We start from the raw sequence: 57,671 nt of genomic DNA, 5'->3' as shown, positions 1-57,671 counted from the left end.
GAACTCAATCTGTACGAGTGCCCACACAGATGATTGCTTCATATTTTTAAAGAACAGTGTAACTAACCCTTGGTTAGCTACCGCAGCGTTGCTGCGAAGTGGAGCGCCATATTAACCGCCTCACTTTTAAAGTCAACTAGAAAATTTAATTTTCTTTCTTTCGAAAAAAGTTAATCTTTCAGTTTGGCTTTAACCTTCACTTTGGTTTGCGTTTTCTCTCGCATCCCGCCGTGTCAGTGGGTGCGCATTATAGGGACTTAAAATGTTTGGTCAAGCCTTTTTATAAAATTTTTTATACAAAGCAAAAGAGGTAGTTTGCAGATAAAAATGATTACGTCAAAGTGGGTAAATTATGTGGATATAAAGGAAGCTGATATTATCAATAATAAATGAACGCAGGCTTCAAACTGCGCTCTCTATTCAGGAGACTTACTATAAAAAGCCGCTATGAATTGCTTTATCACTTAATGGCCTATCGCAGTGTCATAAAAGTAATGTTTGCGTTTTAATTTTAGGTCACCGTTTGTCACGATCTCCATTGCGCCTTCATTGTCTAAAGTTACATTGAAGTCTGTTATCCCTCTTTTAACATCAAGCTTCATTTCCAGTTCAGCTGCTGACCAAGACTGACCAAATCCAACTTGTAGATCTTCCAAATGTTCAACCTCTTCAGATAATCTATAAGCCGATCCAGGAAATATTTGCGTTAAAGTTAGCGCTAAAATTTGTTTCCCTTGGCACAAAAACGCAAACATTGGCGTTTTGGTTTTATTAATGAATGTAACTGTAACTTTTGCAGCCATAGCGTTTCCCTCAAACTGAATAATCTATGTGCAACTATAGGGAGATTCAGATTAAAAGCAATTACGGGGCATTACAGCTAGATTGTAATCACCCATCAAGGGCTGTATTTCAGTGAGTCACAGGTATTGTTTCGGTTTCAATGCAACACCCCTTTCATTTCCCACGAACCATATTGGTTTTTTATTAAATAAATATCTTCAACATCATCATCAATAATCAACTGCACAGAAGCCAACGCTCCCTCAATTGACATGACCCTTACATCCAGCATAGATATATCCTCTGCTTGACCTGTTTCTCCATCTTTTTTATTCTTCTTGATGTTACCGCCATCTTCAATCTGCTCTTGCAAACTATTCGCAATTAATGAATTAAAGTGGTTTCTTATGATTTGCTCGACTTGCAAGTGATCGTTAAATGAATTGGCTTTACTGACATTGCTGGCTAAAAGTGAACTCAGGAACATCACTCTCATTAATAACGCCATATTATTTCCTTTATTTGTCTGCCCAGCTATGCGCGCAGGCACAATTGTAATAAACTCGTCCCTGTTTACTTTATACTCTACATAGACTTACTTTTTGTACTTATGATTTTATGAAGCTAGAACCAATATATTCTTATAAAAAATAAAATCATAAAAATCATTACTTTAACTTTAGTCATAATTCAATATGTACACTAGTAGTGCATCACAGTGTGTTGCTTATTATGTTGCAATAATCGAGGAAATTAATGTCTACTGCGGTTTTACAAAACACTACCAAGAATACAACGGTCGTTTTAGCGCTTATCATGGCAATGCTCGTATGGGGTTCAAGTTGGATATCTGGAAAAATTATTGCAGATATGGCGCCCGCTGAAATCACAGTCTTTTATCGTATCGCACTGGCTACCATTAGTATGGCACCTATTTTATTTCTGATGCATAAATCTCGGTTGCACAAACTTACTTTCTCTCGACAAGCCTTATTTTGGTCCATTCCTGCTGGTTTATTGATGGCGGCCTATAATCAATTCTTCTTTTTAGGGTTGCATGACGGGTTACCAGGCAAAGGAGGCATGCTTGTTACCACAACAAACCCTATATTTACCATTATTCTTAGTACTTTGATTTTACGTAGCACACTTTCTAACACACAACTCATAGGCTGTATATTGGGGGTCGTTGGTGGGCTCTTTATGATTGAAATTTGGCTTTTTGATGTCGCTCAAATACTGGCATCGGGAAACGCTTATTTCTTATTAGCCTCTTTAACATGGGCTTTTTTAACTCTTATCAGTAAACAAGGTACTAAATTTAGCGACTTTCTGACGTTCAGCACATTGATGTATTTTTGGGCAATGCTTTTGAGTTATCTATTCGCATATGACTTATCTCCAATCAGTAATATAGCAAACTATTCAAGTACCTACTGGTACCATATGCTGTATCTGTCAATTATTGTGGTTAGTATCGCCACCAGCATTTTCTTTTTTGCCACTCAGCAATTAGGGCCGAGTCGTTCTAGCTCGTTTATTTTCATTGTGCCGGTTACTGCTATGGGCATGTCGATATGGTATTTCGACGAACACCTAAGTTTAACCATGTCTTGTGGCGTATTATTAGCTCTAAGCGCCGTTTATTTGCTTAATAAGCCCACAAAACTTAAATCGTAACTTTTCGGGTGATGATATCTTTGAACATCACCCAGTCTGCAAAAAAGCTGTAGAGTGGATATTGAAAAGTTGCCGGTTTGTTGTGTTCATAATAAAAATGTCCAAACCACGCAAATCCATAGCCACATATTGGCAGCGCAAGTAAGAGTGCCCAATATTGCGTGATTAACATAGCAATCAATATCGCTATAACCAACGAAGAACCAGCAAAATGCATTCTGCGGCAATGCTTGTTTTGATGTTCTTGCAAATAAAACTGATAAAACGCTTGGAAGCTTTCAAATTTTCTTGCCATTCTTATGCCCCTTTTAAATGTAAAGCTCACATAGTGAGCTTTACATTTAATCATCAATTATTACGTTTAACTATTACTCAACCACTTTTGCCGTGAAAAAGCCGGATAAAAGATTGGAATAATAATAAGCGTTAAGAGTGTTGAGCTCACCAAGCCCCCTATTACAACTGCTGCAATTGGTTTTTGAAGCTCCGCTCCCACTCCATGTGATAACAACATAGGAATAAGACCTAATGCTGAAGTAATAGCAGTCATCAACACTGGACGTATACGCACACTTGCACCACTTAGCACCGCACTATAAATATCTTTATCACGTTCTTGTTTATTAATGCTCTCTACCATCACGACCCCATTTAAAATAGCTACACCAAACAAGGTAATAAATCCCACGGAACTAGCAACTGATAGATAGAGGCCAGAAAAATAGAGCGCACACACCCCACCTACAACGGCTAGTGGGATAGTGATTAGTATCAATAAAGCCTGTCTAACTGAACGAAAAATACAAAACAGCATTAAGCTGATTAATATCAACGATAAAGGCACTATCATAAGTAACTTCTGTTGAGCACGCTGTTGACGCTCAAACTGTCCTCCAATCATGACTGAGTAACCAGCAGGAAGAACAACCTGCTCTGCTACTTGCTCATAAATATCAGATACAACACTGCCCATGTCTCGGCCCTCTATATTCGCCTCGATAACGACACGTCTTTGCACATCGTCTCGCCTAATTTGTGGTGTGCCTGTCGTTATCGCCACGTGAGCGACATCGCCTAGCCGCACCCATTCTCCACTCGGCGCAACTAATATTAAATTTGATATTGCTTTGGGGTTGTTACGAAATACTTTGTCTAAGCGCAGGTATATGTCATATCGTTCATTACCATTGACAATTTGGCCCACATGCTGGCCTCCGACACCTTCATTAACCACTGACATAATATCTGATACTGTCAAATTAAATCTCGCTAGCGCCTGACGGTCTGGGGTGATTAAAAGTTGCGCCTCACCATTAACTTGTTCCATCGCGACATCTACAGCCCCCTCGATTCGTCGAATAACGGCCTCCACTTCCGTTCCCTTTTGCGCCAGAACATCTAAATCAGGCCCCATTAATTTAACTGCCAATTGCGCTTTAACACCCGATAGCAGTTCATCAACCCGTGTTGCTATTGGCTGAGAGAAGTTAAGTTGTATGCCGGGAAACACAGCCAGCTTATGCTTCATGAGTGCTTGAAGTTCAGTGCGATTGGATGCACTTTGCCACTGTTCAATTGGTTTAAGCCCAATATAAATTTCTATATTATTAACCGGTTCTGGGTCCCCGCCAATTTCCGCTCGGCCAATCCGACTAAGTGCGTAAGTGACTTCAGGTATCTCTAGTAAATATGCTTCAAGTTTTGGCGCAACCTCAAGCGCCGTTTCTAAACTGGCCGATGATGCAAGCGTAACACGTAGATTAATCGTGCCTTCTTCTAACTCCGGCGCAAATTCAGTACCTAATTTAGTCGCTAAAAAAGCGCTTAGACATATCAAGCTGATTACAGCGACTATGAAAGCTTTACGCTTATCCATCGCTTTAACCAAACACGCTCGATACATAGCCTCTAATCGAGCCGCAGCTTTATTAGGTCGAATGGATATGCCACTTCGATAAGCAATACAGGCAAGCGCTGGGACAAAGATCAAGGCAACGATGACAGCAAACGCCACCGCTAACATGATGCTAATAGCCATAGGTTCGAACATTCTGGCTTCAACGCCCTCAAAACTGAACAATGGCATAAACACCAGCAAAATAACTAAAGAAGCAAAGAAAATAGAATGTGTCACCTCTTTAGCTGCAAAGGACACAGTGGATAACACACTGTTCTGGTTATTTTTAATATCATCACCTTGCTCTTGAAGCTTTCGAACGATATTTTCAACCATCACTACCGAGCCATCTACTAGCATACCAATAGCAATGGCTAACCCACCCAATGACATTAAATTAGCCGAGATCCCAAGCCACGTCATTGTCATTAGCGCCATACCTATGGACAACGGAATGGATATCAGCACCAATAGCGCCGCCCTTAAATTTAATAAAAATAACGTCAATACAAGACTGATAAATATAAATGCAAGACCCAATGCACTAGCAACCGTTTCTACCGCCTTATCCACTAAGTCACTCTGATCGTAAAATGGCATAATTTTTACACCTTTCGGTAAGGCTTGCTCTAAACGCTCTAATCTTTCATAGATAGCATCAATGGTTTCTTTACTATTGGCACCTGTACGTTTGAGTACAATCCCTGACACAACCTCACCCATCACCTCTACTTCACCAAGGTTATTTCGCCGAGTCATGGTCACCGCACCTTGTCGAATTTCAGCGCCGATCTTAACATCTGCGACGTCGCCAACATGTATCGTTGTGCCCTCAATGACTTTAACTGGGACTTTACTAATTTGCTTTAGACCTTTCTCACCACTGGCAAACCATCCAGCCCCACGGATCACTAACTGCTCTTGCCCTCTCTCCATATACCAGCCACCCGCGTTCACATTGTTTTTTTCCAGCGCGGCTTGAATATCTGACTGCCTAAGTTCATAAGAGAGTAACTTCTGCGGATTAAGGTTCACTTGGTACTGCTTTACCTCACCGCCAAATGACAATACATCGGTCACGCCATCAACTGGCATAAGTATCATTTTTACCAACCAGTCATTTAAACTTCTCAGTGCCATAGTGTCGTAACCAGAGTCAGGCTCCGATACGATTAAATATTGAAATATTTGTCCAAGACCTGAGGTGTTTGGGCCTATATCTGGTATGCCTATACCTACGGGGATCTGCGCTTTAGCCTGCTGCAACCGTTCAAAAACAAGCTGTCTAGCAAAATAAATATCAACCCCTTCTTTAAAAGCAACAGTTACGCCTGACAGCCCCGTTTTTGATGTAGAACGCACTTGAGCAACATCCGGTAAAGCATACATCACAGCTTCAATCGGGTAAGTGATCAACTGTTCAACTTCATCTGCACCTAGCCCGGGCGCTTCCGTATTTATGACTACCTGAGTGTTTGTTACATCAGGAAAAGCATCGAGTGATAACTTTTGTGTCACAGTAATGCTTGCAAGCATAAGCGCGAGTACACCAACAAGTATCAAATAGCGGTTATTCAATGACCATGAAATCATATAATTCAACATAAACGAGCTCCCATCAGTGGTTATGCGGGTCAAAGTTACTTTTGGCTAGCTCTGAGGCGATAAAAAATGCACCTCTAACCGCTAATCGACTGGGGCTATCTAAACCATAAATCACCCGATGTTTTCCAATTTGAGCACCTAAACGTATCTGAACAGGTTTCAATGCACCATCGCTCTGTTCTACAAACACAACCCAATTTTGTGCTTGGTCTCTGACCACAGCAGACTCTGGCACCAGCATAGCTTGCTCAGTTGAGTGCATTGTTAACTGCACCTCAACAAACATACCAGCATGTAACACATCATCTTTGTTATCTACTGATAATCGGATCACCTTGGTGCGAGTAATGGGATCGATTGTATGAGTTTGCTGGATAACCTCGGCAGCGTACTTTCTGCCTTTAAACAACACCTCGGCTTGGTCTATATTGTGTGGGTCTATATCTGCCTTAACGGGTAACTTCGCCTCCACCCACAATGTACTTTCATCCGCTAGCATCATCAGCGCATACCCTGCTTCAACTCGCTGCCCTTGTGAAAAGTCGTCATTGAGCACCACACCAACTTGCTGCGCAATCAAGGCGTATTCACCCAAGGTCTCATTCGCTAAGCTATGTAAGCTTTTAATCGCAGAATCACTTAACCCAAGAGCAATAAGCTGACCGTAGGCGGCATCAAAGCGGGTTTTTCCTGCTAGCTTTTCGCTTTCACTGACCGCGGTTCCTGTCAGTTTCGCCATTCTCAGCCACTCACTTCTCGCCAACCGATATTCAGCTTGCGCGCTAGCCACCTCTTGACTAAACAGTGTCACCAATTTTTGACCTTGAGATACTTTATCTCCCAATGTGACATGACGATTTACCACAACAGAATCAGTTCTAGGAGAGACTATATAGCTGGTATAGCCGTTTGCTTTCACTTCAGCTGACGCAGACTGAGTTACTTGGTAATTAGTTTTTTTGACTTCAGCAATTTCAATACCCACGATACGGCGTTGTTCTTCATTGAGTACCGCATATTCATTTTTATGTTGACGAGTGTCATCGTTGTCTAGGTTTACATCGACGTGATGATAGTGCTTATCCTCTTGATGGTCGTGATCATGATCTGCTGTTAATGCACACACCGAAAAACTAAAAAACCCGGTAAGAGTTACCACCACTAATACATACCTTGTATTTAAAATATTCATAATTTAAACCTCCATTTACCCTCCAATACACTCAACTCATTCTAGTATTGGATGATAAAAGTCACGCACCAGCTCACTGCACACCTACCAAATAGGTGTACACACTGATGTGGGACATAACGCAACATACTGTTTGCGCTAAAATTATGTTTGTCATTTGTACACATGTCACAATACTCAGCAAACATGTGCTATGAACAAACGCCTAATTAATGGCTCACTAAACACGCTCTAAATTCAAAGCGAACAAGTGAAAAAAGGGGATTTAAGAATAGATTGGAGGTTTGTATTTTGATTCCGCCCTTCTGCGGATACGTGTATCGGGTGTATTCGCCACAACCAGAGAAGTCATGAGCGTAGCATCCTCTTGCCAGTGTCGGCTAAGCCAAGAAGTATGACTTCCAGAGCAATGGCCACAATGATGGCAATCCTGTATAGCATGACCATGCTCATCGAATTCTACTGTATTAGTTACTTGAAGATCGTGTTGATGAGAATGTGTAGACTGAAGGTGCTTTACATCAACTAAATGTACATCGGATAGAGATGCCACAAAAGACACCGACTGCAATACAATCACGGTCACAAGCACCCAATAAGCCAATATCCGACAATTCAAACCTAGTACCTTAGCATGATAAATTAGTCGTAAATATAATCATTGACCGAATTAAAGTCAATCAAGTCAAGACTAAAAAAACAAATCTAAATCATTGTTATGTAATAACATTATTGATTTTGTTTGTGATTAATCGAACAGTAATAGCTATTCACAGTTCGTTGTACCACACGAGGCCTTGATATGGCTTGGCTTTTAAGCTATCAAGACGACTTTGCAATGACCCCACATGCAACTCCAACTTATGTCCATCTGGGTCAAGAATATAAAGCGATTCACCTTCACTGCGATTCTCTTGCCAAGTCTTTATATTAAGCTCTGATATGTTACGGCGGAAGTTCGTTAGCTCAACTCGATCTACATTCAAAGCAATATGGGTATAGTCACCTTTAGTACTTAAAGGGCTATACGGTATGTCACATAAAGATAAACATAACCACAAATCGCCCAGTGATAAAGAGGCACCATTTTCCCAACGTACATGTGCTTTAGCGCCGAGCAAACGATAAAATTCAATCGACAAAATAAGATCTGATACTGACAAAGTAATATGGTTTACACCCGTTATCATACAGACAAACTCAGTGACTTTTTCATCACAACCACATGATAGCCCTTTGAATGCGTCTCAAACATTGGCTCAAAGCCCAATTGACTATATAAACCGCCATCCAATTGCTCTGTCTGCAAGTAGAGCGTTTTAATCTGCGCTAATTTCGCTTGCGACACAACATAAGACATCAGCCTTTTACCAATCTGCATGCCTCTCATTTGCGCGTCCACATACACTCCACCAACCCAATGTTCATATTGTGGGTAATCATCCATTTCTCGAATTTTTAGTTCCGCAGCCGCAACTAACTGATTACCTATCATCGCGATAAGAACTTTTGGTAACGCATTTTTATTTAATGAATTTTTTAGTTTTTCAGTGAGCTGATCTAAAGTGTAGCGACCACTTTGCTCACACCACTGTGAGTAATACCAACGGGCGACTGTAGGCAGGTATTCCGGTTTATCTGCTAAATAATAAAACACTAATTCCTTGTTCAATATTGACCCCTTCTATTTTTATGCCAACCACTTATACATGATATAACTATCAACAAACCCCAAGTGAGGGTGACGATAAGCGTTCGGAATAGTACCAATGACCTCATACCCCAACTTTTTCCAAAGCGAAACCGCAATTTCATTACTCGAAACAACTGAGTTAAACTGCATCGCCTTAAAACCAAGCGCCACAGCCTGCAGCTGTGAGTGCTCACATAGTTTTCTTGCTAACCCTTTACCACGGGCTTTCGGTGAAACCATATAACCACAGTTGCAAATATGATCGCTGGGGCCCATCGCATTGGCCTTAATATAATACGTCCCTAATACTTGTTTATTTTCAACATACACAAACGCTTTTAATGGCTGCGCACACCAAATTTGGTAAGCTTCTTCTTGTGACATATTAGGATGATATGCATAGGTTTCTTGCTGTAATATAATCTCTTTAAACACAGGCCAAAATGTCACAAAGTCTTGCTGTGTCATCTCTCTTATCATATTACTCTCCTTCGATAGACTATGTGCCCTTCATTGGTTGGACATCTTACTTTACAAAAAATGAACCGAAGATCAATACAAGTGTGGGTATTAAAGAGGACAAATGGATAAGAAAAGTAAGCCTGTATCATCAACAGGCTATAAAGCTATATTTTACTGTGTTTTGCGTTGCTGCAGCCACCGGTCTAGACAATTTGCAAATTGCTGTTTCTCACTTTGGCTCAAAGGCGGCGGCCCACCGGTTTGAACACCACTACTTCTCATCGTATCCATAAAGTCACGTATATTTAAACGCGCACGAATATTTTCAGTGGTATACATTTCCCCTCGGGTACTTAGTGCAAGTCCGCCCTTTTCTATGACTTCTGCCGCGAGAGGAATATCACTGGTGATCACCAAGTCTCCTGCGCTCATGCGCTTCACGATTTCGTTATCTGCAACGTCAAAGCCTGCACTGACCTGCAACTTGCAAATATAAGGAGACGGTGGTGTTTTCAAATATTGATTTGCCACCAAAGTGACCGTCACCTGAGTGCGCACCGCTGCACGAAACAAAATCTCTCGAATTACGACAGGGCACGCGTCTGCATCTACCCATATGGCCATGATTTGCTCCTACAATCACTGACTATTTCAACTGAGCAAAATCATACGTGCTTTTGGCTCAGCTGAAAACATCTCACCATACTATAAAGTAAATTTAGACAGCAGTACCTCTTGCTCGTGTGATTGCGAAGCAAGCTCTTGGCTCGCTTCGTATTGCTGACTAGAAAAATTATCAACCTCAACGCTAATATCATTGATATTCGCGGTATTTTTATTTATCTCTTCAATGACAACACTTTGCTCTTCAATCGCAGTCGCAATTTGAATATTGCGATCCATGATGTCTTTTACCGACTCAGAAATTTCATTCAGCATTTGCGTCGCATGCTCTGTTTGCTCAACACATAACAAAGTTTTGTCTCGACTTGCCCCCATGGCATTTTGCACCTGATTTGACGAGACCTGTATTTGTTCAATCATACTTTTAATTTCTGTTGTCGATTCTTGCGTTTTGGTCGCAAGCGAGCGCACTTCATCGGCCACAACTGCAAATCCTCTACCCTGCTCCCCAGCCCTTGCAGCTTCAATCGCGGCGTTAAGCGCCAGTAAGTTTGTTTGCTCAGCAATACCATTAATTACGGATAATATATTTTCGATGCTATGACTGTATTCAGCAAGTTGCGTACTCATTGCATGGGACTCGTTTATCTCCTCAGATAACGCGGAAATCTCTTTTTTTGTTTCTAAAAAGACCTGCTGACCATCTCTAGTTTTGTCATTAACCGTGGTAATAGAGCTGGCCGCATTTTGAGCACTACCCGCTATTTCACCGGAGGTTGTACTCATCTCATGCATAGCTGTTGCTAAACTTTCTACCAATCCGACCTGCTCTTGTAAACGAGAGCTTGATTGAGTCGCCAATTCTCGGGCTGCTTCACTACTTGATACCACAATATCGGTACCATGTTTCACTTGTGAGACTAACTGATGGAGCGACCCTAAAAATATATTAAACTGCTGCGCGACCTTACCGCACTCATCATCATTTTTAATGGTTAAACGCTGAGTCAAATCACCACTACCCGATGCGATGTTGGTAATGGCAGCTTCTAACTCTTTTAGTGGTTTTAAAAGGTGTATCGCGAGCGTTCTGATTGTTAATGACCCTAACACAACGGCAATGATTGCCAAAACAATCGTATTCAATGTCATCTTGTTGAGCACTTGATAAACTTTGTCTTTATCAAGCATTACCGCCAAATACCATGCATTACCATACTGATCATCCAGTGGGTAGTAATACATGATTTTGTCTTCACCACCGACTTCTACTTCAATCACTGTTTTTGACTGAGCCAGAGAAAGATTAGGCGAAATGTCACGTAACGTTTTGCCATTTAAATCTTTTTGCTGATGAGAAATGATTTCTCCTTGCTTATCCACTAAAAATGCAAATCCAGTTTCGTCAAAGTCAACCGCATTGATACTGTTAGCGATGGTCGTTAAGCTTAGGTCTCCACCGATCACGCCTTTAAACTGGCCTTGATAATTGATTGGAGACACTACCGAAAGTAATAGCTCACCCGTTGCCGCATCCACATAAGGGCTAGTGAAAACCGTTTTCCCTTTTTGTTTTGCCAATGAATACCAAGGACGTTGGCGAAAGTCCACACCAGGAGGATTCTGACGGTTTGGGTTGTTTGACCTAAGTCCTGTTTCCGTATCCACAGTACCAAACGCCAATAGGAATGAGGTGCTAAAATAAGGCGTGTTTAACGCTTGCTGAAAATTTTCTACACTAAATTCAACATCTAACTGTGTCTTTACTAAGTGTACTTGTGAGGCTTTTTTCGACAGCCAGTTATTAATGCTGATCGCCAGCAGCTGAGTAGTGTCTCCCACATAAGCAGCCGTTTTTTGCTTCATTGAATCATTGATAAACCAGTAAGTAGAGCCGCTGAATACAATAATGATGATAAACACCACCAGCGCAGAAGCGACTGAAAACTTGGTTCTAATCTTCATAGTTACTCGCCAGAAAAAAAATCAGTCAACATCGCAAAGTGTTGTCTATAATTCGCTTTATCGCAACTAATTGGTTTAAAGACTATGAAAACAGCGAGCCGTTCTTTATTTGCTCTTTTGCTATCTACGTCATTTGCATATCCGGTGATTGCAAATGATAACCGTCCCGTCACCATGGATGACATTAAGGCACTTGAAGCCCAGCTTGCGGAACTCAAACGACGATTTACTGCGCAGCACCCAGAACCTGAAAAACCAGCAGACACCAGACAACCTACCGCCACCGCCAAAACAGCACCAAAACCTGTACCAAAAGCGGCAGAAAAACCTGTAACGCATAAGGTTGAGGTCTATGCGACCATGCGCCCAACCTATGGACGCATCGAAGACAACGGCGAAGATACATACGATGTGCGTGACGCATTATCCCACGCGGGGATCAAAGCCACCCACAGATTTAATGATGACTGGGCCGCAGAACTACATGGTGAGTGGAGTATCGACATTCAAAATACCGGTGAGTTTGGCCGCTCTCGTCGCGCCTACACCGCCCTAGTTACCCCCGTCGGGCGCTTTGGGATTGGTAAACAGCGACCTGCGCAGTACTTGTTTATTGCTGAATACGTCGATATTTTTAATCATGCAAACAGTCCTTACGCCTATGATAACGAAAGCCTATTTTTCGTTGACAACTTGCTCAGTTACCGCCTTGACAGTGGTCCTATTACTTTTGTAGCTGTTGCACAGTACGATGGAGCAAATAACGAAAACTATGCAGACTTGTTCAATGCTGGTGTCAGCTATGATAAAGATGGGCTACATGCTGCAATCACCTACCAAATGAATGATGTCTACGACCAGCAAGTCAGGCAAGGAGAAAACTCCATCTGGGCAGGCTCAGTAGCCTATGATTTTACAGACCGCTTTTACGCTGCAATCGCCTATCAAGATAAAACGTATGAAAGAAACAATATCGCAGACAGAGATGGCTCAACACTTGATCTTTCTTTTGCTTATAAACTGACAGAGTTTTATAAGCTAAAAGCAGGATTTTTTGATTTTGACGACGGTTACAGTGATAACGACCCAGCTAATCAGAGCTACGATGGTTACAACGTCACTTTAGAATGGATGCCAACGCCACCGCTGCGCGTACACCTTGAATACCTCACCAAGTCGTATACGAACGACCAAGATTTTGACTCTTTGTCCGTTGGCTTCAGATATGACTTTAGAACGTCGATAAATTACTAGAACCCAAAGAGCCTCTGTTACTCACGATACAGGGGTTCTTTTATCCATTCATAGATCAAAAAAGTCACATAAACTATTGATAATCATATTTTACGCCCCATCATATTCAAATCATCAATACCAACATAAATCATCAGCATGATCCAATACGACGCACCCACAACACAAGAAGACGCATTGCAAATTCAAACATCTTTAGCCAATACCGTCATTATGACTGATCAATTCAATGAGATTGATACAATCGCAGGCGTGGATGTTGCCTATGATGAAGACAATGACCAAGTGGTTGGCGCAGTGGTACTATTAGACGCAAAAACACTGCAAGTCATCGAGTCATGTAGTGTGGTAGAGACCATCAGCTTTCCTTATATACCAGGGTTATTTTCTTTTCGTGAAATCCCCCCGTTAATCAATGCCATAAAAAAACTTTCGATGTTGCCAGATTTAATCGTCTGTGATGGGCAAGGCATCGCACACCCTAAGCGTTTTGGTATGGCAAGCCACCTTGGTGTGCTTTTAGATATTCCCACTATTGGTTGTGGTAAAACCAAGCTGATCGGTGAGTATGAAACGCCGGGTGCATGCAAGGGCAGCATGTCTGATTTAATGCATGATGAGACTATTATCGGCAAGGTGCTGCGCACGCAAAAAGATATCAAACCGGTTTTTGTCTCGGTGGGGCATAAAATAAGTATTGAAACAGCTGTGCAATGGATTGAAAAGCTCACTCCCAAATACCGTTTGCCAGAAACTACTCGACAAGCGGATCAACTGGTCAATCGCAGCTTAAAAGCACTGAAGGCTTAAACACCCATAAATTATCACACTAGCGTTTTTGATTTTTTCGCCATGCAGCAGGCGTTTGACCAATATATTTTTTGAATTGGCGAATAAAGTGGGTGGTATCACTCCACCCAAGTGTTTCTGCTAAATGACTGACAGGCTGTGAAGTATGTAGCAGCTGTGTACACGCCTGCGATAAGCGCTTTTGTGTGATCCATTGACCAACCGTATGCCCCGTTTCTTGTTTAAACAATTGGGCAAGATAAGGAGGCGTCACATGAACCGCCTCACTTACTTCATTGAGTCCAATAGATCGTAAATAATTGGCTTGTATGAACGTGAGCGCCTTTTCAACCTTCTCGTTATATTGCGAAGAATTTGCGCCACACGAGACAGCCAAACTGAGCTCATTCAACAACAAAACAACAAAGCTGCGCTGCACTTCAAGGCTCAGTTTTTGTTGTTGAGCCGCAATCAGTTCATAAAATAGAGTTGAAATGAAGGCATGCCGGTCCAAGCTCGCCGCTTTCACGGGCAACACGCCTTTTTTCACCTGCTCAAAAGAAGTCAGTAAATCACTGTCGGCTAAACCCAAGCAATCAGGGCAAAAACTCAGCCATAAAACCTGCAGGTTTTCACCTGTTAACAGCGTATGAGGAACGCCTGGCGGCACAATATTAAATGAGCCAGGCTTAATGTGATAAGGCAGGCGATGGGCAATGGTCATTTCACCAGATACGATAAAAGTCAGTACACATTCCGCATGTGAGTCATGCTTTTGCTCTGTTAGCGTCTCAAAAAACGCCTCGCCAACGGCCAATGCATGCATACTGTTACCCCACTTTTTGAAAAGCTTAAAAAAAGCCGATTTTTACTAAATTCTATCAATTATCGTCCAATAAATTTAGCTCTAGAATAGCCCACATATTAAAACACGCATATTTAGAGGTATATTATGGTTGACTCTCCAATGACAATAAACTTTTCCATTGCTTTGATGGGACTGACATTACATATTCTGATCTGGGAAAAGCTGCCTGATTGGGGAACGTGGTTTAACACGCTCGTCGATAAACTCCCTAAGCCACTTGCTTACCTTTATGAAGCTTGGCATTGCCCATACTGTTTTGGTTTTTGGGCCGCCTTAGCGCTGCATGCACTCACTCAGCAAGCAACCTTACCCGCGCTGCAAAATATGCCTGACTTTTTAGGGGTAACAACAATACCTATAGCCTGGTTTTTGGATGCATTGGTGAGCGCCCTCTTCATTTACGTAGGCAGCCTACTATTAAAAGCCCTCGCAGGCCCTGCACTAACAGGTCACCAAAAAATGATGGCGTTTAAGCAATCTCAACAATAAGTGCATTAAAGTCAGAAAGTAACTAACCTTTATTAATAAACCAAGCTTGCGGCACTGATACTGCCGCTTTTGGAGAGCTAAACAGATGTCCTCTTTATTCACTACGCAAAGACTCTGTGTATATCATTGCCAATCTTTATTATCAAAGCCAAATCATGCTCAGCAAATTACGCACATACTCACCCCTGCTGTCACTGCATTTTTACCTAAAGAGTGGCAATCACCACCGCTAGATGAGCACGCAGTGCAATGGCTCAGTGACAAGCTTAAAGAAGCAGACATATTCATAGCGATGAGCAGAGAAACCACACTCAAAGACCGCACTCTGCCAATTGGATTAACCTTATTCCACCGCTCTGGTGACACAGCACACATAGGGTATTTGATCGCTGAACAAGCTTGGGGACAGGGCTTTGGCAGCGAGCTTTTGTCTGGGCTAATGACTTATTTAGCATACACCACCAGCATTAAAACCGTATTTGCTGGAGTGGACCCTCATAATAAAGGCTCTATTCGTGCACTTGAGAAGTGTCACTTTCATCTCGATACGACAGCGAAAGACGGACAAAATGCCTTTTATGTCTATCACTTTTAGTCCCTCATAAAGCTTGTGACATTGACGACCATTTGGTACTTTCCCTGCGTCAGTCTGTACGCTTAGGAATACTCTTGCACTCACTTAATCGCCCACTCACTCTCACAACAGATACCAATGTCATCATAGAGCGACTCTATCAAGACTATTTAGCCCTTGATGAAGACTACCAAACACTGGTGCAAGTGCTTGCAGTGGTTTTTAAGTCGGCGTCTACCATAAAAATAAAGCAAATATTAAAGCGTTTAACAGAGCGAAAAGTCATCGCACAAGGTAGGCCTGTTTCTGCACTTAGCTCAGAACTGACAACGCTATTAGAAGCAAAGCAGCTGGCTATTATTGAGCACCTCAATGTGCGAATAAACCCACTTATCGCTAACCATGTAATTCAGCATGCACAAAAGCTTGGGCGATTGTTACCGATATTAAAATATGCAGAAGAGTTTATCCCGGTGCTCAATGCCTACGAGTGGGAGCGAGACCCAGAAGATGAAAACCGTCTCACTCGCGACTTTTTGTTACTTGGCCAGCTACCTAAAGCAAAAGCACGATTGGCTTTTCACAAAAACCCGCAAATAGTCAACACACAAAATAACAGTGCACTGGTGCAGTTTGTTTTTTACCCATTCCAACTGGATACGTTTGCTGAGTTACCAGAAGAGATGCAATACCAAGCATTTGCAACATTACTTGCGAACCAAAAACAGTTTGGTATCAATAACCATGTTGCGCTTGAGCTGCTTATTCAAGCGCAAAAGCACTGCCCAAATAATCGAAACTTGCGCTTTTTGCTCAGTGAAACCTTGTTACTGGATAACCATGTACACCAAGCACAACAATTAATAAAACCCAATGATATAACCAGTTATGCGCTGCAGCTGAAAGCTAGCTTTTTACTGCTTAACAATCAAAGCGAGCATGCATGTCAGCAATTTAATAGTGCGCTTCAAGCACAGCAAAAATATTCCAAGAAGAAAGCACCCTATTTAGACGGTATTTTTGGCTGGCTCCACCTCATTGCCCTTTTAGCGTCAGCGTCAAGTAACAATGATCATACTCAGCAAGCCATGTCCCTTGCCAGTAATCAGCTATCCGATAAAAAAGGGAATAAAACAAATTACTATATTGGCCAATTATTTGAGTGCTTGAGTGAATCTTTATTGACTGCGGCCCCCTTTATTAGCCAGTTTGTAGAGCATGAACGGGACTTGCAAAATCGCCCTTTGGATTATTACGCTTGTCAGCTCTTTTCACTACTGGCGCTGCACTGGTGTAAGCAATCGCTCAATGAGCAACATCTTGAAAGGCTGCAAGCATGCCGCGCTTTTTTTAGTAACGCGACATTGAGCTTATTCACAGGCATTGCCGATCAGTTATACACCTCTGTGACAAACGGACATAAAGAGAGCGAGCTGAGTCTTAACTTCGCAACACTTATTCAGCAGCAGTCTGAATGGGATCTCGCCCTAGATAGATTGCTCGCGCTTGCGCCAAAAGAAGCCTTATCAGATAACGCTGACTCAACAGCCAGTGAACGCTTGATTTGGCTACTTGATATCGCCAATGGTAAAGCTTCGTTTCAAGCAAAAGTGCAAAAACGCCAACCTCATGGTTGGAGCAAAGGCAAAGCCATCCCGCTTGAGACGCTATATCAAAATCAACAAGATTTGACCTATTTAACGGCATCAGATTTGGCCGTTATCGATGCCATGTCAATAGACAAACATTGGCAAGACACCACCTATCACCTAAATAGCGTTGAAGCGCTTCGTGCGGCAGCACTCGCACCCAATGTATTTACTACCAATGATTTGAACGAACCTCTGGACATCATCGAGTCTCCAGCACAACTCGCCATCACAGCATGTGGGGAGCAATTGTTGCTTAGCTTGACTGATTTACCCGAAGATTTTGCAAAGTACTCAACGGTCTATGCCATAAAGCACATAACATCGCATCAATATGTATTCACTTACTTTGATAAGCAACACCTTAAAATTGCGCACATCATTGGTGAAAATGGCTTACTTATTCCAAAACAAGCCAAACCAAAATTGATTGCCAGCATCGCAGCTATTGCGCCGCTACTGAATATTGCCTCTCAAGTAAGCGACATAGAGATCGGGTTAGAAACGGTTGAGCCGCAAGCTCATCTCATCATTAATGTTAGCCCTTATCAACAAGGACTAGAGTTTCATTGCCTGAGTATGCCATTTGGTGACTTGGGACCCGCATTCCATCCAGGTGTTGGCAATGCAAGTATCAGTGCTGAAATTGAAGGTAAGCGAATAGCCACGAAACGCAACTTAGCGCAAGAACAAGAGCTGCTCGACAGCTTAGATACTCATTGTCCTGCCTTTTTAGCCATGGCTGATAACCGCTTGTGCATTGCTGATTTACAAGATGCACTTTGTGCCCTTGAACAGTTAGAACTAGGCTTGCAAAATTCACCGCCCCTACAGGTTAAAATTCGCTGGCCCAAAGGGAAAAAAATCAGTTTATCGAAGCCTTTAGAATCACAACATTTGCAGCTGGCCATCTCAAAGAAAAACCAATGGTTTGACCTAAATGGTGAGCTAAAAATAAATGACCAACAAGTCATCGAACTTAAAGAACTACTAAAACTGGTTGAACAAAGCCATGGCAGATTTATCGAGCTCAGTGGACAGCAGGTCGTCGCACTGTCTCACGCCTTACATGAAAAGTTAGTACAGCTCAATCAAAGTACAGAGCAAGGTCGCTTTCACCCGCTTGCTAGCCCAATCGTCTCTGAAGCTGTCACAGGTATGCGCATGAAAACCCTGCCTGCTTGGGAAGAGCAATCACAAAAAATGTATCAGGCCAATACGCTTAAAGTAACCCCACCAGCTGATTTAAACGCAACCCTGCGCGATTATCAGCATACGGGCTTTGATTGGGCCATGCGTCTAGCGCATTGGGGAGCGGGTGCGTGTCTTGCCGATGACATGGGTCTAGGTAAAACACTGCAATCTCTGGCTGTGCTACTCGCAAGGGCAAAAGAAGGGCCCAGCTTAATCATCGCGCCGACTTCGGTATGCTTTAATTGGCAGCAAGAAGCAACGAAATTTGCCCCCACACTCAGATTAAAATTACTGTCACACTATGGTGCCGGTGACGCCCGAACAGCATTGTTTGCGCAACTCAAAACGCAGGATGTCGTGATCATCAGTTATGGATTATTAGTGCGCGACATTGAACTGCTCAAAAGTATTAATTGGTCTTGTATCGTGGCAGATGAAGCACAAGCCATCAAAAACCCGCTGTCACAGCGCGCCAAAGCAGCCTGTGCACTCAAAGGGCAGTTTAAAATGATCACCACAGGCACGCCTATTGAGAATAACTTGGTAGAATTATGGTCATTATTTCGCTTTGTTAACCCCGGGCTATTGGGTAATCTCAAGCGCTTTTCTGAACGGTTCATCCAACCCATAGAGAGCAAAGAAGACAAACCAATTGCGGCGCGCTATGCACAGCAAAACTTAAAAACCTTATTGCAACCGTTCATTTTAAGACGCATGAAACATCAGGTGCTAACGGAGCTGCCGCCAAGGACAGAAATCAATGTCCCGATCCAACTTAGTGATGAAGAGCAAACCCTCTACGAGGCACTGCGTCAAAACGCCATTGCCAATATCGCACAGGCCAATGAGCAACAAGATTCGGGCTCTCAACACCTTGCGATGCTAGCTGAGTTGACCAAACTGCGCCAAGTCTGCTGTAACCCCAACTTAGTAGCCCCAGAATTGGGTTTAAGCAGTGCCAAATTAAACAAATTAGATCAGCTATTACAAGAGTTGAGAGAAAATGGCCACAAAGCACTGATCTTCAGCCAGTTTGTGGGCCATTTACAGCTGCTAGCGCAACACTTAAAGACACGCGATGTGAACTATCAATATTTAGATGGTTCAACGCCTGCGGCGCAGCGCCAAGCACGTGTTAATGCATTTCAACGCGGCGAAGGTGAGGTATTCTTAATTAGTCTCAAAGCAGGCGGCTCAGGGCTTAACCTCACGGCTGCGGATTATGTGATACACATGGATCCTTGGTGGAATCCAGCGGTTGAAGCACAGGCATCAGATAGAGCACATCGTATTGGACAATCTCGACCTGTAACCATTTATCGCTTGATCGCACAGCAAACCATAGAGGAGAAGATCATTGCCATGCATGAGCAAAAGCGCGACTTAGCGCAGCAGCTATTGAGCGGCCAAGATACAACTTACAAACTCTCAGTAAAAGAAGTGCTAGAACTACTTAAAGATACCCTCTAAAACCCTTTCAATATACGCTTTGAAAGAGCAGGCTGTTGCCTGCTCTTATCTGACATTTATGGATATGTCACCGTCAATGGAGTAAGTTTTAAGGTGCCATTGAATGAATCATATATCCCGGTCATCGCAATGCTGCTCGCTTTGTTTTTCGCTTGATACTGCGCTTCGGAGTAGCCATTATTCAGTGCGTCTTCAAGGCTGCCAAGCGGATTTCTTTGTATTGCGAAGTTATACAAAAGGTATGTATTGTAATCACGTACGAACGTACCATGACTTAGAAATTCACCATGCTCTACTGGGATATCCCATGCAATAGTCGACTTCATTTTGCCCGTGTCTGCGTCCACGCTACGGCTTAGCGTCATAAATTGTGACAAAAAGGCTTTACTATCTGGGTGTAATGCACCTAACTGAAATGGCTCAGACACACCTGCATTCCATACGCCAATGTCTGTTGCCATCACCTTCATATCCGAGGTTATGTCTTCCTTATAAAGGATAGATGAAACATAGCCATCTAAGGTTAATTGACCTTTAAATGGCAGCGCGATACCCATTGTATCCCATCGTGCATCATCGGCCCTTGGATGTTCATAAATAGAATAATCACAATTGTAGTAACGACTATTAAGACAATACACAATGTCGTTTTCACCATACTGCATTTCCAAATCACTTGGGTGTGCGATAGTTAACTCATAAGGCAAACTAGTGTCAGACTGATGATTAACTAGCTCTAATAAAGCTTGCTTGTCATACGTTATTTCACCGATCCGGTCTTCCTCTACACCATTAACGTTATGAAGGCTGATCAACCATATTGCGAGTTCCCCCTCCTGATTTAATATCGCCGATACTTCAGAGAGCGGTATGTTGATAGCCCATGCAAAATTATTTTGACGCTCTGGGCCATATACTTGGCCACACATTAAAGTGTGATCACCCCAATACACGTCAGCATATGCATATGTCAGTCCGTCACCACCAGCAAAGCGGGCCGTCAGGTTTTTCCCGCCCCCGCTTTCGGTGATGTCAAAGCCCAAAAATCTTACACCCGATTTCTCACTAGACTGCGTGTTAGCAGTATTGGTTAACATACTGTCATGTCGAAATTGTTTTGACTCAGGCTGCATTGCCCCCCTTGGTCCACACATATTATCTACCTGTATGACCTTTGATTGTCCAAATGCCGAAAAGCAAAGAGCAAATAATAACAAAATACCCTGTAAATATTTCATGTTCAGATCCTTGTAAATATTACGATTAAATATGTCTGCGCAATTATTACTCAACTTACGCTTATATAGCCTATCTCTTTAATTAAAACAAAACACCTAAAATTTACACAAAATATACATTTAAATTAATACTATTCTACTAAAACGCCCTTTACCTAATGATTAAGTGTAATATTTTTGTAATAGACTTGATTGGGAATGTATAGATAATCAGCAAAAACAACATTTGCAAACGGCTAAATTGTGATCATGCATACCATAGGTATCATCGGAGGTGTTGGACCCAGTGCCAGTGCTCAGTTTTACTTGACCCTACAGCAGCACGCTAACCACCTAACTCATAGACCGCATATTTTACTAGACAGTCTACCCATACCTTTTTGTTTAGAAGAAAACATATTAACGAAAGGGGCAAGGCTAGAACCCTATAAACCACTCTTAATTGAGTCTGCAAAAAAACTCGCCAAAGGCGGCGCAGATTTTATTACTTTACCTTGCAACACACTGTCTTGCTTTATTAGTGAGATTCAGTCTCACGTACCTGTCCCAGTATTAAACATCATTGACCTTACTGTAAAATCACTTGCTCACAATGCAGTCGACAAAGTGGGGTTACTCGCAACCTCTCAAACCATACAACAGAGCTTATATTTAAATACGTTGAGTGAACATGATATTTCACTAGAGCTGCCAACCTCATTTGAACAAAAGCAAATAGATCAATTCATTCTCTCTCAAGTATCAAATGCACAGGCATTAAACTCTGATTACACACCGCGTACCTTACTTTGTATTGCTAAACGTATGATTGAAAGTGGTGCTGAGCAAATTATTCTTGGCTGCACCGATCTGCCGCCATTAACAAATAAACCAACCGTAAACCCTATCTCCTTGCTCGCGCAAGAAAGTTTACGCTTAATCTCAAAACCACAAAAAACGGCTTTAACCTCATGACTAAAGAACAAAATCTCATCGAAAAAATGACCAGTAGAGCCGCTCATCTTGACTACAAAGCCTTTAGTCTTGAGTCTATTGGCGGCATTGATGTATTAGTTGATTACCTTCATCAGGCCTACTGTGAAAATGATTCAGTTGTGCAATTGGGGCATGTTTGCCCGCACTGTAAAGGCAACGAGTTTAATGTTAGCACCGAGACATATCGCGACAAAACACACTGCCCTATTTGCGATACGCCGCTAGTCTCTTTTTGGAGCAAACCCCGTACCCAACATTACTTTTCATCTAAGAGAAATAGCTTAGGCTATCTTGCATTTGACCAAGGAAAACTCATTGGCCTCATTTGGGGGTTTCCAAGAACACTACCAAGCAATACCAAACCCGGCTTGTATGCGGATATGATAATTATTAATAAGAAATTTCATAAAACTAAGCTCGGCATGGGCATAATATTTAAGTTAACTGAGCATTTCTTAAGTGGCGCAAAAGCACAAGGTTACTGTCATATGATTGGCAGAACACAAATCACTAATGCACCGCTTATCAGCGCATTTAAACTTATAGGTAGCAAGGAGGTAGGCCCAGATCCCAGTGACCCCAAAACAAGAACACTGTGGTCTTTATCATTGGTTTAAGCCCTACCAATTGCCCGATTTAGCTCTGATTGTAAGATCTTCATACTTTTATTGTTGAAATTTGATTCACTTATTGAAACAATAAACAACAAAATAACAATGATTTTTATTTGCATGAGCTTTCTCGCTATTATCCCCATATGGACAGCATCTCTATTACTGTACCTATCTAGCCCTAAGCAGCGCCTATTAAAACAGCCGCTTAATAAACTCATGGGCTATATCGTAGCAACCATACTGTATACTGTTGCGAATATACTTTTTGCACTGGCTTTCCCGCTTGTATCGGCACTTTTAGCGAGCCTTGTAGTGCTCATGCTGGGGTTAGTCTCTGTGACTATCCTAGCAGGTAAGTCAAAACACCTATTTATATCGGTATCAATTTTACTCGTTGTACTTTGCACAACAGTTGGAGGGACACTCTATGTGGCCTAAAACCATTCTTGGCTTTTTTTCAGGGTTATTTATTTCAATCTCTTTGGCACTGAATACCAATTTAATTTTGCCTTTTGCAGAAGATACACGTTTGCTCATCGGACTTATTTTAGGCTTCCCAATTTGGGCAGGAGTTATGGTTTGGGTTTATGCATTTGATACCGCTCTTAAGGCTGCAAAGCACATGCTTTTAATTCTGCTGCCTTCAGCACTTCTCAACGTCATTTTACTGGTGTAACACAATGAAGAACCAAACTTTAAAGACACTTACCAACGCACACGCATGGATTGGTCTCATCATTTCATTTGTTTTGTTTATCGTTTTTGTTGCTGGCTCTATTAGTTTATTTCGTGAAAACATTGAGACATGGGAGAAAATATCTCTAATAGGTGAACATGCTCCACATAGTAAGAAAGTATCTTATGACACAGTGATGGCGAAACTCGATGCGCAATATCAAGTTGATACCCATCACTTATTTTACTTGTATGAACCTACAGAGCGAAACCCTTTCATGCAAGTATACTTTGCCGTTGAGCTAGCAGAGCCTCATCCCGAAACTGGCGAAGATCATAAAGACATGTACCTACTACTTGACCCAGTTACTGGCGATATCATTGCGGACGCAAACGAGTTTCAATATGCAAACTTTGTGTATCACCTTCATTATGATTTAGGCATCGGACGAATAGGTCTTTATTTTGTAGGTATTATCACTTTATTCTTTTTTGTCGCCTTGCTTAGTGGTGTAGTAATACATTGGCGCAAGCTATTTAAGAATTTTTATCAGTACCGTTTCGGCAAAAATAAAGACAAATGGCTTGACGCACATAACTTAATAGGGACCATGGGGCTGCCATTTCATATTATGTATGCCTTCACAGGTTTAGTGTTCAACCTTGTGATCATCTATCAAATCTCATACGCGCTTATTTTGTATCAAGGTAGCCAAGAGAAGGTACTGCAAGCCGCAGGGTTTAACGAGCCCCATATTGAAGAAGCTGATAAACGCATGCCAATGCAAGGTATCGATGCATTGTACCCAAGAGCCATGGAGGAGCTGGGTGATGTTAAGCTCAGACTAATGATGATAGAGCATTTTGGCGATGAAAACGCGGTATTAGTGTTTATGGGTAAAAGCAATGACGAATTTTCTAACGAAGTGGATGTACGTTATACACTTAAAGATCAGCAGCAAATATATATCACCACAGACAACTATGATAATAACTTACGCGGAGGCCTTGCGACGATTGCCAGCTTGCATTTTGGCGACTTTGCTGGTTACGGGATGCGTATTGCTTTTTTCATCCTCGGATTAGCAACCGCTTATGTGATTATTACAGGTAATCTCATGTGGATAAGCAAACGCGCCAAACAAAAGAAGCAAAGTAAACGCAGCCTTACCTTTGTTACTCGCTTAACCTCAGGGGCATTTATCGGTTGCATGGCTGCTATTGCCTTAGGCGCTGTTGCAACAAAAGTGATCCCGCTTGACCTAGCTGGTCGCATGACCAGTATTCAAGCAATTGTATATATGAGCTTTTTTATCAGTATCGTTGCGTCGTTGTCCATCAAGCAACAACCGATGTTTTGTCACTACACCTTAAAATTATCAGGGCTGTTATATGCCTTAGCTGCCCTACTAAATATTCCAAGTTACCTACAATTTAGTGGTGTGTTATCAAACATGATATTGGTGGATCTTGTGATCGTCGATGTGATGTTAATCTCAATTGGCAGCTTATGTTGGTATGGCGCATTGAAGTTTGCGAAGAAAACAGAGCAGGTACAACAGGATATTAGACAGCCTGACTCTGAGTTAAGTACTGCACCTTAGCGACAACCTACACTAACTAAAAAGCCCAGCTGATCAGCTGGGCTTTTTAATTTTTTGGGAGTTACTATGAATTACTCACATTTTTTATTAATGTTTTCTGCGTTTAATTCGGCCAGTAGCTTCCATGAACTCGTGGTTACCAACGCAAGCGTCCATATGACCAATCCCACAACCAAATATAACGCTTTATCAATGCCAAGAAATAGTAGCACGGCAACAATACCGAACATCAAATAAGTTAACATCGACAAGAGGTAAATCTTACTCGCTCCAGAGACCTGTACGGTATAATCACACTTGTCTTTAAGTTCAATATGCAAGCCTCTTGCTGTGATAACAAATGCATAGAGTGCCACTAAAAATAACGGCATGGTTGTACCTAATAGGCCAGCTTTAGGAATAATAAAAATGAGTGCAAATATCACCAGAAACAAAAAGGCTTTAAAGGTGTGCTGCGCCAATCGTTTTACCCGAACAAATTCGGGATGATTGAGCAGTTCATGACGCAAAGATAAGCTCACGAAAAGCAAGCCTGCAAACGTCGCACTGACTTGTGACAAAACAGAGTAAAAGTCATGCCAAGTCTCAATAACGGAATTAAAATCTACCAAACTACTTTCCTTAATGCTTCGGGCTATTAATTGCTTATTTTTACACAATCCTAAAGCAAAAAAAGATTAATAAAAAGCCAGTAGACGAAGTAATTCAGTGATTTATGCAAATAGCAGGCGTATTCACACACCTGCTAAAAGTTGTTTTTATAACGCATCTCCTGCACGATTTATGGCATCAAATTGATGGCCATCAGGTCCGCCATCACGAAGCGGAATTAACATATTAATCTCATTACTACCAGCCAATGCTTCTGGGTCAGTTAACGCGTGCAAAAATGCTGCAAGGTAGCTTATTTGTGTCTCGGTAAAACCTCGAATAATGGCATCACCCCCCCTATCAGAGGCTGCGCGGTTTTGTGCATTCAGTTCCAATACATACTCCCCAGCCTCGCCAACAACCGTGGCACATTGCTCAGCGTTTAAGTGTTGAAATTGAGGTAACCCACAGGTTTCACGCTCACCATAAAAGCGCTCCAACGACCCGGTCACATCAGAATAATGCTCAATGACACGCTCTAATGAGGCAAATACACCTTTGTCTCCATACGGCGCTGTGATACCCACATTTAATAAACTTGGCATTCTAAATTGGTTTTTAAAGTTCCCATCCGCAACACCGTGTATTCCAATTTGCGGGTATAATGGACCACGAGTGCGCTCAGGTGTAAACATCACACCATCGTGGCAATTTGCACAGCCTGCAGCGGTATAAAAAAACAGGGCTCCCCGTTTTTGCGCTTCACTGAGTTTTTGCTTCTCGCCATCGATATAATCAAAAAACGGATTATCTATGAACATAAATGATGCTTGATAAGCTGCCATAGCACGCGCGATACGCAAAAAATTTATCTGCTCATCGCCAAACGCAGCTGAAAAATGAGGCTTCCAATTATCAGATAAGCGTAGTGCGATAAACTCCCGATAAGCTTGAGGCGATTCAAACCCGCTTGGGTCACCCATTTCTGCAGCTGCGGTTATCGGAAAATGAGCCTGTGCCATCAACAAACGTAATGGATCTGAACTTTCTACCTCTTCATTCATCAAGCGCGTCACATCAAGTTCTGGTGTTTGTATATCTGCCGTTGAGACAGTCCCCACCTCACTATCACGGTTCGCTTCTCGTAACCGTACCCGTTGATCCCAAAACATACTGTCAACCCAAAGTGCAGAATTACATATTGGTGGTGAGTTTCTGCCAACAGCAGGAACCGTCTGCCCATCACTGCGGCCCAATCCCAAAACATCAGCATCTTCTGCATTCACACCAATAGATAGCGATAAGCCATCACTGCCGCAACCTTGCGCAGGGTGATGGCAAGAAGCACAGGAAGTATCAAAGTTCTGACTTAAGGCTTTGCTAAAAAAAAGGCGTTTACCAAGCTCTATCATTTGACTATTTTCTTGACGACGATAGCGCGCCACATAAGCCTGCATATCTTCTAAGCCCGCTTTGAGCGTATAATGCTCGATCAGCTTATCCATACAAGCATCCAGCTCCTGCGCTGGTATAGCATCAAGATCATTAGTGCCGCAGTGATCCACCAGCCTAGCAATCCCCACTCTGATCACAGAACCATTACGCATACCATCATTGGCATCATCGGTGAGTGTTTTTACACTATCAATATTGGAACGCTGGCTGATTTTTCTACCCTGATCTCTTGCCACAGCCACGACATGATAACTGTGCTCAAAATTAGGACTAGCTGACGTATCAACAAAAAAGGTCATTTTAGTGCGGCCAATGCGTTTGCCATCACGAAACACGCGATAACCAGTAATGCCTGCAACACCGCTAGGTGCCTGCCAACTCAGCCCAACTTCAGTTGCTGAGTGCACTTTAGCAATCAGCTGAGAAGGCGCTGAAGACTCTATGGGTACGCTGGCATGAAGCCATGATGCCCATATTGTCAAAGGGATGAGTAACAGTAGATTTATCGATTGACGGTAGCTTTTTCCAAACATTGCAGTTCCTCCATAACGACTACCAAGATTTGTTGGGGTTATGTCGGTAGCCTACTCGGATTTCCACACATCTATCCCGATAATAAAAACAACTTTATCAAAATCAGGAAATTAGCTGGATATAGGCCACCAATACTGACTATGAGCATGAAATAAGGAAAAAATATGGATAAATTTAAAATAACCAACACTTAAGTGCTAACTTTCACTTCAAAATAATAAATTGAGCCACTGAAAAGTATCAGTGATTTTGCTGGTGATTATACCTTTAAGCTAGCCTGACCCTCGCTAATATGAAATAATTACCTCACTTGGAAACTAACGTTTTATAGATTGTTAAATGGATTTAAACTATCCCATAGAGTCTGCCTTCTTAGTCTTATCGCTGTTATTTACCATTACTCTAATACCCGCCAAAGTTACTATTCAATTTATTGGTGCCGACTACAGCAATATTTTGCGCTGTGCACTCGCTGTATTCATTGCCACAATCACGACCCTGTATGCAATCAGTGCGATTGATCATCTGATCGGAGTCATATTGTCATTCACTTGGCTGGTCTTTATTTTTAATCGAATTTTAGGGATGTCTAAATCTTGGAGTAGTCTATTTACAATTTGGCTGGTACTCATTCAACTTGCGGTATTGCATGGTTTAGATAAATATGGCTTTTTGTGGTATCAAACTGCAAGTCGACTTGTTTAATACCACTTTTTTCAGAAATTCAAAATTGATAGCACTTAATCAATACGACCACTTTTATTTATGAATTTATAGTCAAATTGTATATAAGATTGGTTTTCAGCTTTTGAAAAATCGTTTTTATCCTGAGTAGCTAAAAAGGTGCGGTAATCATTCAATGATGTAGGTGCTTGAGGGTAAGCCATCAAACTAATTTGAAACGATGACAACTCATTAAACTCAATACTATCTAACGTAAACGCGTTCCCAAATTGAAACTCTGGTATCTTGCCCGCCGTTTCCCCTGAAATATGCCATTGATAGCTCTGACCTTCACTGGATGAGAATGAAAATTGCCAGTCGACAAGCTTTAATCTGTCATCTAATGCACTGAAGTCATAACTAAAGCTAAAACTATTGCTGTTATGACCAGATAAAAATGCCTGACCTAAGTCATTATCTAACCCAACAGGCGTTGTAAAGCTCACCTCCCCTTCAGAAGAAATTGCAGATTCTGAGTAGCTTGAACGCATCAATTGGAAAAGATCTAAATCGGTATTATCACCAACTTTCACGGTATACTGCGAGTAATCCACTAAATCTGGAAAAATAGCATTTGCGGTGAGTGCAGGCATATTAAACAATAAATGATAGCTATCATCCTCTTGCTTTCCCTTAGTGTAGGAGGCAATGACTATGTCAGCGTCATCATCTAAATTTGGTGTCGAAACCGCGACTCCATCGTAACTAAAATTTTCGGCTAATAACTGAAACACTTGAGTATTTGCATCTGCATTCGGTTCAACATGGGCTAGTTTAACGATCTCTTTATCACCAGACACTACTGCAAACGGAATATGCTTTTCATCTCGGCAAAGATGCGCTTTTTTCAAAGACTCGCCTAATGGCGCTTTATATGCGTAATTCAAAAAAGTTGAATCTAGACCTTTAGTTAACATCTTATAATCAGGGTACGTCAATGCCGCATCTTCTACATCAACAAGATAGGTCTGACAAGGTATTACCGTGATTGCACTACATTCTTGCGGAGAGTCAAATACCATGCTACCCAAATTGACATCACCTGATATATCCATATGTGTATATACTTTTCGCAACGTACTACTGTCTTCTCGTTCACTAATGTCTACAACAGATACATGTTTGGCATCCTCTGGAATATCCCCTTGAAAATTGCCATTTTCATCTGGATTAGTAGTGGCAACAACCGCACCGTTTTCATCATGAAAAATGATTTCAATATCAGTTTGGCTATCTGCTGTGGAACACCCACCAAACACAGCATTGAGCGTCACAGAGCCCAGCTCTGGGGCTGGTACTATGGGGGTAACTTTAACTGTATCATCATCTGAAGAATTGCAACCCGATAGCGCCATAAGCATCGCACTGGTAACAAACGCATGTTTTAGATCTATTTTTTTCATTTTATTTCCTTTTAAAACAACCGAGTAATTATAATAAAAATCGGAACAACCTTAGCACGCAGGCCTCTGGAAAAAAGTTAACAAATGTTACTCTATGCTATTATTTGCAACTTAAAAATCCGAACTACAGCGTCCATTGTCCGCCCCAATTTACTGTCCGCGTACTGTCCGGTGTCCGTCCGCCCCCTTATTCCTCCCATAACAAAAAACAAAAAACAACAATAAATACAGCAACTTAAAAGTTGGCACATAGCTTGATATAGGAATAAAAACGACATAGCTTCAAGGAGTCGGACACCATGATCCGCAATACATCTCAGCAGGACAAAGTAATCACAAAGAGATCGACCAACAAAAAATGGATGCTTTCAAGCATTGGGGCCATTGGACTTATTAGCGCAGTGGCGTTCTCGTATGAAAGCTTCTCTACACTCTTATCGGCAGAGCAAGTGGTATCAACACAACAGCTAAAAACAGCTCAGGTGGTACGTGGCGATATGATCCAAGATATACGTGTTGAAGGCCGCACCCTTGCCGCCGTCAGCCCATCACTGTATGCCATTGCTTCAGGTACTGTGACACTACATGTCAAAGCTGGTGATACCATAACTAAAGGACAAGTATTAGCTAGCTTAGACAGCCCAGAATTGCATAATCAGCTGCTTCAAGAAGAAGCCACATTAAGACGCATTGAAATGGAAGTAAAGCGTCAACAGATCGCTATCAAACAGCAGCAATTAGATAATACACAAGACATGGAATTAGCAAAAGTCGAACTAGAAGCCGCACAAAGTGAAATGGCCCGGGCCAATGCCAGTATTGAGAAGCAAATTATCTCCAAGTTAGAACTAGAACAAACCATGGTCGAGCTCAAACGCGCTGAGCTCAATGAACGTCATGCAATCGATAGCTTAAAACTTTCTCAAGAGCAACTTAACTTTGAATTACAAAGCACCCAACTTGATTTAGATAGACAACGCCACCTGGTAGCTAACTTGCAAAGACAAGTTGATGCGCTCACGCTAACTTCGCCACTAAGCGGTATTGTGGGCAATTTAAACGTCCAGCAAAAACAGCATGTGCAAAGGGATAGCGAGTTGATGTCTTTAGTCGATTTAAGTGAACTTGAAGTGGAAGCTTATATTCCAGAAAACTTAGCGGATGAATTGGGCATTGGGTTAACTGCAAAAGTACAGATCAACAATCAATACTTCCCTGCAACACTTATGGCCATCTCTCCAGAGGTAGAAAATGGGCGTGTATCAGGTCGCATACGCTTTGATGAACAACCAAAAAGCTTAAGACAAAATCAACGTGTTAATGCACAGATCATTATCTCCCATAAGAAAAACATACTCAAAGTTGACCGTGGCGCATTTATTGAAACAGGGTCTGCCTCAACAGCCTATAAAATAAGCGACGGCAGTGCCCACCGAACTGATATTCAGCTAGGCGTAAAAAGCATCAGAGAAGTTGAAATCAAAAGCGGCTTGCAGGTCGGTGATACCATAGTAATATCTAGCCTCGCACCATTTCAACAAGCGCAACAAGTCATACTAAGTGAATAAAAATAAAAGGATAAACCCATGCTAAAAATGAATAACATCAGCAAAATTTACCGCACAGACTTAGTCGAGACACATGCACTGAGTGGTGTTAACCTCACAGTAGATGAAGGCGAGTTTATCGCTGTGACCGGTCCGTCAGGATCGGGTAAAACAACCTTTTTAAATATCACAGGCTTACTAGAGACATTTGAGGAAGGTGAATATATCTTGGATGGTGAAGATGTCAGTCAGCTCTCAGACAAGCACCTATCAAGACTTAGAAATGAAAAAATTGGCTTTATTTTTCAGGGCTTCAATCTAATTGCGGACCTTAACCTATACGATAATATTGAAGTCCCATTAATATTCCGTGGTATCAATCAAAAAGAGCGAAAGCAACGCATTGAAGAAAGCCTTGAGTTGGTAGGTCTAGGTAGCCGTGCCAACCACTACCCCGCCCAGCTAAGTGGTGGCCAGCAGCAACGTGTCGCCATTGCAAGGGCACTTGCAGGTAAACCACGATTTTTACTCGCCGATGAACCAACAGGTAATTTGGACACCATGATGGCACGTCAAGTCATGGAGCTATTGCAAGATATCAATCGTCAAGGCACCACACTTATCATGGTGACACATGACAATGAACTCGCACAGCGCGCGCACCGTAATATCCAGATCTTAGACGGTCAAGTCAGTGACATTGCTAAGAGCCAACTTACAGATTTAGCGGTATAGGTGAATATATGAAAGACGCTCTTCACCTTGCATGGCAAGGGTTTAAACAAAAATCCAAATTAACAACCTTGATGATAGTCAACCTCGTCATCGGCATTACCTTGTTGCTCACAATGAGTACCATCATAGATCAAAGTGGCCGCTCTGCGATGTCACACAAGCTACACGAGCTTAATCATATCAGCCTTAACTATATGGACAGCGAATTTGACAGACGCAATGCACTGAGAACACCGCCAATGACTTACCGTGATGCGCAAGCGCTATCGATGGCGTTTGAGAAAAAAGAAGTATCATTGGCAAACCTGAGCTTTAATTACACCACGTCATTTATTTTGGATCTCAGTGATAATAGTGCAAGACCACTGGACGCCACTGGCTCCGCAGTAGATGATCACTTCTTTGCAATCATGGACGCACCATTTTTGTTTGGCAGCCCTTGGCCTAAAAATATGAATGACTCAGCAATTATTGTGCTAGAGAAAAAAGCCAATGATCACTTATTCGCAGGTCAAAACTCTGTCGGTAAATTCGTCGTGATCAATAATCAACAGCTAGAAATCGTCGGTGTTATAGATTTATCGCATCACACTTTTCGTTTTCAAAATAATAGCTTTAGTAATAGAGAAAATGATCTTGCCTTTATCCCTTTAGATTATGCTGTGGCAAATAACTTGCCTCGAGTTGGCTATATGCCATGTATGACTAAAGAAGAGCCGCTACGCACCGAGTTCCGTCAGTCAAACATGACGGGGTTAAAAAGTGCGGAATGTGGTTTTTTGCATGCTTGGGCACAAGTCAGCACTGATAACGCACAACAACAAGTAGACGAATTAACACTATGGCTTAGGAATTATACCCAACAGCAAATGAGTCAAGGACGCTTCCCACACAGTGAGCCTTATTATGTCCAATCTTTAAAACTATTACATGACACTATTTATAGCTTTATGGACTGGGAACGTGTCTATCTCAATTTTGCTTATCTGCTTTTTGCCATCACCTTGGTCAACACCGTTGGGATTTTACTAGCTAAAAACCAACATCGTGCAAAGTTAGTATCTTTATACCGAGCGCTCGGTGCAAACCGAATGTACATCATCAAGCTACAAGTCATTGAGCTATTAATCGGTGCAACCATTGCCATTACTTTAGGCTTAGTAGGCGCACAGTTAGGCTTATATGTCATGTACCTTTTAGCTATGTATTCGATGGATTACGTCGGTGTTGCAGAGCAAGTACAAAGGCTTTACAACATGGATATTTGGTTTGCTTTCAAAGCAGCCCTTAGCATTTATGCCACCATTTTGATTGCCGGCTTGTTCCCTATCATCACTGCCAGCCGCATTGCGCCTGCATCTCAATTAAGAGGATAAATTTATGGCGATTAAACATATTTTAAAACTAATTTTAAAGCATAAAAGTATCTCTTTGCTGATCACCTTGCAAATTGCCATCGCAGTGACCATTATCGGTAATACCAGCTTTATTAGTTACCGTACTTTGCAAAATTGGCTGATCCCCTCGCATATGGCTGAGCAGCAGATAGTCAATGTCTATACCCGTGTTTTCGATAAAAACCTTGATAAAGGCGCTCTCATTGAGCGAGATTTACAAACCCTACAGTCCATCGCAGGTGTTGAGAGCGTTAGCTATGCCGCAAACGAATTAGTGCTAGCAACAGTGAACGGGCGTAATTTTGCTCACGCGACACTGGATGAAGATAAGCAGGGAGAAAACATTGCGCTTTTTGCACAAACACCCGGAGGGCTTGAAACGCTTGGTATTCAGGTGACTGAAGGTCGTAGTTTTTACGATACAGAGTATATATTCGGTCACGCTAGTGAAGGTCAAAGAGCAAGTGTTGTGATGATAAGTAATGCGCTTGCTGCCGCTTTATTTCCTGAGCAAAGTGCACTTGGGCAAACCGTCTATCTTCATAACAACCGTCTTCCTTATCAAGTTATTGCGACTTATCAAGACATGATGTTAGGTGAAGTAGCGGCCTACACAAACAGCTGGTATCACTCTGCGATTATTCCAGAAGCTCACTTTGGTACTAACAGCCAAGTAAACTATTTGGTCAAGGTAACGGAAAATACCGACGATGCAATCTTTGAAACCATTGAGAACAAACTGTTTGAAGAAGAAGGCCGCTTAGTTCAGCAAGTAGAATTTGCAGCGCGTGCCAAAAAACGTCTATGGGATGGCCGAAGTACCTTTGCATTTATTATGATGGGGATCAGTGCCATCGCTATCCTCGTTACAGGTGTTGGGATCATCGCACTGGTTTCATTTTCCATCTCTGTTCGGAAAAAAGAAATTGGCGTACTGCGAGCCTTGGGCGCCTCTCAAGCCAGAGTAATGAGAACGTTATTATTAGAAAATTCAATCTTAGCCATAGTGGGCATTACCTTTGGTTTATTTGCAGCCATGTGGCTTAACCAATACTTTGTAACCAACCTGCGTATTCAAGGGTTGATAGTCCCATGGCTTGCTGCGGCCGTTGCCCTCTGTGTTTGGGGGCTAAGTGCCTCAGCTGTCTATATCCCAGCGCGAAAAGCAGCTAAAATATCTCCAGCACAGGTTACAAAAACCAGTTAAATAACAAGCCGGTACATGGTACCGGCAAAAATAACGATAAGAATATGCAAAACAAAATACTTGTGATTGACGACAATCAGGACGTTATAAAAGCACTTAAGCTGCTATTTTTACTCAATGACATTGACTGTGATGGCGCAACAAGCCCAGAGCAAGGCCTCGATATGCTCAACAACCAAGCTTACGACCTAGTCATCCAAGATATGAACTTTACCCAAGACACCACCTCTGGCGCAGAAGGTCAGGCGCTTTATCAAGCGATCCGTTCCTTAAACCCTGACTTACCTATTATCCTACTCACCGCTTGGGCAAATTTAGAAACCGCTGTCGCACTAATTAAAGATGGGGCAGCCGATTATTTAGAAAAACCATGGCGAGAAGAAAAGCTACTCAAGTCAGTTACTCAATTACTCGAAATATACCGTCTAGAAAAAGCACAATTCCAACAGCAAACACAAGCCCGAAACCGGGCAAATAAACTGGCAGAACACTATGACTTAGCAGGTCTTATCTATGCAGATCCAGCCATGCTTAACTTGTTGGAGATCGCGACCCAAGTCGCGCACTCAGACGCACCAGTGCTCATAACTGGACCCAATGGCGCTGGGAAAGAAAAAATAGCTGAAGTGATTGTCGCCAATAGCGCCTACCACAGCAAAGCTTTTATCAAAGTGAACGCAGGTGCGCTTCCTGCTGATTTAATCGAAGCAGAATTATTTGGTGTTGTCGGTGGCGCCTATACTGGGGCAACTAAAAGTCGGATCGGCAGGTTTGAAGCGGCTGATGGCGGAACCTTATTTTTAGACGAAATAGGGAACTTGCCGCTGTCTGGACAGCAAAAGCTATTGCGCGTGTTACAAACGGGTGAATTTGAACCCGTAGGCAGTAGCCAAACAAAAAAAGTCAATGTGCGTGTACTGAGTGCGACCAATGTCAATTTAACGACTGCAATTGCGCAGGGCACATTCCGAGAAGATCTCTACTACCGACTAAACATGATCGAGTTGAAGTTACCTGCACTAATGGAGCGACCAGAAGACATTATCCCTCTTGCAAATCATTTTATAGAGGATAATAAACAACTTAGTTCAGGTGCTGTCAATGCGCTAAAACGTCATACTTGGCCGGGTAATGTCAGAGAACTACAAAATGTGATTGGCCGTGCACAGTTACTCGCAAAAAGTGACCTCATTGAAGCCACTGATCTAGGGCTGAAAACTAAACCAGCTAATTCTGCAGCCAATACCGAGCTGTCAGCGCAGGATATACAAAGCGCATTAAGTAGCCATCGAGGCAATGTTACTCATGCAGCAAAAAGCTTAGGACTCAGTCGCCAAGCAATGTATCGACGTATGGATAAATTTGGAATAGCGCGCTGATGGACACACCTTTCACGTCTTTGGCTGGAAAAATGGCCGCACTTTGCACAGCCTTTATTGTACTTGCAGTGTCAATTCAATCTGCTTTTATTTTTATAGGTGCACCCATCTTAGTTGCACTTCCTCTCTCATTATTGATCACTTTGCCGTTTATGTTTTTTTGTTGTGAGTATATATTTCAACAACACAAAATCATTATTGATACACTAACAAATGGCCTAAAAAGTCTTTATGATAATGACTTTTCTATCCGTATAGCGGCTCAAACACACTCGGAGTTAGGCGCAGCTGTTCACATGTATAATAAGCTCACCAAACGGTTAAAAAAGCAAAGACAGACGCTTAATCAACGAGAGATATTACTTGATAGCATTGTACAGGCCTCACCCATTGGCATTGTATTAGTAGACCCTTACAAACACATCGTTTACTTTAATAACGAATCCACCCAGCTATTACAATCTTCAAAACTTGACGGTATGACCTTACATCAATGCTGTGAAAACCTTCCTCCACAACTGCAAAAGTCAATTATGCAGGCACAATCAGGCTTAATAAGCTTTGAACACAATGACGCGAAGCAGAGCTATTACCTCAGTTTTAAAACAGTCACCTTTAACCACCAGCCGCATCAATTAATGATCATCAAAAATGTGTCTGTAGAATTAGGGCAAGAAGAACTGCATATGTGGAAAAATGCCATTAGGTTAATTAGCCATGAGCTGAATAACTCATTGGCCCCCATAAGCTCGCTAACGTCATCAGCCCAAAATATGCTCAAGAACAATAAACATCTCGATTTGCTCCCTGATATATTGCAAACGGTCGACCAAAGAGCACAAAATTTGAGTGAATTTATTGCACAATATGCGCGTTTTGCCCGTTTGCCCAAACCAAACCTTGACTACCATGCAATCAAGCCATTACTCGATCAGGTAAGTGCGCTATATTCATTTAAGCTACTTGATTCATTACCTATCGAGCACGCTTATTTTGATAGTACGCAAATTGAGCAGGTATTGATTAACATCTTAAAAAATGCCCATCAGTCTGGCAGCGACCCCGAACAAATCGCCGTTAAAGTCGTAAAAGATTACAATCGCCTTCGCGTCGCCGTCGTCGATCGCGGTTCGGGGATCAGCAACGGTAACCTTCATCAAGCACTCTTACCTTTTTATTCGACTAAACCTGATGGCAGTGGGATTGGCCTCAGTTTGTGTAACGACATCATTCATGCCCACCAAGGACAACTCAAATTAAAAAACCGAGTGCAAGGGGGCTTGATGGTTGAATTTGATATCCCTTTAAGAGACACTCAGTGTCATTAAGGAGCAAGCGACACAGTATAATAAACTAGCCTATACAAGGGATTTTATCATGTTATGTTATTCTCGGTTTTGGGTCGGTATTGGTGCCTTGGCACTCGCTGCCTGCCAAACTACAAAAACAAATAGTACGCCTCCCTCTGTTCAAGTTCCGTGTTGGCTACAAAAGCCGGTGTCATCACAACAAATCGGCTTTATTGGTACAGCTGCGCCATTCAGCGCAACCAAAGATGGCTCCATTTTAGCCAGCAGACAAAGAGCAGTATCACAGTTTACACGATACTATGGACTCCCTAATGCCAATGAAGATATTGAACAACTGCCTGCAGAGCAAAACAGCTTAACGCTTAAAAACGGTCAAACCTTATACTTCTCAGAACCATACATTACCTCGGATACCCTGTATACATATGTCAGCACTCAGCCAATTATTGAGAGCAGTAGGTGTAACGCAGTCACATGTAACTTCAGCTTATGTGAACCTAAATGGCTATGTAGCGGGGAGAATAACCATGTCATCGGAGCAAGTTATTATACAGCCTCTGCCCATCAACAACTTCCGATGACTGCTGAGAATGCAAAAGCACTAGCTGGTTACCTCGCCCAAGCGAGCGTCAACATGCAAGAGCGCTATGCCGAATCATATTCAAAACAGCAACATAGTTCTCACTTCTCCCGAGATGGCGAAGTTTTAAGCAAAAAATATCAGAACTCTTTACTTTTGACCCAAAGCTGCAATTATGGCTCAACTGTTTTTGCTGCCTATCAAACCCACTTATCTTATGCCCCTCAAGTTTCACAGCAAGCTTGGCGAGGTTTACAGCAGTATCAGGGTAGAAGTATCGTAATGGGTAATTTCGGCGAAGATGGCACTATCGCACCTGATAATTTAATAAGCAGCGCCATCAAATATGCTATCCGAGATGCATTAGTTGAATTAGCAAAAAACAAAGGAATGACAATATCAGCCAGCAGTACATTACTTAATAAAGATGGCAGGTATTTTATAAGCACAGCGCATTTTGATATACAACAAACCGTCAGTGGCCAATTGTTAGATTTACAAATAAACTATAAAGAAGGGTTTCCTGTCGTTTACGTATGGCTACTGGAAGTTAATTCCTAATAAACAAATACCATCATAATCAGTCAAGGCGCCACAGCGCCTTGATCAAAACGTGTTAGCTACCACACCGTAGAGTTAGCCCCTTACAATCATATGCCGTATTTTCATCTTCTAAACCTGAGAAATCAAGAATACTATACCCACCATCTGAAGGCGTTGATTGGCTCTGATTACTCTCGTCACACTGGCCCTGCTCTTGCCACATATTAGGCTCTTGGGAAGGACTTACTCCTTTATTCCAATAATAAGCACTATAGACTTTTCCTTGATAAGTCACGAGCTCACCGCCATTGTAAGGCTTATTATGATACCAACTTTGTGGACATGCCGGCGTTTTTCCTGATTGCAGGTAAGTAAGTGCTTGTGCAAAGTTTGGTAGGCCATGACCATATACACTGTCTTTACCAGAAAGCCCTAAATCATGACTAGTCGCTTTTAGTGCATCAATAATTTGTGATCTACTCCATGTGGGGTTTTGTGACCAAAGCCTAGCAATCCCCCCGGATATAATCGCTGTTGCTTGAGAAGTACCAGCACCAACGACATAATCACTGTGATAACTGCTAATAGCTATAGACATATTTGAACTATCACTGATCATTGGCCATTGATGCACAAGTAAAGTAGGGAATTCAGTGTAATAGTCAATTCCTTTTAATCGACCATCTGGGTGTTGTGGGTAATTGATAATTAGTGCCTGTCCCCCTGCAGCGACACAACTCGACTGTGCAAGACTTAAAGCCTGACGAGCTTCATAGGAGAGTGTACGCTGTGTCATTTGTTGATGCACATCATCAGCGGATAATGTATAGACACATTGCTCAGGCAATACGGCTTGCATTGAACGACTACTTACCCCAATGTCTATTTGTGTGTAATGAACAGAGTCTGATACTGAACCACTGTGCTGAATCACAACTTCCTGAACTGCATAGTGACTGCGGTTTGCTGTAGAAATGATTTTACTACCAGGTGCAACAAAATCGATATGCTGGTTAGTTGGCGAGAAAGCGGCTATTGTACCATCTGTTTCCAAAGCACCTACAGATAAAACATTGTGATACGATGCTGGGTAATGTAACGCATCGTTATGCCTGCCCTGCTGCTTTTTCTCAGTTGTTCCATGATTACCAGCGGCAGCAACAAAAATAAGGCCTCTGTCATAAGCTAACCTATCGATAACAGACATTGTCATTGGAGAGAACTGCTCTCCACTAAGCGACATATTTATCACCTTAGCACCTGAATTGGCGCATACTTCAATTGCCTCTATTAAATTGCCTCCCCAAATTGCGGAGTTTTTACCATTAGCTGTTTTAATTAGCTTATGCACTTGAAGACTTGCTACGCCGTCGCTGAGCGCTCCTTTCACCCCAATGCCATTGCTCTGAGCTGCAATAATGCCAGCCATATGCGTGCCATGACTAAGTGCATCCTGATCCCAGAACCCAGCGTAAACACTATGATAACCATGAATATTGACAGGTAAATCGGGATGGTTGCTATCCACACCAGAATCAATAATACACACTGAGATATCATTTGTTGCTGTGGGAAGTTTGCTAATTGATGTTGCTCTCAACCAATACGGCTCTAGTTCACTATGTGCTAGCGAAGCCATGTTATTAGTTGTAGCATTAAAATAATCTAGTGAATTGCTGCTTAAAGAAAGACCATAATCAGCCTCAAATATCACGCCATCAAGGTGACTTAACTCACTTACCTGTTGAGCTGACAATGATCCCTTCGCAATCACTTTATCACCACTTTGCCCAATTACCTTTAACCCGCTCAGTATTTCTTGAGATAGTTGTCCATTTTTGAATTGCACTAAGTAAGCATTGTCCTGGTTTTGATTTTGCGCCATAGCGCTGAAACTCAAACTTCCAAATACACTTAAAAAAACTGCACTTCTTTTAAAAAAATCCATACTAACTCCTAGCAAAGCTATGTTTATATTTTTATTTTATTTATCCTTAAACCTCTGTTTTTTGCTGAACTTAATAATTAAATTCTTACAGTGCGAGTACTTCCTTCATAAACCATATTCCTCTCGCGTACAGCCATTTTCACTTACGTCGAGTGAAGCAAAGTCATCTATTCACTTCAGAGCGAGTTTATTACACTTGCCCTTTAAGATAATTGTTAAATTCGAGATATAGCTATTTAAGACTCTTCACAAAAATGGATAAGCTGCACGCAAGACAACTACAATTTATTCCTATCAGCGCTTCTTTCCTACACAATTCGAGACCCCAATCTTAAATAAAAAACAGGTTTTCAATTGTAAAAAACGCCAATTTGGTTAAAAAATAACAAATCAGACCATGAAAAACAAAAAATATGTGGATTTATTAAAATATTCATAGTAAGCAACTTAGCATAATAGATAGGATATTGACTTTTTCGAAAATGTCGAGAAAGGTAAGCTAAAAAATTTCATAAATATGAATAATATTCATTAGACCAGTACCTTTTTCTGGTGTATTGGTTTTTTTATCGCATTTGTTATTTTTTATGCAAATTGGGCGTTTTAATAAGATATTGATGTACAAAACTTGACTCTTATGTACATACAAAACGCAATGGGTTAAAAAGAAATAACTAAGAACAGTAATGGTCGTGCGACAAACGATTTACTAAAAAGAGCAAAAAATAATGCACATTCTTCTATCTGATAAGCGCTATACATATAGCCCCCAGTTCAGATTTATAAAGCCAAAAGATAGCCAAAAAGTAAAAGTTAAATTTGCCAATGATTTAATACTTGCACTCGGTTATAAGTTCAAAGAGCAGCGCAACTATTTTGAAATGGCGGCAGAAGCTGCTTTCATGTCTTTAAACCCATTAGACAGACAACAAAATCAGTTTTTTATCGAACTAGATTTGGTTACCAGCAATCAGGAAACCGTTAACTTACAAGAAGATAGCACAAGTGTTGGGTTAGGGTATGCGTTGAGCTGTGCGCTGGCATATCGTTCCCATATAAAAAAACCAGCAAATATCTCTGGTACTTGTTTTGCAACAGGTGAAGTTTCACCCAGTGGTAACGTGCATGGCATCGGTCACATTAACAATAAAGTAGAAGGTGCGCTTTATGCGATGACACACAGGCATAACGGCCCATTTGTCATTTTTTACCCGCGTGCCAATACTGATGAAATCAATGAAGCCTTGGCTCGCGAAGTAGAATTACTAGGTGGAAAGCTTTCACCTGTTGAGCATATAAACGAAGCCCTTCAACTACTTCTTGGTGACGACTATGATGGTGCACAGCAATCAGGTTCATTAACGTTTAAAGGCTTAAGAAGCTTTGAGCCACACGATGCTTATTACTTTTTTGGCCGTGACAAGCTCACTTCAGAATTATTTGCACTATTTAATGAAAAACCATCACTCATCAAAGTGCACGGTGTTTCTGGTAGTGGTAAATCAAGTTTAATAAAAGCAGGGTTATTACCCGCAATCAATCAACAAGAAGAAAATGTCCATTGGCAAATTGGGTTACCTAAAGATTTTGACAATAGTGCAGCTTTATTAAAGCACTACATATGCTCTAACGATGCAGGGTTTGAGTCGGTTTTAAAAACCATGTCTGTCGGTCTAGATCAATTCATCAACGAATTACTCAATTTAAACACAACATACTTAGATGAATTGGCACTCCACCTTAGTGCACATAAAAAAACTTACATTTGGTATATTGACCAGTTTGAAGAGATTTTTGAGATAGAGCCACAGAATAGCTTACTACCCAGCCTTGCTATACTATCCGAACATACGCCATTAAGAATCATTGTAAGCATTAGAAGTGAGTACTTACACAATACTGATATGGTGGGGAGGGATTTCTATGTCCCTCACAGCCTAACTGCTGATGACTGGCTTAAAATTATTAATAATCAAGCCACGGCATTGGGAATAAAACTTGAAGAAGGACTCGCGCAAACAATTCAAACCGAAGCGCTAAAGTTGTCTCATGCCCTACCCGCTGTAGAGTATCTACTTGCACAAATGCATGCACTGGCGATTGATAGCGATCAACCTAAAGTGCTCACTTTCTCTCAATACAATCAACTTAATAAACTAACGGGCGTTATCTATAGACAGGCTGAATATATTCTCGGTCAATTTGAACCACTTACAGAGCAATTCTTTGAGCTATTTATTGGCGTAAATATCAATGGTGCTTGTTATTCAAAGCATGTCGATTTTATCGCGCTTGAACAAGAAAACCCTCAGCTACTCGAGCTAGTCAATGCACTCATCGAAAAGCAACTCGTTATTCGTCATCAAGTCCATAAGCTACCACCTTATGTAAAATTAACCCATGACTGTTTAATCACGATTGCCGAAGAGCGTTCCCTCGACCAACAAATTTGGCCTCGCTTTTATATTTGGTTAAGTGCCAGAAAGGAGTACCTCCAATGGCTGCATGGAATAGAGGCAAAATATAAACAGTGGAAAAATTTTGCATCACAACCAGAAGAGCAAAACAACTTCACGCTTGGCAAGCATGAGTTACATGATGGTATCAAATATCTAAGTCAGCCTGGCACAATTAGCCTGCAGTCTATTAAAAATTATATTCTTGCATCACAAAGCTTTTATCAAACCGTACTAGAACACAAAAATAAAGCCCAAAAAAGGCGTATTTTTACAACAAGTATACTGTTTGTCTGTGCTTTAAGTGCTGCTTCTTTTGCATATTATCAAAAACAACAGGTGGTATCAGAACAAGCAAAAACAGCACAAGCGCTATCCCACCTTAAAGACAATGTGTTACTCAATATAGATGCAATTGAACCTATACTGGCTCAATATTTACCAACGTTTCAGCGCAAATATCTGAATGGTCATATTACGAAGCTAGTTTCTAGTGTCGACGATATACCATTAGATGACATTGATAAGTTAAGGTTATTGCTTATTAAAGTAAAAATTTTACGCCAAGATGATTCTACCCACATAGGAGAAATACAGGAAATCCTGGCAACGTTAGATAGCAAAATTAAAAATATTAATAGTAATAACCCAAAAGAGCTACAACTTGCCGTTTCTTTCAATTATGAATTCGGTGCATTATTGATAAAACAAGGTAGAAATGAGGAAGCTGAAACCTACTTAGAGCAAGCACTGATACAAGTTCAACAATTGCCACACGATGCAGAATTAATACTAACTAAAGCAAGGATAATATCCCAGATCGCATTCATGGCACTATGGGCTGGCGACATAAACCTTGCAACTGAAAAGTACACAGAAACGTTACACCTACTTGATACTCAGGTACCAACAGAAAATCTAGAGCAGGCCTATAACATATTAAGAGTAAATACATATAGAAATTTAGCCAAGACAACTTCCTCTGAACAACAAGCAAGCGACTATTTATTGAGAGCAAAAACCGCTCTAGAAAAACAGCTATCTACAGATCCAAATCACCTCAATTCTCAATACAACTTATTAAGAGTTTATATTAACTTAGCAGAAAACAGTAGCAACAGAGCAGAAACTGACAAGTACTACAACCACGCCAATGAGCTAGTCAAACTGTACTTAATTAAAGATCCTGACAACATCTATGTACAAGTCGCTCAGTTACTCTTAGCGAGTAGATTAGGTACTAACCAGTTAAAGCAAGGATACCTAGTCGAAGCCCAAACCTATTTTCTTGAAGGGCTAGATATAGCCAGAAAATTACGAGTATTAAATGAGGACAACATAGACTGGCAGGGCCATAGCATCGAATTATATATGGCCTATGGTGACTATTTAAAGCAAACCAACCAAATAGAACAAAGCGCACAATATTACGAAAAAGCGCTAAAAGCAGCTAAAAGGTTATATAACCAAGATAATAAGAATCTGGACTTTATTAGTTTGCTTCAGGGCGCGCACTCAAAAATTGCCATTCATTTATACAACCACGGCGAGAAAAAATCTGCACAGAGTCACCTTGAGCAAGCGAAAGAATATGCCCTGTACCTAACACAAGTGACCCCGAGTAATCTGGGTTATCAAGTCAGCTACAGGAAAAAGCTCTTTAACCTAGGCTATATCGCTTCAGAAATTGGTGAAACTGAAAATGCATGCAATTACTTTGAGGCTGGGAAGACTCTTTCGGAAGAATTCCTGCAGTCTCATACTAGCATCCAATGGCAAAAAGCAAAAAATAAGTTTGAACACTATCTAGAATTATTGCAATGTAACCAAAATGGCAACAATCCTTGATAACATTAGTTAGGAATACAAATTCAATATGCTGAAACTTATAGAAAAGTTGTTATATCGCAATCTGTTTTCACGCTATTCCTAATAAAGTTAAAGAATCGAATGATAGAAAGGATACAGCAACAATCAAAGGGGGTATGGATGTGGTTTGATAACAAACAAGCCGTACAAGAAGCATATAAATTTATTAAGTTTTTACTTCGAAAAAAGTCGATTACTGATCACAGAATTGACACCGAAGCACTTGTTCAAGAGACATTGTTAAAAGTGATAAAAGCGACAAAGCAAGAGTCTAACCATAGTTTAGAGTCTGAAAAAAACACACAAAAACTCAATGCACAAAGTGACTTTAACCATGTTTTAAAAGCTTATACATATCGTGCTTTTGAAAGCGTCTATTTGGATATGGGGAGTAACGTAACGTATCGAAAAAAGTCAGCCTCGGAACAGGCCAAAGCACCTGAAGAGGCTCGCTCGGTACAAATTATTCACTTATACGAAAGTAATAATTGCTCAGATGGGTCAAGTAGTAATATTTATGAATTAATGCCAAGTGATCAACCCTCACCTGACCAAATTACAAAGATGGACAAGAATGCTCGATTATTTATCAACCTTTTATTGGAAACGATCGCGCAAGAAGAAGACAAACAAAAACAAGCATTATTTTATGACTTTTTCTCACTGTCTTTTCGACAAAATGCACTTACACAGAAACAACTGGGAGAGCGCCATGGCTTCAAAGGTAATGCCGCTATCACTTATATTTCAAGGTTTGTTAGTAAACTATCAAAACGAGTCGAAGAATCCGGTTTGAGCCTAGAGATAGGAAGCAATCCGCAGGTTGACTTCGACATATACTTTCTCACTCACAGCAATAAATTTAATGAGACGATATCGGTATGAATAAGGTTAAGATCACAGACAAGGTATTAGAGTCGCTTGAAGATCACCTCATTGCAAAATCAATTACGGAGTTTGAAAATGCGCAAGAGCAAGAACTCACTCCACAAGAGGTCGCAATTATTGAGCGAATCTATAATCAGCAAAAATCAACACAAAAAATCACTCAGAATTTAGATTTTGAAGTGCCGCTATTAGCTGCGAGCCCAGAATTAAAGACATCAGATAAACCATGGTGGGATTTTGATACCATTATCAATGATACTTTCCAACTGGCGGTCTTTAGCTCATATGAGCAAGATCTGAGTGAAAATGTAGACTTTGAATTAAACCCCCTGAAAGGTAAAGAACGTGAGTTCAATGACTACTTTGATACATTTAGAGGGACCAAACAAGGCATTAGAATTTACTGGGCAAAAAATAGCAGACAAGTTGTTATGGAAGGGGAACTTGTGCATTCATTCGAAGGCGACTGTGTAAGCGGCCATGGCAAAATCATTTCAAGTGAATACTTTGGTTCAGGACACTTTAAGCTCATGTTGGAATTTTTTTCATTGCCTAACTAAAAAGGACTGTTAGGTAACCGTTTAAAATTATACTGACTCAAATATAAATTTAGTAAATTACTTCTATTGGCTGTGAATTAACGAATCAACGGGGTCTCACCCGTTGATTATTCACGTTTTACGCTATGCCCTTGATAAAAATAAAACCTAACGTTTATATAACCAGAAAAAGGGTGATAGCTTCTTAAAAAGGGTGTTTGTAATCGTGAAGAATAAAATGGTGCCCGGGGCCGGACTTGAACCGGCACGCTGTTACCAGCGAGGGATTTTAAATCCCTTGTGTCTACCAATTCCACCACCCGGGCATCGGATGTCTACTTATGTAGAAACTGTGGAAGTAAATGGAGGCGGAACCCGGAGTCGAACCGAGGTAGACGGATTTGCAATCCGCTGCATGGCCACTCTGCCATTCCGCCAAACTCTAAAAGAGTTGGAGCGAGTAACGAGGTTCGAACTCGTGACCTCGACCTTGGCAAGGTCGCGCTCTACCAGCTGAGCTATACTCGCATTTACACTTACAAGTAAGTGGTGCCCGGGGCCGGACTTGAACCGGCACGCTGTTACCAGCGAGGGATTTTAAATCCCTTGTGTCTACCAATTCCACCACCCGGGCATCGGGTTTTGCAAAAGCCAACCTTAATATAAAGTTGGAGCGAGTAACGAGGTTCGAACTCGTGACCTCGACCTTGGCAAGGTCGCGCTCTACCAGCTGAGCTATACTCGCACAATAAATGGTGCCCGGGGCCGGACTTGAACCGGCACGCTGTTACCAGCGAGGGATTTTAAATCCCTTGTGTCTACCAATTCCACCACCCGGGCATCGGGTTTGCTTTCGCATGTGGATTATATTGAGAAAATGGAGGCGGAACCCGGAGTCGAACCGAGGTAGACGGATTTGCAATCCGCTGCATGGCCACTCTGCCATTCCGCCATTCAATCAGCATCAAATTTGGAGCGAGTAACGAGGTTCGAACTCGTGACCTCGACCTTGGCAAGGTCGCGCTCTACCAGCTGAGCTATACTCGCAACATAAACTTAAGCAACTTAAAGTGCTTTAGCTACATTTCGTTTTGATGACTGTTGTCTCTCAACACGGACGCATTCTACAGAACTTCTTGATTGCGTCAATATAAAAAATGAATGTTTTTAACTGTTTGCTTATTTTTTATCTAAACCGTACTGTAATTGCTCAATATCAATTAAGATTTGAGCAATTCACCCTTAGCAGCAATCAAATATTGCAGCATAGACACTATGGTCAATAAAGTCGCGGTAGCTAAAAGAATATAACTAAGCATCAACATCCACGGTGAAAACTGCCAAATTAAGCCAATAATTGCCAGCATCTGGGCTGCAGTTTTAAATTTACCCAAAGAAGAAACGGCAACGCTCGCTCGTTTACCAAGACCAGCCATCCATTCTCGAAGTGCTGATATAACAATTTCACGGCTAATAATTACAACTGCAGCAAATGTGATCCATACGTTTTGATAATGGGCTGCAATCATTACTAGCGCAACGCTTACCATTACTTTATCAGCAACTGGATCCAAGAACGCCCCAAATGGCGTAGACTGATTTAATTTACGTGCAAGATAACCATCTAAAATATCCGTGACCGAAGCCAACCAAAAAATAAATGCGGCAGCAAAAAACGCCCATGAATACGGCAAGTAAAATACCACAGCAAAAACAGGGATGAGAAACAACCTAAATGTTGTTAGTGTGTTTGGAATATTCCACATAACTACTTAAAGAATTCTTTTTTTATATGTTCGCATGAAGTATCAAGCTTTGTCATGCAAATGGTTAAATATCTTTTCAGCCAACTGCGGACTGATCCCGGGTACTTGCCCCAATTGTTGTATATTTGCAGATTTAACGCCCTGTAACCCTCCTAAATACTTCAATAACGCTTGACGACGCTTATTACCTACTCCACCTATTTCTTCTAATACAGACTGAGTACGCTGCTTTTGCCTTTTATTGCGATGTCCGGCAATCGCAAAGCGATGCGACTCATCCCGAATATGCTGAATTAAATGCAGTGCGGGTGAATCACTTTCTAAGTTTATTGTCTTGCGACCTGCGTCAAACAATAATGTTTCCAACCCTGGTTTACGACTAGTCCCTTTGGCAACGCCGATTAGCATTGGCATCTTTTCTAATTGCCAATGCTCAAAAAATGCTTCAGCTCTTGCCAACTGCCCTTTTCCTCCGTCAATAAAGATAATGTCAGGTACTTTAGACTCATCTGTGACTTTTGAATAACGCTTATTCAATGCAAAGTCCATTGCTGCATAATCATCCCCCGGTGTAATTCCAGAAACATTATAACGGCGATACTCTTTTGTATTGGGTCCTTGGGCATCAAATACAACACATGATGCAACAGTATTTTCCCCCATCGTATGACTGATGTCGAAACATTCCATACGAGTAATATCTACTAAACCGACAGCTTCCTTCAGCAAAGCATAGCGCTTACTGACAGCATCTTGTGTGCTTTGCTTCACCATAATACTATTCATGGCATTTTTTGTTGCCAGTGCTAAATAATTAGCTCGCTCAGCACGAACATTTGATCTTACATGCACCTTACGTTGCGCAAGCTGTGTAAGCGCCTCTGTCAGCTCTTTTTGCTCAGACAACTCAAATGGCAACACGATGTCATTTGCAATTCGTGCATTAGAACCGTTAGACACATAATACTGTCCCACAAAAGAGGTTAAGATTTCATCTTCTGATGAGTCCTTTGGTACCTTTGGAAAATACGTTTTACTGCCTAAAATTTTATGGTCTCGGATCATCAGCATGTGGATTGCAGACAAGCCATTACGCTGTGCAAAACCAATCACATCCATTTCTGCAAAATTACCAGCAACAGATTGTTGTTCCTGCATTTGTCTTAGCAGCGCTATCTGGTCTCGATACTTAGCGGCCGCCTCAAAGTTGAGCGCCATACTCGCACTTTCCATTTTGCTCACTAAAGACTCTATAACTAAATGTGACTTGCCGCTCAAAAACTGCCTTACTAAATCGACTTGCTCGGCATATTCACCATGCGAGACTTTATCAACGCACGGTGCTGAGCAACGTTTTAGTTGATATTGCAAGCAAGGCCTGCTTCGAGCTCGATAATAAGCATCTTCACATTGACGAACAGGAAAGATTTTTTGCATTAAGCGCAGGCTTTCAGATACCGCTGCGCTGCTAGGAAAAGGTCCGAAATACTCCCCTTTTTGTTTACGAGCACCACGATGAAATGCAATCCTAGGGTGTTTATGATCTGTAAGAAGAATATAAGGGTACGATTTATCATCGCGGAGTAGGATATTGTATCTAGGTTGATATTTTTTAATTAAGTTATTTTCGAGTAAGAGCGCTTCGGTTTCAGTATTTGTAAGTGTAACCTCAATATTATAAATGTTACTTACTAAAACACGGGTTTTACTATCAGGGATATTAATGCGAAAGTAACTGCTTACTCTCTTTTTTAAGTTTTTAGCTTTACCAACATAAATCACCTGGTGTTCTTTATCATACATACGATAAACACCAGGCTCAGTAGACAATGTTTTTAAAAACGATTTGTGGTCAAAATCTGCCATTCAAATGAATTTGATTATCGAGAACTATCAATATCAATCATTTTATGACGAATTGCTAAATGAGTCAGCTCTACATCACCGCTAACGTCCAATTTTTCAAACATTCGGTAGCGATAACTGTTCACTGTTTTAGAACTCAAGTTCAATCGCTCAGCAATGTCTTGCGCTTTCTCACCTTTAGTTATCATCAACATGATTTGCAACTCTCGGTCAGACAACGACTGGAATGGGTTTTCATCCACTTTACCGCTAAACTGTGCCAATGCTATTTGCTGTGCGATTTCAGGCGCAATGTAACGCTGACCTGAATTGACTGAACGGATTGCATTGATCATTTCGTCAGGACCCGCGCTTTTTGTTAAATATCCATGTGCGCCTATTTGCATCACTTTGCTTGGAAATGGGTCTTCACAGTGCACGGTAAGTACAATCACCTTTACATCAGGGCAATAACGACAGATTTTCTTAGTCGCTTCTAAACCACCGATCCCAGGCATATTCATGTCCATTAATACGATATCAGGTTCATTTTGGCGGCAAAAAGTAACCGCTTCTTCCCCAGTTTTAGCCTCTCCGACCACCTTGAAACCACGTACATCATCTAAGATACGCTTGATCCCAGTCCTTACAAGTTCATGATCATCAACTAAAAGTACGTTAATCAATGGAACATCCTCACGCTAGCCCTTGGTAAAAAATCTATTCGATATGCTTTGCGAGATTAACATATAATTCCGCAAAGCATAATCTGTTACATTAAGCCAACCTATCAATATAAGACTATATTACTAGATTTTCAGTTGACTACTCTGCTTTTTCAGAGAACCGGTTAACCCACAGTGCAATCACACCATCACCCGTTACATTACAGGCAGTACCGAAGCTGTCTTGTGCAAGATAAAGTGCAATCATCAGTGCAATCGCACTTTCATCAAAACCAAGCATCGACGTCAGCAAACCTAGCGCAGACATCACCGCCCCACCAGGTGCACCAGGCGCCGCAATCATAACAACCCCAAGCATAAATATGAACGGCAACATTTCCAATAATGATGGAATTACCATCGTTGGTGATAAAAACATTACCGCCATGGCACATGTCACAATAGTTATCGTTGAACCAGATAAATGAATTGTAGCACATAAGGGAACAGAAAAGTTTGCAACTTCTTCTGATACACCATTTGCTTTACTCGCTCTCAATGAAACCGGAATAGTTGCTGCACTGGACATGGTACCAATTGCAGTAAAGTATGCTGGCAGCATATTTTTGACCAATTCTAACGGGCTTCGTTTCAACATAAGACCAGTTACAATAAACAATGTTGTTAGCCATAGCCAATGCATACCAACTGCAGCCACTAATACCACACCGAATGTACTAAGTGTATCAACAACCGTGCCAGCAACAGCCATTTCAGCAAATACACCTGCAATATAAAACGGTAATGCAGGAATTATTACTTTAGCCAACAAAGCATCAATCACATCTCGACCTTGATCGACTACATCTTTCAATTGGCCTAAGTTTAATTGACTAATTCCAATACCAAAAATAAACGCAGCTGCTAATGCAGTCATTACACTCATAATTGGTGGAATTTCTAACTGAATATACCCTTTCAGTTCAGCGCCTTTAGAGGCTTCATAGACGATGCTGCCTTCAAAGAAACCAGTGGCAAATAATACGAGTAATACAGCAAGCGTACCGGCAATTACCGTAGAACTATATGCAAAACCCACCGTCTTACCCAAAAGGTGCCCAGATGTTTTAGGTAAACCGGCAATACCAGAAGCGATAAAAAATAAGATAATCAAAGGAATTGTAAAGCTAATTAGCTGGCCTATAATCACTTTTGCTGTATATAGCAGCTCAGTCAGACCCAAAGGCAAGTACAAACCTGCCAAGATACCGCCTAGGATACCGGCGATGAGTTTTATTATTAGAGACATAGTTTGCCCGATCTACATTTAAACCAAACCCCTTTTTACCAGCTTTTACCTCATAGGTATACAAATACGATACTTTAAGTTCAGTGTGTTCACTTGATTTCACCTGATATTAACGCTATTCAACGATAATGAATTGTTGCTTTTATACTATTATTATTAAATTAACGCCCTAAAGTTTCTGCGAAAAAAATCACCTATCATGTTTAGAAGTACCAGTCTTACATGTGCTTTGCTGTTGTCGTTTAATATTGCAGCAGCACCACAAGTCATTGACATACCTTATATCGCACAATCCGCTTCCATTGACGGAGAAATCAATGAGCCAGTTTGGCAATCAGCAAAAGAAATTACAATAAACAATGTCACTTGGCCTCATGACAACACACCAAGTCCAGTATCAACAACCGCATACGTATATGAAAATGGCGAGGCACTCTATATCGCTTTTATTGCCAAAGATGCAAAACCAGAAGAAATTAGAGCCCATTACAGGGATAGAGATAAAATTTGGAATGACGATTTAGTTGGCATAAAAATAGACTCATTGAATAACCGTCAAAATGCGTATCAATTTTTTATTAATCCCCTTGGCGTCCAGATGGACTCAATTGAAAATGAGCTAACCAAGAACGATAACGCATCATGGCATGGTATATGGTCAAGTAAAGGAATGATTGTAGAAGATGGTTACCGCGTGGAGGTGAAGATCCCGCTACGCGTTCTCAACTTCAATGATTCACCAGGAAGGAAAACAATGGCGATGGAGTTTTTGCGCTTTTTACCAAGAAGTGAGCGCCTGAGAATTTCCAATATGCAGCTAGATCACAACAACAGTTGTTGGATATGCCAGATGCCAGCGGTGAGTGGCTTTGCTTCTGCAAAACAAAATAGCAATCTCACTATTACACCAGCGCTCGCTGTCACACACACTCAAACTCGTGATATTGATGGCGCAATTGTCCCTGACTTTGAGAGTGAAACAAGTTATGACCCCGGATTGGATGTTAAGTGGGCTGTCACCCCCGACACCACGTTAAATTTAACGCTCAATCCTGATTTTTCTCAAGTCGAAGCTGATACTGGACAACTGAGCATCAATAATAGTTTTAGTTTATTCTTCCCTGAAAAGCGTGCGTTTTTCTTAGAAAACAGTGACTATTTCTCGTCACATCTCAACTTAGTCCATACACGTAACGTATCTGCGCCAGACTATGGGATAAAGGCCACCAGTAGCAAAAGCGGACATACGTTTGCTGGTTTTATTGCCAATGATGATGCAACACACGTGTTGATACCTGGCAACCTTGGCTCAAGCATCGTATCTCTTGAGCAAAAAAGTGAAAACGCTGCTTTTAGATATCGCTACGATAAGGGAGATGAACTCTCGGTCGGTGCCACCAGCACGTTAAGACAAAGCGAAGACTACCAAAATCAACTTGTAAGTATTGACGCTAAGTATCGCCCTACCAAACACGATACCATTAAGTTACAGGCCGTTGGCACTGATACGCAATATGACCAACACTTTATAAATGAGCTATGTGATGATGACCCTATCGACTCCTGCGATATTAACGAAAGTGTTTTACGTGTCCAAAACCAAGGCGAGCAAAGAGGTACTGGTTACTACGCCAGCTATGAGCACAACCGTAAACACTGGCGAGCATTTGGCTCCTACCGCAACTACGACAGTGCGATGCGTGCTGACTTAGGCTTTGTTTCTCAAGTGGACTTCAATAAATTCGTGACCGGATTTGAGTATCGCTGGTATGGAGACGAGAGCAATTGGTGGAACCGAGCAAATTGGTATAGTGATTGGGATATCACTCATAACGAAGATGGCGAGCTACTAGAAAAAGAAGTACAGTCTAATTTCAAGGTACAAGGTCCACTGCAAAGTACCATTCAATTTGGATTTGACCACAGAAAACGTACTGGCCAGCGTCATGACGAATCACTGCTCAATATCGATGGCAATACAGATATGTTTACCGAAAACTTTCAGTGGATGTATTTAGAAATGAAGCCCAAAGCAGGTGTATTTGCAGGCCTAACACTCAACACTGGTAATAAATTAGATATTGCGAATAACCGCTTAGGTCAGAGATATATTGTCAAGCCTACACTCGACTTCAGTTTAGGCCGCCATTTTGAAGTCAAGTTACGCCACACCTATGAGCGATTAGAGCATGAAGGCGACAATGTCTACACAGCGAATTTATCTGATGCAAGATTTACTTATCAATTTGGTATCAACAGCTATGTGAGATTAGCCTTGATCAATCTAGATATAGAACGCAATCAGCAAAAGTATATCGACGATGTTGATAGCCAATACAAAAAGCTAAGCACACAATTATTATATGCATATAAGCTCAACCCAGAAACTGTGCTATTTGTTGGCTACTCTGACAGCGGCTATAAAGATGATGACCTAAGTAATATCACCAAAGACAGTAAAACCTTCTTTGCCAAATTCAGCTATGCGTGGCTGCGTTAAATTGCCAAACTCTTAATTCCTCATGGTAATTAATAGTTTGTTTTTTATTCATTATAGCTATAAGCTTTTTTAATATATCTTATAGCCATTCTTTACTTCTTGTTTTGCTATATGACCAGTAAAGTGTGGCTATATTAAATATTACGAATAGTCCTAAGCTCATTTCAAGGGAACATTATGTCTAAAGTATTTTCAGATAACAGCCTAGCAATAGGCCAAACACCAATCGTTAAACTTAACCGTGTTACTGGCGGTAACGTGTACGCAAAAGTTGAGTCACGCAACCCAAGCTTCAGCGTTAAATGCCGTATCGGCGCTTCTATGATTTGGGAAGCTGAAAAACAAGGTTTACTTGGTGAAGGTAAAGAACTAATCGAGCCGACTTCTGGTAATACAGGTATTGCGCTGGCTTTTGTTGCTGCATCTCGCGGTTACAAACTTACATTAACTATGCCAAATACAATGAGCCTTGAGCGTCGTAAGCTATTAAAAGCATTAGGCGCAAATTTAGTACTGACTGAAGGTGCTAAAGGTATGAAAGGCGCAATTGAAAAAGCGAACGAAATCTTAGCAAGCGACCCTGAAAAGTACGTACTTTTACAACAGTTTGAAAACCCAGCTAACCCGAAAATCCACTTCGAAACAACAGGTCCTGAAATCTTTGATGCACTAGAAGGTAACATCGATTACTTCGTAGCAGGCGTGGGCACTGGTGGTACTATTTCCGGTGTGAGTCGTTTCCTAAAAACTGAAAAAGGCCTTGATGTTAAATCTATTGCTGTAGAGCCAAGTGACTCTCCTGTGATTTCTCAAACACTTGCTGGAGAAGAAGTAAAACCTGGTCCTCACAAAATCCAAGGTATCGGTGCAGGCTTCATCCCTGGAAACCTAGATTTAGAATTAATTGATGGCGCCGAGCAAGTATCTAATGAAGACGCAATCGCGATGGCACACCAATTAATGAAAGACGAAGGTATCCTAGTAGGCATTTCTTCTGGTGCTGCAGTTGTTGCTGCAAAGCGTATCGCAGAAAGACCTGAAAATGCTGATAAGAACATCGTCGTGATTCTACCTAGTGCAACTGAACGTTACCTATCTAGCCCAATGTTTGCTGATGAGTTCAGCGAGCAAGAACTAGTTCAGTAAGCAAAAAATAAATCAAAAGGCCAGCAACTCGCTGGTCTTTTACTCTCACCACATTCTCTTTCACCTTTATCAAGATCCTGACTAGACTAAGTAAATAAATAATACACATATCTGCGATTCTTATTCTATGACCTTGCTTTGAGAAGTAATTACGTTATTAGCCATCTAAATCAGTAACGTCATAAAGCTTTGTTCAAAATATGTTTTAGTCGACTTACTCACTCTCGACGCAGATACTTAAATAGAAAACGCAGTGTATATGAATAGGGTTAGTCAAATGAAGTTAGTAATGAGCTTAATTTTCGGCTTTTCGATTCTGTTTTCAACGCTTGTGAATGCAAATTTACAAGTCGGCTTCTTTAAGTCTGGGCAATACCAAATGATTGCTGGAGAGGCATTTAAAAACGGCTATTTATTCAGTAAAAACTCAACAAAAGAGCAGCTTCATCTGGTCACGCTAGACTGGCCACCTTATATTGGGGATCAGCTATGTAATAAAGGTTGGGTGTTTCAGTTTACCGTCGCTTTATTAATTGACCAAGGGTACCCTGTTTATGTCGAGTTTTTACCATGGGCCAGAGCAGTCAAGGCTGTCGAGTCTGGACAAGCAGATATTTTGTTCCCAGAATACTTCATCGAAGATGCTTCCCCCTCTGATAACTTTCCAAATAAGACCAGAAGAGAGCTACTGGCATTATCGAATGCATACCCTGGTGGAGAGATAGGCTTTATTAAACGCCGTGGCGAGCGCGACAAGTTTAAAGGGAATCTCAATGATCTAAAAGGGACTACCATAGGTGTGGTGAGAGGCTATCAAAATACACCTGAATTTGACGCTATGATGGACAATGGTGAATTTGTGATTGTCAAAGCCGTGGATGACCTACAACTGGTTAAGCTATTGGTAGGCAAGCGGGTTGATCTGATCATTGGGGACCCTAAAGTCTTGCGCTTTACTGTAAGTTATTCAAACCTTTCTAAATCAGAAAAGGTCACCCTGTTACGTGCACTAGAAGATGTTGAACCTGCGTTGCGCTACAACAATCTATTTTTTGCCTTGAGTAAAAAGAAAGGCAATTGGCGCCAAGTACTCAACGATATTAATAAAGGCTTATATATTTTTAATAACAGCGGAGAAACCGAACGAATAATCGAGATGGGAAGTTCTGAATGTTATTAAGCAAAAAGCGGTATTTCACCGCTTTTAAATACACTCTGTACACCAGCTTTGCCTGATGTGTAGTCGTTAGTTGATCCCGATATACTTGTGCACTTGAATTGATAAACGCCAGTTTTTCTTGACGCACGTGTCTATAGCCAATTTAGTTGCTTTGGCTTTTTGACTTATCGGCTGCAAGTAAATCAGTTTAGGTGTCACCCCTGTTTGCTCAAACAAGGCTTCTAGTTCATCAATGTGTTTTTGCATGGCAACTGGGTGTTTTATCTCATCCGCTCTTTGCATCGCTGACGTCAATACGTCATACCCGCCACGCATATTAATTTTCGGAGAAACCGTCACCCAAGTTTCTTTCGGTACCAATACCTCAAATGTACCACTGGTCTCTACCTGAGTGGTATAACCTGCATCATGCAGTAAGTTACACAGTTCATTCAAGTCATACATACAAGGTTCACCGCCGGTGATCACAATATGCTTTGCTGTATAGCCACGCTCTTCAAATTGAGTAATTATCTCTTGCGGTGTAGCATTCGCCCACCATTCTGAGTCTGCTTTTTTCTCAACCGTTTTTTCCAAGCTTACCAAATATGTGGGGTTCACATCCCATGTCTGCTTTGTATCACACCAAGCACAGCCCACTGGGCAACCTTGTAAGCGAACAAAAATAGAAGGGGTGCCCGTAAAGCTTGCTTCACCTTGGATGGTTTCAAAAACTTCATTAATCTTGTACAAAACAGCTCCAAACTACTCAATATATTTTGCGAAAATAACCTGCTAAAATTGTCATTTTTTCAGCGGCCGTGTAGTATATCGCGCCCTGAAGCAAACCTCTATTAAAATCGAGGCAAAACCTGAGGCATTT

Annotated in this window: 47 protein-coding genes and 8 tRNA genes; 25 read left to right on the top strand and 30 right to left on the bottom strand. The window is 41.4% G+C overall.

From position 1 onward, the window contains the following. Nucleotides 1-464: 464 nt before the first annotated feature. Both QNM16_RS19450 and QNM16_RS19445 read right to left on the bottom strand, forming a co-directional pair. The gene (locus QNM16_RS19450) at nt 465-803 is read right to left on the bottom strand and encodes a hypothetical protein (RefSeq protein WP_284021990.1); all 339 of its coding nucleotides are present in this window, start codon (nt 801-803) and stop codon (nt 465-467) included. A 137-nt stretch (nt 804-940) separates the two neighbouring features. Next, nucleotides 941-1,291: a hypothetical protein gene (locus QNM16_RS19445; RefSeq protein ID WP_284021989.1), complete on the bottom strand. Its 351-nt coding sequence runs from the start codon at nt 1,289-1,291 to the stop codon at nt 941-943. A 248-nt stretch (nt 1,292-1,539) separates the two neighbouring features. On the opposite strand from QNM16_RS19445, the gene QNM16_RS19440 reads away from it, so the two are divergent. Beyond that, nucleotides 1,540-2,463, top strand: coding sequence for a DMT family transporter (locus tag QNM16_RS19440; RefSeq protein WP_284021988.1), 924 nt, complete (start codon nt 1,540-1,542; stop codon nt 2,461-2,463). Here QNM16_RS19440 and QNM16_RS19435 read toward each other — a convergent pair. From QNM16_RS19435 to QNM16_RS19395, 9 genes are all read right to left on the bottom strand, one after another. Next, the gene (locus QNM16_RS19435; RefSeq protein ID WP_284021987.1) at nt 2,453-2,758 is read right to left on the bottom strand and encodes an Mpo1-like protein; all 306 of its coding nucleotides are present in this window, start codon (nt 2,756-2,758) and stop codon (nt 2,453-2,455) included. The genes QNM16_RS19440 and QNM16_RS19435 overlap by 11 nt on opposite strands. A gap of 66 nt (nt 2,759-2,824) precedes the next feature. Beyond that, on the bottom strand, nt 2,825-5,965 hold the full coding sequence (locus QNM16_RS19430; RefSeq protein ID WP_284021986.1) for an efflux RND transporter permease subunit: 3,141 nt from the start codon (nt 5,963-5,965) through the stop codon (nt 2,825-2,827). A 13-nt stretch (nt 5,966-5,978) separates the two neighbouring features. Next, nucleotides 5,979-7,157: an efflux RND transporter periplasmic adaptor subunit gene (locus QNM16_RS19425; RefSeq protein ID WP_284021985.1), complete on the bottom strand. Its 1,179-nt coding sequence runs from the start codon at nt 7,155-7,157 to the stop codon at nt 5,979-5,981. A gap of 265 nt (nt 7,158-7,422) precedes the next feature. Beyond that, nucleotides 7,423-7,776, bottom strand: a complete 354-nt coding sequence (locus QNM16_RS19420) for a hypothetical protein (protein ID WP_284021984.1) — start codon at nt 7,774-7,776, stop codon at nt 7,423-7,425. Between the two features lie 151 nt (nt 7,777-7,927). Beyond that, a complete protein-coding gene (locus QNM16_RS19415; RefSeq protein ID WP_284021983.1) occupies nt 7,928-8,347 on the bottom strand; it encodes a VOC family protein in 420 nt (139 codons plus the stop codon). Continuing rightward, nucleotides 8,344-8,829, bottom strand: a complete 486-nt coding sequence (locus QNM16_RS19410) for a GNAT family N-acetyltransferase (RefSeq protein WP_284021982.1) — start codon at nt 8,827-8,829, stop codon at nt 8,344-8,346. The genes QNM16_RS19415 and QNM16_RS19410 overlap by 4 nt, the downstream gene beginning before the upstream one ends. An 18-nt stretch (nt 8,830-8,847) precedes the next feature. Beyond that, nucleotides 8,848-9,330: a GNAT family N-acetyltransferase gene (locus QNM16_RS19405; protein WP_284021981.1), complete on the bottom strand. Its 483-nt coding sequence runs from the start codon at nt 9,328-9,330 to the stop codon at nt 8,848-8,850. A 153-nt stretch (nt 9,331-9,483) separates the two neighbouring features. After that, the gene (locus tag QNM16_RS19400; protein ID WP_284021980.1) at nt 9,484-9,936 is read right to left on the bottom strand and encodes a YaiI/YqxD family protein; all 453 of its coding nucleotides are present in this window, start codon (nt 9,934-9,936) and stop codon (nt 9,484-9,486) included. 81 nt (nt 9,937-10,017) lie between these two features. Further along, the gene (locus QNM16_RS19395) at nt 10,018-11,901 is read right to left on the bottom strand and encodes a methyl-accepting chemotaxis protein (protein WP_284021979.1); all 1,884 of its coding nucleotides are present in this window, start codon (nt 11,899-11,901) and stop codon (nt 10,018-10,020) included. 84 nt (nt 11,902-11,985) lie between these two features. On the opposite strand from QNM16_RS19395, the gene QNM16_RS19390 reads away from it, so the two are divergent. Next, nucleotides 11,986-13,155: a porin gene (locus tag QNM16_RS19390; RefSeq protein ID WP_284021978.1), complete on the top strand. Its 1,170-nt coding sequence runs from the start codon at nt 11,986-11,988 to the stop codon at nt 13,153-13,155. Between the two features lie 138 nt (nt 13,156-13,293). Further along, a complete protein-coding gene (nfi, locus tag QNM16_RS19385; RefSeq protein ID WP_284021977.1) occupies nt 13,294-13,965 on the top strand; it encodes a deoxyribonuclease V in 672 nt (223 codons plus the stop codon). A 19-nt stretch (nt 13,966-13,984) separates the two neighbouring features. On the opposite strand, the gene QNM16_RS19380 is transcribed toward nfi, so the two are convergent. Further along, entirely contained in the window at nt 13,985-14,770 is a 786-nt protein-coding gene (locus QNM16_RS19380; RefSeq protein WP_284021976.1) for an AraC family transcriptional regulator, read from the bottom strand. A gap of 126 nt (nt 14,771-14,896) precedes the next feature. On the opposite strand from QNM16_RS19380, the gene QNM16_RS19375 reads away from it, so the two are divergent. The 3 genes from QNM16_RS19375 to QNM16_RS19365 all read left to right on the top strand — a co-directional run bounded on the left by QNM16_RS19375 (nt 14,897) and on the right by QNM16_RS19365 (nt 20,188). Next, on the top strand, nt 14,897-15,301 hold the full coding sequence (locus QNM16_RS19375) for a hypothetical protein (RefSeq protein WP_284021975.1): 405 nt from the start codon (nt 14,897-14,899) through the stop codon (nt 15,299-15,301). A gap of 85 nt (nt 15,302-15,386) precedes the next feature. Then, a complete protein-coding gene (locus QNM16_RS19370; RefSeq protein WP_284021974.1) occupies nt 15,387-15,896 on the top strand; it encodes a GNAT family N-acetyltransferase in 510 nt (169 codons plus the stop codon). 74 nt (nt 15,897-15,970) lie between these two features. Then, nucleotides 15,971-20,188 (top strand): DEAD/DEAH box helicase, encoded by a 4,218-nt coding sequence (locus QNM16_RS19365; RefSeq protein ID WP_284021973.1) that lies wholly within the window; start codon nt 15,971-15,973, stop codon nt 20,186-20,188. Between the two features lie 56 nt (nt 20,189-20,244). On the opposite strand, the gene QNM16_RS19360 is transcribed toward QNM16_RS19365, so the two are convergent. Continuing rightward, nucleotides 20,245-21,426 carry a hypothetical protein gene (locus tag QNM16_RS19360; RefSeq protein ID WP_284021972.1) on the bottom strand — a complete coding sequence of 394 codons (1,182 nt, stop codon included), beginning with the start codon at nt 21,424-21,426 and terminating at the stop codon, nt 20,245-20,247. Between the two features lie 249 nt (nt 21,427-21,675). On the opposite strand from QNM16_RS19360, the gene QNM16_RS19355 reads away from it, so the two are divergent. From QNM16_RS19355 to QNM16_RS19335, 5 genes are all read left to right on the top strand, one after another. Further along, nucleotides 21,676-22,380: an aspartate/glutamate racemase family protein gene (locus QNM16_RS19355; protein WP_284022001.1), complete on the top strand. Its 705-nt coding sequence runs from the start codon at nt 21,676-21,678 to the stop codon at nt 22,378-22,380. Then, nucleotides 22,377-23,018, top strand: coding sequence for a hypothetical protein (locus QNM16_RS19350; protein WP_284021971.1), 642 nt, complete (start codon nt 22,377-22,379; stop codon nt 23,016-23,018). Before QNM16_RS19355 ends, QNM16_RS19350 begins: the two co-directional genes overlap by 4 nt. Before the next feature lie 114 nt (nt 23,019-23,132). Then, on the top strand, nt 23,133-23,453 hold the full coding sequence (locus QNM16_RS19345; RefSeq protein WP_284021970.1) for a hypothetical protein: 321 nt from the start codon (nt 23,133-23,135) through the stop codon (nt 23,451-23,453). Then, complete coding sequence (locus QNM16_RS19340; protein WP_284021969.1) at nt 23,443-23,691, top strand: hypothetical protein; 249 nt, start codon at nt 23,443-23,445, stop codon at nt 23,689-23,691. Before QNM16_RS19345 ends, QNM16_RS19340 begins: the two co-directional genes overlap by 11 nt. 4 nt (nt 23,692-23,695) lie before the next feature. Further along, the gene (locus QNM16_RS19335; RefSeq protein ID WP_284021968.1) at nt 23,696-25,294 is read left to right on the top strand and encodes a PepSY-associated TM helix domain-containing protein; all 1,599 of its coding nucleotides are present in this window, start codon (nt 23,696-23,698) and stop codon (nt 25,292-25,294) included. A gap of 71 nt (nt 25,295-25,365) precedes the next feature. Here the strand turns inward: QNM16_RS19335 and QNM16_RS19330 are convergent, their stop codons facing one another. Both QNM16_RS19330 and QNM16_RS19325 read right to left on the bottom strand, forming a co-directional pair. Beyond that, nucleotides 25,366-25,905 (bottom strand): hypothetical protein, encoded by a 540-nt coding sequence (locus QNM16_RS19330; RefSeq protein ID WP_284021967.1) that lies wholly within the window; start codon nt 25,903-25,905, stop codon nt 25,366-25,368. A gap of 147 nt (nt 25,906-26,052) precedes the next feature. Beyond that, a complete protein-coding gene (locus QNM16_RS19325) occupies nt 26,053-27,873 on the bottom strand; it encodes a cytochrome c peroxidase (RefSeq protein ID WP_284021966.1) in 1,821 nt (606 codons plus the stop codon). A 340-nt stretch (nt 27,874-28,213) separates the two neighbouring features. Between QNM16_RS19325 and QNM16_RS19320 the strand changes: the two genes are divergently transcribed. After that, a complete protein-coding gene (locus QNM16_RS19320; protein ID WP_284021965.1) occupies nt 28,214-28,579 on the top strand; it encodes a hypothetical protein in 366 nt (121 codons plus the stop codon). Nucleotides 28,580-28,614: 35 nt separating this feature from the next. On the opposite strand, the gene QNM16_RS19315 is transcribed toward QNM16_RS19320, so the two are convergent. Beyond that, nucleotides 28,615-30,000, bottom strand: coding sequence for a hypothetical protein (locus QNM16_RS19315; protein ID WP_284021964.1), 1,386 nt, complete (start codon nt 29,998-30,000; stop codon nt 28,615-28,617). Between the two features lie 299 nt (nt 30,001-30,299). Here QNM16_RS19315 and QNM16_RS19310 point away from each other — a divergent pair, with 299 nt between their 5' ends. The 7 genes from QNM16_RS19310 to QNM16_RS19280 are packed head-to-tail and all read left to right on the top strand — an operon-like array spanning nt 30,300 to nt 38,716. Further along, the gene (locus QNM16_RS19310) at nt 30,300-31,568 is read left to right on the top strand and encodes an efflux RND transporter periplasmic adaptor subunit (protein WP_284021963.1); all 1,269 of its coding nucleotides are present in this window, start codon (nt 30,300-30,302) and stop codon (nt 31,566-31,568) included. An 18-nt stretch (nt 31,569-31,586) separates the two neighbouring features. Then, nucleotides 31,587-32,282, top strand: coding sequence for an ABC transporter ATP-binding protein (locus QNM16_RS19305; RefSeq protein ID WP_039608773.1), 696 nt, complete (start codon nt 31,587-31,589; stop codon nt 32,280-32,282). Between the two features lie 8 nt (nt 32,283-32,290). Beyond that, a complete protein-coding gene (locus QNM16_RS19300; protein ID WP_284021962.1) occupies nt 32,291-33,658 on the top strand; it encodes an ABC transporter permease in 1,368 nt (455 codons plus the stop codon). Between the two features lie 4 nt (nt 33,659-33,662). Then, nucleotides 33,663-34,886 (top strand): ABC transporter permease, encoded by a 1,224-nt coding sequence (locus QNM16_RS19295; RefSeq protein ID WP_284021961.1) that lies wholly within the window; start codon nt 33,663-33,665, stop codon nt 34,884-34,886. A 44-nt stretch (nt 34,887-34,930) separates the two neighbouring features. After that, nucleotides 34,931-36,265: a sigma-54-dependent transcriptional regulator gene (locus QNM16_RS19290; protein ID WP_284021960.1), complete on the top strand. Its 1,335-nt coding sequence runs from the start codon at nt 34,931-34,933 to the stop codon at nt 36,263-36,265. Beyond that, nucleotides 36,265-37,593 (top strand): sensor histidine kinase, encoded by a 1,329-nt coding sequence (locus QNM16_RS19285; protein WP_284021959.1) that lies wholly within the window; start codon nt 36,265-36,267, stop codon nt 37,591-37,593. The genes QNM16_RS19290 and QNM16_RS19285 overlap by 1 nt, the downstream gene beginning before the upstream one ends. Before the next feature lie 49 nt (nt 37,594-37,642). Then, complete coding sequence (locus QNM16_RS19280; RefSeq protein WP_284021958.1) at nt 37,643-38,716, top strand: hypothetical protein; 1,074 nt, start codon at nt 37,643-37,645, stop codon at nt 38,714-38,716. Between the two features lie 55 nt (nt 38,717-38,771). On the opposite strand, the gene QNM16_RS19275 is transcribed toward QNM16_RS19280, so the two are convergent. Beyond that, nucleotides 38,772-40,646 carry a S8 family peptidase gene (locus tag QNM16_RS19275; RefSeq protein WP_284021957.1) on the bottom strand — a complete coding sequence of 625 codons (1,875 nt, stop codon included), beginning with the start codon at nt 40,644-40,646 and terminating at the stop codon, nt 38,772-38,774. A gap of 728 nt (nt 40,647-41,374) precedes the next feature. On the opposite strand from QNM16_RS19275, the gene QNM16_RS19270 reads away from it, so the two are divergent. From QNM16_RS19270 to QNM16_RS19260, 3 genes are all read left to right on the top strand, one after another. Continuing rightward, entirely contained in the window at nt 41,375-44,950 is a 3,576-nt protein-coding gene (locus QNM16_RS19270; RefSeq protein WP_284021956.1) for an nSTAND1 domain-containing NTPase, read from the top strand. A gap of 102 nt (nt 44,951-45,052) precedes the next feature. Then, the gene (locus QNM16_RS19265; protein WP_284021955.1) at nt 45,053-45,856 is read left to right on the top strand and encodes a hypothetical protein; all 804 of its coding nucleotides are present in this window, start codon (nt 45,053-45,055) and stop codon (nt 45,854-45,856) included. Beyond that, nucleotides 45,853-46,419, top strand: a complete 567-nt coding sequence (locus QNM16_RS19260) for a hypothetical protein (RefSeq protein ID WP_284021954.1) — start codon at nt 45,853-45,855, stop codon at nt 46,417-46,419. Before QNM16_RS19265 ends, QNM16_RS19260 begins: the two co-directional genes overlap by 4 nt. 218 nt (nt 46,420-46,637) lie before the next feature. Here the strand turns inward: QNM16_RS19260 and QNM16_RS19255 are convergent. The 12 genes from QNM16_RS19255 to QNM16_RS19200 form a co-directional block, all read right to left on the bottom strand. Continuing rightward, a tRNA-Leu gene (locus QNM16_RS19255) sits at nt 46,638-46,724 on the bottom strand. 37 nt (nt 46,725-46,761) lie between these two features. Further along, a tRNA-Cys gene (locus QNM16_RS19250) sits at nt 46,762-46,835 on the bottom strand. Nucleotides 46,836-46,850: 15 nt separating this feature from the next. Continuing rightward, nucleotides 46,851-46,926, bottom strand: a tRNA-Gly gene (locus QNM16_RS19245). Nucleotides 46,927-46,945: 19 nt separating this feature from the next. Continuing rightward, nucleotides 46,946-47,032 (bottom strand) — tRNA-Leu (locus tag QNM16_RS19240). Nucleotides 47,033-47,067: 35 nt separating this feature from the next. Further along, nucleotides 47,068-47,143, bottom strand: a tRNA-Gly gene (locus QNM16_RS19235). An 8-nt stretch (nt 47,144-47,151) separates the two neighbouring features. After that, nucleotides 47,152-47,238 (bottom strand) — tRNA-Leu (locus tag QNM16_RS19230). 38 nt (nt 47,239-47,276) lie between these two features. After that, nucleotides 47,277-47,350 (bottom strand) — tRNA-Cys (locus tag QNM16_RS19225). 19 nt (nt 47,351-47,369) lie between these two features. Beyond that, a tRNA-Gly gene (locus QNM16_RS19220) sits at nt 47,370-47,445 on the bottom strand. A 173-nt stretch (nt 47,446-47,618) separates the two neighbouring features. After that, on the bottom strand, nt 47,619-48,164 hold the full coding sequence (pgsA, locus tag QNM16_RS19215) for a CDP-diacylglycerol--glycerol-3-phosphate 3-phosphatidyltransferase (protein ID WP_284021953.1): 546 nt from the start codon (nt 48,162-48,164) through the stop codon (nt 47,619-47,621). A 42-nt stretch (nt 48,165-48,206) separates the two neighbouring features. Further along, entirely contained in the window at nt 48,207-50,030 is a 1,824-nt protein-coding gene (gene uvrC, locus QNM16_RS19210; RefSeq protein WP_284021952.1) for an excinuclease ABC subunit UvrC, read from the bottom strand. A 14-nt stretch (nt 50,031-50,044) separates the two neighbouring features. Then, nucleotides 50,045-50,695: a UvrY/SirA/GacA family response regulator transcription factor gene (uvrY, locus tag QNM16_RS19205; protein WP_023398753.1), complete on the bottom strand. Its 651-nt coding sequence runs from the start codon at nt 50,693-50,695 to the stop codon at nt 50,045-50,047. A 139-nt stretch (nt 50,696-50,834) separates the two neighbouring features. After that, a complete protein-coding gene (locus QNM16_RS19200) occupies nt 50,835-51,983 on the bottom strand; it encodes a dicarboxylate/amino acid:cation symporter (RefSeq protein WP_284021951.1) in 1,149 nt (382 codons plus the stop codon). 199 nt (nt 51,984-52,182) lie between these two features. Here QNM16_RS19200 and QNM16_RS19195 point away from each other — a divergent pair, with 199 nt between their 5' ends. From QNM16_RS19195 to QNM16_RS19185, 3 genes are all read left to right on the top strand, one after another. Beyond that, the gene (locus QNM16_RS19195) at nt 52,183-54,483 is read left to right on the top strand and encodes a carbohydrate binding family 9 domain-containing protein (protein ID WP_284021950.1); all 2,301 of its coding nucleotides are present in this window, start codon (nt 52,183-52,185) and stop codon (nt 54,481-54,483) included. A gap of 177 nt (nt 54,484-54,660) precedes the next feature. Then, nucleotides 54,661-55,629: a cysteine synthase A gene (cysK, locus tag QNM16_RS19190; protein ID WP_039608758.1), complete on the top strand. Its 969-nt coding sequence runs from the start codon at nt 54,661-54,663 to the stop codon at nt 55,627-55,629. Between the two features lie 289 nt (nt 55,630-55,918). Continuing rightward, nucleotides 55,919-56,809, top strand: coding sequence for a substrate-binding periplasmic protein (locus QNM16_RS19185; RefSeq protein WP_284021949.1), 891 nt, complete (start codon nt 55,919-55,921; stop codon nt 56,807-56,809). Nucleotides 56,810-56,875: 66 nt separating this feature from the next. On the opposite strand, the gene queE is transcribed toward QNM16_RS19185, so the two are convergent. Further along, nucleotides 56,876-57,541: a 7-carboxy-7-deazaguanine synthase QueE gene (gene queE, locus QNM16_RS19180; RefSeq protein ID WP_284021948.1), complete on the bottom strand. Its 666-nt coding sequence runs from the start codon at nt 57,539-57,541 to the stop codon at nt 56,876-56,878. Between the last annotated feature and the right edge of the window lie 130 nt (nt 57,542-57,671).

This window comes from Pseudoalteromonas umbrosa, from assembly GCF_030125375.1.
GTDB lineage: Bacteria > Pseudomonadota > Gammaproteobacteria > Enterobacterales > Alteromonadaceae > Pseudoalteromonas > Pseudoalteromonas umbrosa.
This window is presented reverse-complemented; position numbering and strand designations above follow the sequence as displayed.

Excerpts from the sequence above, each read along its gene's own strand:
- QNM16_RS19450 (WP_284021990.1), bottom strand. The coding sequence starts at position 803 with ATGGCTGCAAAAGTTACAGTTACATTCATTAATAAAACCAAAACGCCA.
- QNM16_RS19445 (WP_284021989.1), bottom strand. The coding sequence starts at position 1,291 with ATGGCGTTATTAATGAGAGTGATGTTCCTGAGTTCACTTTTAGCCAGC.
- QNM16_RS19440 (WP_284021988.1), top strand. The coding sequence starts at position 1,540 with ATGTCTACTGCGGTTTTACAAAACACTACCAAGAATACAACGGTCGTT.
- QNM16_RS19435 (WP_284021987.1), bottom strand. The coding sequence starts at position 2,758 with ATGGCAAGAAAATTTGAAAGCTTCCAAGCGTTTTATCAGTTTTATTTG.
- QNM16_RS19430 (WP_284021986.1), bottom strand. The coding sequence starts at position 5,965 with ATGTTGAATTATATGATTTCATGGTCATTGAATAACCGCTATTTGATA.
- QNM16_RS19425 (WP_284021985.1), bottom strand. The coding sequence starts at position 7,157 with ATGAATATTTTAAATACAAGGTATGTATTAGTGGTGGTAACTCTTACC.
- QNM16_RS19415 (WP_284021983.1), bottom strand. The coding sequence starts at position 8,347 with ATGATAACGGGTGTAAACCATATTACTTTGTCAGTATCAGATCTTATT.
- QNM16_RS19405 (WP_284021981.1), bottom strand. The coding sequence starts at position 9,330 with ATGATAAGAGAGATGACACAGCAAGACTTTGTGACATTTTGGCCTGTG.
- QNM16_RS19400 (WP_284021980.1), bottom strand. The coding sequence starts at position 9,936 with ATGGCCATATGGGTAGATGCAGACGCGTGCCCTGTCGTAATTCGAGAG.
- QNM16_RS19395 (WP_284021979.1), bottom strand. The coding sequence starts at position 11,901 with ATGAAGATTAGAACCAAGTTTTCAGTCGCTTCTGCGCTGGTGGTGTTT.
- QNM16_RS19390 (WP_284021978.1), top strand. The coding sequence starts at position 11,986 with ATGAAAACAGCGAGCCGTTCTTTATTTGCTCTTTTGCTATCTACGTCA.
- nfi (WP_284021977.1), top strand. The coding sequence starts at position 13,294 with ATGATCCAATACGACGCACCCACAACACAAGAAGACGCATTGCAAATT.
- QNM16_RS19380 (WP_284021976.1), bottom strand. The coding sequence starts at position 14,770 with ATGCATGCATTGGCCGTTGGCGAGGCGTTTTTTGAGACGCTAACAGAG.
- QNM16_RS19375 (WP_284021975.1), top strand. The coding sequence starts at position 14,897 with ATGGTTGACTCTCCAATGACAATAAACTTTTCCATTGCTTTGATGGGA.
- QNM16_RS19370 (WP_284021974.1), top strand. The coding sequence starts at position 15,387 with ATGTCCTCTTTATTCACTACGCAAAGACTCTGTGTATATCATTGCCAA.
- QNM16_RS19360 (WP_284021972.1), bottom strand. The coding sequence starts at position 21,426 with ATGAAATATTTACAGGGTATTTTGTTATTATTTGCTCTTTGCTTTTCG.
- QNM16_RS19355 (WP_284022001.1), top strand. The coding sequence starts at position 21,676 with ATGCATACCATAGGTATCATCGGAGGTGTTGGACCCAGTGCCAGTGCT.
- QNM16_RS19350 (WP_284021971.1), top strand. The coding sequence starts at position 22,377 with ATGACTAAAGAACAAAATCTCATCGAAAAAATGACCAGTAGAGCCGCT.
- QNM16_RS19345 (WP_284021970.1), top strand. The coding sequence starts at position 23,133 with ATGAGCTTTCTCGCTATTATCCCCATATGGACAGCATCTCTATTACTG.
- QNM16_RS19340 (WP_284021969.1), top strand. The coding sequence starts at position 23,443 with ATGTGGCCTAAAACCATTCTTGGCTTTTTTTCAGGGTTATTTATTTCA.
- QNM16_RS19335 (WP_284021968.1), top strand. The coding sequence starts at position 23,696 with ATGAAGAACCAAACTTTAAAGACACTTACCAACGCACACGCATGGATT.
- QNM16_RS19325 (WP_284021966.1), bottom strand. The coding sequence starts at position 27,873 with ATGTTTGGAAAAAGCTACCGTCAATCGATAAATCTACTGTTACTCATC.
- QNM16_RS19320 (WP_284021965.1), top strand. The coding sequence starts at position 28,214 with ATGGATTTAAACTATCCCATAGAGTCTGCCTTCTTAGTCTTATCGCTG.
- QNM16_RS19315 (WP_284021964.1), bottom strand. The coding sequence starts at position 30,000 with ATGAAAAAAATAGATCTAAAACATGCGTTTGTTACCAGTGCGATGCTT.
- QNM16_RS19310 (WP_284021963.1), top strand. The coding sequence starts at position 30,300 with ATGATCCGCAATACATCTCAGCAGGACAAAGTAATCACAAAGAGATCG.
- QNM16_RS19305 (WP_039608773.1), top strand. The coding sequence starts at position 31,587 with ATGCTAAAAATGAATAACATCAGCAAAATTTACCGCACAGACTTAGTC.
- QNM16_RS19300 (WP_284021962.1), top strand. The coding sequence starts at position 32,291 with ATGAAAGACGCTCTTCACCTTGCATGGCAAGGGTTTAAACAAAAATCC.
- QNM16_RS19295 (WP_284021961.1), top strand. The coding sequence starts at position 33,663 with ATGGCGATTAAACATATTTTAAAACTAATTTTAAAGCATAAAAGTATC.
- QNM16_RS19290 (WP_284021960.1), top strand. The coding sequence starts at position 34,931 with ATGCAAAACAAAATACTTGTGATTGACGACAATCAGGACGTTATAAAA.
- QNM16_RS19285 (WP_284021959.1), top strand. The coding sequence starts at position 36,265 with ATGGACACACCTTTCACGTCTTTGGCTGGAAAAATGGCCGCACTTTGC.
- QNM16_RS19280 (WP_284021958.1), top strand. The coding sequence starts at position 37,643 with ATGTTATGTTATTCTCGGTTTTGGGTCGGTATTGGTGCCTTGGCACTC.
- QNM16_RS19275 (WP_284021957.1), bottom strand. The coding sequence starts at position 40,646 with ATGGATTTTTTTAAAAGAAGTGCAGTTTTTTTAAGTGTATTTGGAAGT.
- QNM16_RS19270 (WP_284021956.1), top strand. The coding sequence starts at position 41,375 with ATGCACATTCTTCTATCTGATAAGCGCTATACATATAGCCCCCAGTTC.
- QNM16_RS19265 (WP_284021955.1), top strand. The coding sequence starts at position 45,053 with ATGATAGAAAGGATACAGCAACAATCAAAGGGGGTATGGATGTGGTTT.
- QNM16_RS19260 (WP_284021954.1), top strand. The coding sequence starts at position 45,853 with ATGAATAAGGTTAAGATCACAGACAAGGTATTAGAGTCGCTTGAAGAT.
- pgsA (WP_284021953.1), bottom strand. The coding sequence starts at position 48,164 with ATGTGGAATATTCCAAACACACTAACAACATTTAGGTTGTTTCTCATC.
- uvrC (WP_284021952.1), bottom strand. The coding sequence starts at position 50,030 with ATGGCAGATTTTGACCACAAATCGTTTTTAAAAACATTGTCTACTGAG.
- QNM16_RS19200 (WP_284021951.1), bottom strand. The coding sequence starts at position 51,983 with ATGTCTCTAATAATAAAACTCATCGCCGGTATCCTAGGCGGTATCTTG.
- QNM16_RS19195 (WP_284021950.1), top strand. The coding sequence starts at position 52,183 with ATGTTTAGAAGTACCAGTCTTACATGTGCTTTGCTGTTGTCGTTTAAT.
- cysK (WP_039608758.1), top strand. The coding sequence starts at position 54,661 with ATGTCTAAAGTATTTTCAGATAACAGCCTAGCAATAGGCCAAACACCA.
- QNM16_RS19185 (WP_284021949.1), top strand. The coding sequence starts at position 55,919 with ATGAGCTTAATTTTCGGCTTTTCGATTCTGTTTTCAACGCTTGTGAAT.